The following is a 57671-nucleotide window of genomic DNA, read 5'->3' as shown; positions in this document are numbered from 1 at the left end:
CCCATGGTCGGCGCGGCGGCGAACCCCGCGGCAGAGGCGACGTTGATGACACCCCCGCGCCCGGCAGCGAGCAGTTGTGGAACGAACGTTTCACACCCGTGGATGACGCCCCACAAATTGATGCCCAAGGCCCAGTTCCAGTTGTCGAAACCGATGCTGCCCACCGGTTGCCCGCCGATGCCGACACCGGCGTTGTTGATCACCACCGTTGGGGCACCGCCGAATTCGAGTTCGGCGAACAGAGCGAGGTCCTCCACCTGCGATCGGTCGGCAACGTCGCACTGCACTGCGTAGCCACGGCCTTCAAGAAGGCGAACGGTTTCCTCGGCCCGTTCGAGTGAGATGTCGGCGCAGACGACGCGGCCTCCGCGCCGGGCGAGCTCGATGGCAAAGGCGCGGCCGATACCGCTTCCCGCGCCGGTCACCACGGCATCGGCGCCGTACGACGGCGGCGGGGTCGATCGGAATCCGAACATGACTTCTCGATTTCTGTTAGAGGCTGAATGGCCGAAAGGGACTGCGATGAGACCGAGTTCGCTGCGGACGAACTGCGCTGCCCGCCGCAACGCGGGCGCCGCCTCCGGAGACACGCGATCAAGCGCTTGGAAGACGTGCATCTGGTCAGGCCAGATCTCGAGCGTGCATGTCCCCGCGTTGGCTTCGACGAGGTCACGCAGATATTCGGCGTCGGCGACCAGCATCTCGGCGCCGCCCGCCTGCACCAGGAAGGGCGGCAACACCGTTCCGGCCTCCACCGCCAGTCGCAGGCGCGGGATATCCGGTTCCTGTCCGGTTGTGTAGAGCGCTGTGAGGGCCCGCGCGCCGGCAGCGGAAATCATCGGATCGCGCCGCATGCGCTCGCGGCCCTCGGCCAAATCGAAGGTCAAGTCGATCAAGGGGGAGAACAGCACCACCGCAGCAGGCTGAGGTATTGAGCGTCGGGCGTTGTCGATGACCAGGTCCAGCGCGAGGTGCCCGCCCGCGGAGTCTCCCGCGACGACGATGTTGCCGGGGTCGTAGCCGCGCTCCAGCAGCCATCGGTACGCCCGCTCGATGTCGTCTGCCGCAGACGGGAACGGATGCTCGGGTGCGAGTCGATACTCCACCACGAACACCGGCAGACCCGCTTCACGTGAGAGTCGCGATGCCAGCCCACGGTGCGTGCGTGCCGAACAGATCGCATAGGCGCTGCCGTGCAGATACAGCACCACACCGGCGGCCTCGCCCGCGACATTCCGGTCCGGGAACCCGGGTTCTGTGGCATCCACCCACTCACCGACGACACCGTCGTCGCTTACCGCTGTGACCCTGGTTCCGCGCAACCTACTGCCGCACAATCGCATTGCGACCTCGACGAGAATCCGCGCGACCTGCACGCCGCCCTTGTCGTACGGAAGCCGCGACGCGACCGGACGCAGCGTCGCTGCCGTCACCCGCGCAGCACACCGGGACCGCAGGGATCCCCGCAGTGGCACGACCACGCCTCTCGTTGTCATAACGACAGCATCATCGGAAACTGTGCCATTTGTCAATGATACGGTTTGTTCACGCAGATCGAACGCACTTCACTCCATCGGAACAGGCCTGCCAATGTCGGCCGAGTGCAGACAGTGCACGAAAGGATGACTCTTGACGATCGATTCGGCCGGCACGGCCACGAGTGCACGAACCCTTCGTCTGCAGGTCGAGCACGTCATCGAGGAAACGTCCGACGCCGTCACCCTTGTCTTCTCCACACCCGACACCGACTGTGTGGCGCCGTTCGACTACCGACCCGGACAATTCGTCACCCTGGAGATCCCGCACGAGAAGGACAGCTCCGTAGCGCGCTGTTACTCGCTGTCGAGCAGCCCAGACTGCGACGATCAGCCGGCAATCTCGGTCAAACGCACCCCGGGCGGTTACGCGTCCAATTGGCTCTGCGACAACGCGGCCGTCGGCATGACCCTGTCGGCGCTGCGGCCTGCGGGCTCTTTTGTGCCGTCACGGTGGGACAAGCCACTCGTTCTCGTCGCGGCCGGCAGTGGCATCACTCCCGTGCTGTCCATCCTCAAGACCGCGCTGGAAGTCCACCGGGAGCGGGTCGTACTGGTCTACGCGAACAGGTCGGCCGAATCGGTGATGTTCGCGAGCACCCTGGCCGACCTACTCCAGCGTTATCCAACCCGCCTCGAGGTAATCCACTGGCTCGAGTCCGACCACGGTCTGCCGACCGATACCGGGCTGCGCAACCTGGTAACCCCATCGCCCGATTCGGATGCATACCTGTGCGGCCCTGCGGTATTCATGGACCTCGCGCATGACGCCCTCGTCGCCGCGGGACTCTCCCCCGATGCCATTCATCGAGAGGTCTTCACCTCCATCCAGGCCAACCCGTTCCATACCTCGGTCGCCGATTCCCCGTCCGCGACAGACGTGGGTACGCCTGTCACCGCAGAGGTCGAAGGCGAGGACTACACCTTCCGCTGCCCGCCCGACACCGTTCTTCTCGACGCGATGCTCGACAACGGTATCGACGCCCCCTTCGTCTGCCGCGAAGGGAACTGCGGCGCATGCGCTTTCACTCTCAAAGCCGGCGAAGTCGAGATGCGTGTCAACGACACGCTCGACGACTACGAATTGGGCAAAGGCATGCGGCTTGCATGCCAGTCCGTGCCTGTTTCCGACAGTCTCGACATCGTCATCGAGTAGGCAGTTCGACAGTCGAACGCAACGCAGAAGCGGACGAATCGCAATCACTCCGCGGGCCTTCTGACGAATGGCCAGCAACACCCAGAGTCCGCTGAAGCTGCGTAGCGCAGGCATCGAGAGTCGCTGAGTGGGTGTTGAGCTTACGGGCTTGTGCCGAGGTTGGGCGGATGCGAGTACGGCGCGCATCCCGCATTTACACCAGCGCTCAGGTCGCGTTTCGCTACCTCACAGGGGCCAATCGTCGAGCTGCGGTCGTCGGTAGCCAACTTGGGACGGCACTCGCTCGCCGTACTTTCGGACTCCGAATGTGTTGACCATGGACCGGTCGAGGTCGACCAGGCGCAGCGGCGTGGACCGAGCGTAAACAGCGACTGCCAATCTGGTTGCGCACCGGAGCAGCCACGAGGGGTGCGGTAGGTCGTGAACTTGCCGAAGATCAGATGGGCACAACGCGGAGATGATCTGGGCCGCGTAGGGCTGCAGGTGTCTGGGTAAGACTCGCTCTGCGAACGCGTCGATCAGCGCGCGGGCCACGGCGCGACCATCGCTGGTCGCTGCGTACTCGCGCTGTTCATAGGACCGTGCCCATTCGTGAAGGGCGTCGCGTGTCTCGGGCACATCCTTGAGACCCTGCAGCTCAGCCACCGAACGCCAGAAGCGCCACTGCCCTTCCAGTTCTAGGGGCGTGAAGGGTGAGTGCCCGAGACCGGCGGTGATCTGATGTGGGTCGAGAGCAAGAGTTGAGAGCGTGTACAGCGAGTCGTCGTTGCGGATCGGGAAATGCGCGTGGATCTGGTTCAGTCGCGCGACCCATGCACGTCCGGTCGGCGACGTCGCTCCGTGATCGAGCAGTTGCCCGAAAAACAGCAGAGTGTCGTCGTTGCGTTGGACTGGGAACCGCATGATGTCCCCGCCTCCGCGGCGGTACAGGATTCGGGCCATAGCCGGCACCGCCACCTGTTTCATGAACGCAACGGTGAACAGGGCGTAGGTGAGGGATGGATTGCCGTGCAAAGTGACCAGAGACAGCCGAGCGATTTCATCGGCATCTGTGACCGGATCCAACATGTTGATCCGTCGAGCGACGAGGTGACCGGGACGTAGTTTCATGAGACGGGCTCCAATCGGACGACGGTGCGTCCTTCGACGTCGAGATCGATGCGTGCCCGGCCGTTGCTGTCTGCTTCGACCGTCGCATCGAGCGTTCCCAGCGCCGCGTACCGGCGGTGCGGCCGGAGTTGATCGACGACCAAGGTCGCGCGTACCCCACCGTCACCGGGGTAGAGAACCAGATCCAGTGCCCTGCCATCGGTGACGGCCCGTGCCACAAGAACATCTGGGTAGGCGGCCTCGGCGAGGCGAGGTCCCGAGAGCCAATGGGTGGGTAAGCCCGCGCCGATCAGGTCACGATTGGCCGCGGGCCGCGAAAACCGGGCGAGCAGCGAGTACAGGTTGCCCTGTGTGGACATTCGGTCGTACCGTGCGACGCCGGCGACACGTTCGACGTGTTCTCTTGCGTCGACGTACGCGAATGCCTTGTCTGCGATTTCGATATCTCCCATCTCGCGAGCAGTCAGAGAGAGAAAGGTCTGGGCGAAAGAGTCACTACCGAATGAGTAGTTGCCGACATCGCAACGGTTGGCTGCCGTCCGCGGGAGCCGGAAATGATCTCCGTCGAACTCCAACGAGTCGCGTTTCGTCAACCACCACGATCGTTGTGCCTGATCGGGAAGAAACGCGTTCATCCAGTAGATCGTGGGGAGGCTGACACCGTCGCTGGCCCAGATGTTCCACGACAGACCCAGGGTCTCGTTGCGAACACCGATGAGTTTGCCGTCGGGGCGCGTGAACTCGCTTTCGTACGCCCGCGCGATTGCGTCGTCGAGGTCGGCATGAAAACCGGTGCCGTGTAGTCGGTCATGGGCGATGAGGGTGTTGATACCAAAGGTGTTGCAGACGGGATAGATCCAGCGCGGTTCGCAGGAGAACAGCGTGTAGGGAGACCGACGCATGTTGCGGTGAATCGACTCTGCGAGGTCGTGAAAATCGTGCCGATACCGTTGTTGATCAGACCAGGTATAGGTCAGCCCTCCCGGCCGGGAAAACCTACTGTCGCCGAAGCTCTCGTACATTCCGACCGCAGCCCCTTGCCATGCGGTCAGCATCACGTTGTCGTGGTTGTTAACTGGGTCTCTGCCAAAAGACATTCGGCCCCAGGCATTTTCGAGTGCCCAGTAGCCCCATACGCGCTTGTCCCCCATTTTGAGAATCGACTGCTCTTGCGCTTCGGCCAGGTACCCGGAGAACGAAGGCGTTCGGGTGTATCGGTACATCGACAACGCGTAACCCAGGACGCAGAGTTGGTAACGAAGAGCTGCCTCACGGAACTGATCGCGGCGGTCGAAGCCTGCGAACTCCGCCAATGGTTGCAACGCAAGGTCGAGCGCAAACCGAAGATGCGCCAGGTCATCCGCCGAGGCCTCATCGACTGACGGTTCAGGAGACGACGGTACTGACGTCTGAAAGAAGGTGACACCTGCGAGTTCGGTGTTCACTCGGCGCGCGACCAACAGTTGATGGCGATGACGCAGGGCGTGCACAGCGAATGAGACCGTCGCAACGCATGGAATCACGCCGGCGGTGATCGCGGTCCAGGCGATCGACAGATGCGAATGGGAATGCGTCACAACCGCTGCGAACAGAAACCCCAGCCATACGATGATCGGGGCAATGACGGCACCGATCATCCACCAGATCAAGACGGCGAGTCCGAATGCAACCAATGCCAATGCTGCGTGCGCGATATGACCTGATGCCAGATGCCCACCGCCGGGAAGCAGCAAACCCGTCGCTGCGACGCCTGCCACGGCGTTACCGCTGGCGGCGCCTAGCAGGGCAACGGACCAAAGCGCGGCGTACACGCCTGCGACACGGCCGAACTTGCCCCTTGTCACCGGCGACAACACCGGGCGCGACGTCGGCAACAGCGGAACTGCAACCCGACGACCCAGCCGCCCCAGTGGCGTTGAGCTCATCGCCCGAGCACCGCAGACGACGGCAGCTCCGTTGTAACAACGCGCCGTGCGCCCGGCGGCATCGCTGTCACCGACGAGAACTCTCGCCCAGCCCACCAGGCGAGCCCAACAAAGACTTTGCGCAGACCGACCATAAACAGCACCAACATTGCGCAGCACAGCATCGAAACCTCATTCTGAAACCGTATCGTTTCGGTTTCGAATTACGATAGATCGAGCACAGTGCTTCGTCAACGTTCGGACCGGCGTGAGACAGCAGAGTGCTTGGCACTGGCACTATGAGCAGGTGACGCCGACCTCCGAGCCCGCCGGGCGGCCCTACGGTGGGCAGAGCGCTACAGAACGCCGACTATCGCGCCGACGTCGGCTGATCGAAGCGGTCCTCGACCTCGTTGACGAGAGCGGCATCGAATCGCTGAGCGTCGGAGCGATCTGCGAACGCGCATCGGTCTCCAAAAAGCATCTGTACCTGAGCTTCTCCAGCCTCGATGACCTCACCGAGGAGACACTGACCGACGTTCTCGCACAGGCGGCCGATCGCATCGTCGCAGCATCGGCCGAACTCGACCGCGACGTGTCCAGAGCACGAATCATCGAAGTCGCCGTACAGGAGATCCTCACTGCGTTCGACGATCCACGCGTCGCACGCCTATATCTCGAGGCACCCGGTAACCGCGGGTTGCGCGCGGCGAGAGATGACGCGGTGGCCCGTTTCGTCACCCAACTGCTGACCCTGCTCGCCGCCGACCGAGCCGACGATCCACGGGCTCAACTCATCGCCCGGGTGCTGGTCGGAGGCACCACCGAGGGGGTCGCACTCTGGTTGCGCGGCGAAGTGACGCTCGACCGCATCGAGCTGGTGGCGACACTCGTCACCCTCGGCGTCGATGCCGTCGACCGCATCCTCGAATGAAGTCACGCCGCTGAACCAGTCAATTTTTGTTCACCACCGCCAGTTCCAAGGCGTCGTCGGTTCCGGAATCCAATGAGAGGTGTAAGCTCGCGGCCCAGATGCCGGTGCACTTGGGGTGTGCAAAGCTCTCGAGGCTCTCGCCGACGCTGTCACCGATGGTCATCGCTCAAGCGGTGCACGATTAGGCGTCGCCGTCCGTCGTGCGGCAACCGTGCGCCGAGCTTGTTGAAGGTGTGACAACATTATGACCTTTGTTAATGCCCCGGGTGCCGCGGTAACGCGGCGCCAAACACCCCCTGGATCAACCTCCTCGTCTTTCCATGACATTCGCGCAGGCGCGATCAAAGCGGCTGCGCTCCCTTGTATTCAGCGCAGGACCCATCCTCCCCGCCTCTCGCCGGAGAACGGACCGTTGCTACGCACATGACCTGCGGGTACCACGCAGGGCTCAGCCGCGCGCCATATCCACGAACCGACTCAAATGCAGTTGGTGCGCAACGGTAATCGTTGATGTCGGGCCATTACGGTGCTTACCGAGAATGATGTCGCTCTGCCGGCACGGGGGTCATCGCGTTCGAACGCGTCGGGACGGTGCAGCAGAATGACCATGTCGGCGTCCTGTTCCAGCGAGCCGGACTCACGTAGGTCGGACACCTGCGGGCGCTTGTCGGTACGTTGCTCGGGACCACGGTTCAGCTGACTGATGGCGACCACCGGAACCTCGAGCTCCTTGGCGAGCAGCTTGATGCTTCGCGAGAACTCGGAGACTTCCTGCTGGCGGGACTCGACCTTCTTACCGGACGACATCAGCTGCATGTAGTCGATGACCACGAGCTTGAGATCGTGACGCTGCTTCAAACGCCTTGCCTTGGCACGGATTTCCATCATCGTGAGGTTGGGCGAGTCGTCGATGAACAACGGCGCCTCAGAGATCTCACCCATACGGCGAGCCAAGCGGGTCCAGTCGTCGTCACTCATCCGACCCGAGCGCATGTCGCCGAGTTTGATCTTCGCTTCGGCCGAGAGCAGCCGCATCACGATCTCGGTTTTGCTCATTTCCAAAGAGAACATGGCACTGGTCATTTGGTGCTTGATGGAGCAGGACCGCAAAAAATCCATAGCCAGTGTACTTTTGCCAACTCCAGGTCTTGCCGCAACAATGATCATCTGACCCGGGTGCAAACCGTTGGTCACTTCATCAAGATCGTGGAAACCCGTTGGCACACCGAGGGATAGACCACCACGGGACGCGATGGAGTCGATCTCGTCCATCGTGGGCTGAAGCAATTCCTCAAGCGCCACATAGTCTTCGGCGGTACGGCGCTCGGTGACCTCGTAGACCTCGGCCTGCGCGCGGTCGACCACTTCGGCGACATCCTGGCCGTCGGCCCCGGCGTAGCCGTATTGGACGATGCGGGTGCCGGCCTCCACCAGACGCCGCAGGATTGCCTTCTCGGCGACGATCTCCGCGTAGAAGCCGGCATTGGCCGCGGTCGGCACCGTCGAGATCAGCGTATGGAGGTATGGCGCCCCTCCGATACGTCGAAGCTCGCCCACGCGGTCGAGCTGCCCGGCAACGGTCACAGCATCGGCAGGTTCCCCTTTGCCGTACAGGTCGAGAATTGCGTCGTAGACCGCCTGGTGCGCGGGCCGATAGAAGTCGCCCGGCCGGAGCTTCTCGAGCACGTCGGCGATGGCATCTTTGGACAGCATCATGCCGCCCAGCACCGACTGCTCGGCGGCCATGTCCTGCGGGGGCTGACGGCCGAAGTCTTCGCTCGGGGGCGCCTCTTCACGCGGAGTTGTATGCCCACGATCGTCAACTACGGCCAACGCGCCACCCCTTTCGCTTCAGGTTCATCGACCACTATTCCAAGAGGGTCTGACAACCCAATCGCCTCAGATCGCCGCCGATCTGCATGCGCACCCGCCAGACACTAAGGGCTCAGGCCGATCCGGCCAAACGGAGCTGTGGACCATCCTGTGCACCAACTGTGGACGGTGTGCGGATAGTTGTTAGCGCCCTGTTGGCTACCTGTGGATAAGTGCGGTGAATAGAAGCATCGTCCCAGCTCAAATGCGGTGACTCACTTTTTCTTACTGTGGATACCCATTCACACGGCGTGTCTCGGCAAGTGCGGTTCCGGGCGTGTTCGGTTTGACAAATCGACTTGTACTACAAACGCACGAACATCCATCACTTGCCCTAAAGTGACCGTGACGTGCACCGATCTGTGCTCCCTGAACCGGTCACACGAGGCGACCAACAGTGGTGCAATGATCGGGCACGAACGAATGATCTGGGGAGGCGTTCATGAGGAAGATCATCGGGGTGATCGCCGCGGTCGCGGCCACTGTCGGACTGCTGTCGGCAGGTTCGGTGGCCTCGGCCGTACCGGGTCCCACGTACACACAGGTCCCCGATCTCGCCGGTTACGTGCCCGTGGACCCCAACGGCTACCGGTCCCCCGACTTCGTCGACAACGGCAAGACCTTCTTCGTCACGCCCGGTGGTCGAGTCTGCGCCCTGGGCCCCGGCTACGCGTACGCAGCGTGCACCGGCCACCCGTCCACCGCGCCCCCTGGAATCGTCGGTGCGGCCATCTCGGCAGGGCAGACGGGCCCCTATTGGGTCCCCCCGAACACCTCGTACACGGTGCGACCACGTGGTTGGTTCCAACCACCCCTGCTGCAGATCGGTGAATCGATCACCGTAGACGGATCGAGCTGCGCGGTGAGCCCCATCGGCGTCACGTGCGTGGCCGGCCCGCGAGCGTTCACGTTGACCCAGTCCTGGTACAAGTTCGTGACGCCGGCCGGCGACCAGTACCACGACGCGAACCGCTCCCCCGAGTTCCTTCCTCCGGACCAGCGCTGACCCAATCATCCTGGGCAGCAAGCCCTCCGACTGTGGTCACATCCTCCGACTGCAACCGGAGGAAGTCGCCGAAGTCGGAGGGTCTGGGGAGCGCACACCGACCCCACGAGTCACCGCCCTGGCGTCGCTCCACCGGCGTTCCCGAGTTCGTCTTCGTACGTGTGCATCGCGGAGATCAACGCCGTGAACACCCGATGGGCCGCAGCAAGATCCTCGTCGGGAAGGTCCACCATCGCATCGTGGGTGTGCTTGCCCAGCGGCGCGAAGAACGCCCTCGCCACGGCCATCCCGTGTTCGTCGTAGCGCAGGATCACCTTTCGGCGGTCGCGTTCGTCCGCTTCCCGCCGGATGTGCCCCGAACCGATCATCCGTTCCACCAGATGCGTCACGGCCCCGCCCGACACCTGCAATCGCTTGCCGAGAGCACCCGACGTCAACGGCGCACCAGCGGCGTCAGCGACCATCACATGCAGCAGGGCGCGAAAGTCGTTTGCACTGAGGTCATTCAGTGTCGCAAACACACGCGAGATCTGGTCGGACTCGGCATTGAGCGCCCGGACATCCGATGAGATCTGGGACTCGAGCGCCGCGCGGTTGTCCTGCGCCGGCTGATTGTCGGGCATGGGTACCTCCTGCCAGGACTATAAGGCCTGGAGATAGTTTAGTTGCTCAATATTTTAAAATATGAGATTGTTGGGAACATGGCGACCTCGAACACGCCGACCCATTCTCCCACCTGGTGGGATCGCTTTGCTGCGGCGGTGAGCGGCCGTAGGTCGTGGTGGATCGCACTGGCGGTCATGCTGATCTCCGGCGCAGCCATGGGGCTCATCGGCGAGAACGACTCGGGAGATCAAGCGCCGGATTCGCTTCCGCCATCGGCTGATTCGGCGCAGGTCAACGAATTGCTGGACAGCTTCCCGGATTCGGACGTATCTGCAGCCGTACTCGTCACCGTTCGCAGCGACGGCGCGCCGCTGTCCGACGACGACAAGGCCGCGGTCGACCAAGCGCAACAGCGCATGCTGGCCGTCGGCCGCTCGGTGCCCACCACCGCATCGGCCGGTCCGGGCGCTGTCGTCTCTCCGAATGGAATCGCAGCCATCTCGGTCGTCCCTGTCAGCGCCGAGCTCAACGGCTTCAAGCTCACCGACCTCGTCGATGAGTTGCGAGACGCCGCCGACGACGGCCTACCGAGCGGACTGACCACCTACGTAACCGGTGGCCCCGCGTTCGGCGCCGACACCGCCAACTCGTTCTCCGGTGCCAACGTCACACTGTTGGCAGTGACGGCACTCGTTGTCGCCCTCTTACTGATCGTCACGTATCGCTCGCCGGTTCTGTGGCTGGTTCCGTTGCTGGTCATCGGGTTTGCCGATCGGTTGGCGAGTTCGGTCGGCACCGGGTTGGCCGAGCTCACCGGCCTCTCGTTTGATGGATCCACCTCGGGCATCACCAGTGTGCTGGTGTTCGGCGCGGGCACCAACTACGCGCTGTTGCTGATCTCGCGGTATCGGGAAGAGCTGCGCAAAGAGCAAGACCACCGGATTGCGCTGCAGCACGCAGTCCGTCATGCCGGCCCAGCCATCCTCGCTTCGAACGCGACAGTGGTACTGGCACTCCTCACGCTCCTGCTTGCCGCATTGCCGAGTACCCGCAGCCTCGGGGCACTGGCGGCCGCGGGTCTTGTTGTCGCGGTGATCTTCGCCCTGCTGGTGTTGCCACCCCTGTTGGCGCTCTTCGGAACTCGACTCTTCTGGCCGTTCATCCCCAAGGTGGGCGATCCGGTGCCCACCGAGGGCGGCAACTGGTTCAAGATCGCAAACGCCGTCTCCCGGCACCCGGTTCGCGTTCTCGCGGTTGCCCTCACGGCATTGATCGCATGTTCGTTGGGTCTGCTCGGCGCAAACATCGGCCTCTCGCAGACCGAGCAGTTCCGCGTCAGCGCGGACTCCGTCGAAGGTTTCGACACACTCGCCGAGCACTTCCCCGCCGGGCAGTCCGACCCGACAACCGTCATCGCGAACACCGCTGCCGCCGAGAGGATCCAGTCCGTCCTGGACAGCACTGACGGAGTGATCTCGGCGACCGAAACGGGACGGTCCGACAGCGGCCTCACCAAGTGGTCCGTGGTCATCGACGCCGACCCAGCGTCCGAGCGGGCATTCGACATCATCGATCAGTTACGCGACGCCACGGGCGACGTTCCCGATGCGCAGGCACTCGTCGGCGGGTCCGATGCCAAAGCCCTCGACATCGCAAACGCGTCCGAACGTGATCGGCTCCTGATCATCCCGCTGATCCTCGCCGTGGTGTTTGTCATCCTGATCGTGTTCCTGCGCGCCCTGGTGGCACCGGTGGTGCTGGTCGCGACAACAGTGCTGAGCACCATCGCCGCCATAGGGATCGGTAGCCTCATCAGCGAACACATCTTCGGCTTCCCGGCCCTGGATAACAACGTCCCGCTCTACTCCTTCCTCTTCTTGGTTGCCCTGGGAATCGACTACACGATGTTCTTGGTGATCCGAGCGAGGGAGGAGACACCCGGCCACGGCACGCGAGACGGCATCGTGCGGGCAGTGGCCTCTACCGGTGCTGTGATCACCAGTGCGGGAATCGTATTGGCCGCAGTCTTCTGCGTGCTCGGCATCCTCCCGCTCATCACACTGACCCAGCTGGGCATCATCGTCGGACTCGGAATCCTCCTCGACACGTTCCTGGTTCGGACCGTGGTGATCCCCGCACTCTTCAGCGTGATCGGGCCCCGCATCTGGTGGCCAGGCACCGTGGACCGAAAAGCGCGTCCACAACCGGAGTTACAACAACAGAAGTAGGAGATGACACCATGGCGTTTTCACCTCGCCGACTCAGTCGCATCGTGATCGGCGGTCTTGCAATCGCTTTCGCTCTTGCCTGTGCGGCTCCCGCTTCGGCGGACACCAGCTCGCTACCCCAGCCGCTGAAGCCGGTGGCCAAGCTGGACACCCAGCGTTATCTCGGTGACTGGAATCAGATCGCCGCCATCCCACAGCCGTTCAACCTCATCTGTGCGCGCGACACGATGGCGAACTACCAGTTGATCGACCCGACGAACATCCGGGTGGAGAACACCTGCACCACCTGGACCAACCAGGAGAACCGGATCGTCGGCAACGCTCGGGTCAACGACAAGGTGACCGGTGCCCAGCTCCACGTCAGCTTCGCAGGCGTTCCGACGCAGGAATCCAAGGATGGGCCCACCAACTATGTGGTCACCTACATCGCCGATGACTACTCCTGGGCATTTGTCGGAAGCCCCGAGCGCACATCAGCATTCGTGTTGTCGCGTGAGCCGGCCGTGAGCACCGACCAGTGGAAGCAGATCCGCAAGGTCGCCGAAGACCGCGGCTACAACGCCTGCCTGCTCCTCACCTCTCCGACCACCGGCGGTTCGAACGAGATCCGTCCCCTCTGCACCGTCTGATCACTCGCAGATACAACAAACCCCCGACCACATGTGGCCGGGGGGTTTGTTGCGTGTAGAACCTGGTGACTACTTGCCGGCAGTCACGGTGAGGTTGAACTGTGCAACAACGTCGCTGTGCAGGTTCACCAAGACCGGGTAGGTACCGGTGGCCTTGATGTGGCCCTTGGGCAGCTCGATGTTGCGCTTGTCGACAGCAGGTCCGCCGGCACTCTTGATGGCACTGACAACGTCAGCGGCCGAGACCGAACCGAACAGCTTGCCCGAGTCGTGGGTCTTGACACCCAACGTGACCTCGGCGAGCCCTTCGATGGCCTGCTTGAGCTCGTTGGCGTGCTCGAGACCGCGCACTGCGCGAGCGTCCTGTGCACGACGAATGCCTTCGACCTGCTTCTCTGCTCCGCGGGTGGCGACGATGGCCAGCCCACGAGGCAGCAGGAAGTTACGGCCGTAGCCGTCTTTGACCTCGACGGTGTCGCCGGGGACACCCAACTTCTCTACCTCTGCGGTGAGGATCAGTTTCATGTTCTTGGTCCTTTCCGCTTATCGAGAGGTGGAGGTGAAGGGCAGCAAGGCAACTTCGCGCGAATTCTTCACCGCGATGGCCACGTCCCGCTGATGCTGGACGCAGTTTCCGGTGACCCGACGCGAGCGGATCTTGCCACGGTCAGACAAGAAACGACGCAGAAGCGCGGTGTCCTTGTAATCGATCAGCAGGTTCTTCTCTTTGCAGAAAGTGCAGGCCTTGGCCTTGACGATCTTTTCTGCGCCACGGACCTTCCGTCCGCCTTTAGCTTTTCCAGCCATGTGTTGTCACTCCAAAAGTGTTGAGGTGCACAGCTACCTGTGCAGACTCAGATGTTCGTCAGAACGGTGGTTCGTCGTCCCCGCCACCGAACGAGCCGCTGGCAGGCGCGCTGCCCCACGGATCGTCGTTCTGTGCGGCTGCACCCGAGTTCGCAGCAGCGCCGCGGTTTCCACCGCCGCTTCCGCCGGAACCGAAGTTGCCGCCGCCTCCGCCACCGCCGCCGCGCGAGGCCCGATTGACCTTTGCGGTGGCATAGCGGAGCGAGGGACCGATCTCGTCGACCTCGAGCTCCACCACGGTGCGCTTCTCACCCTCGCGGGTTTCATACGACCGCTGCTTGAGCCGGCCGGACACGATCACTCGTGAACCCTTGGTGAGAGATTCGGCAACATTCTCGGCAGCATCGCGCCAGATGTTGCACCGCATGAACAGCGCTTCGCCGTCTTTCCATTCGTTGGACTGCCGATCGAACGTGCGTGGCGTGGACGCCACGGTGAAGTTCGCGACGGCTGCACCGGACGGCGTGAACCGGAGTTCCGGATCTGCCGTCAGGTTTCCGACAACGGTGATGACGGTATCGCCTGCCATGTGTATCTCCCGAGTTCAGTTGCGGTTGCGCAGTGGTGTGGGTCGATGTGCACCGAGCCTAGAGCTCGGCACCGACACGCATTGGACGTTCGAGCGAGCCCGATCGGACCACTCGAACATCACGAGCTACTTGGCCGGCTTGGCCGCAGCCTTGGCAGCGTGCTTCGCAGCAACCTTGGCGCGGCGTACCTTGGCACGCTCGTCCACGCGCATCACCTTGGTGCGCAGCACGGACTCGTTCAGCTTCAGCTGGCGATCGAGCTCGGTGACCGTCTTGGGCTCGGCATTGAGATCGACGACTGCATAGATCCCCTCAGTGTGCTTGAGGATTTCGTAGGCAAGACGGCGCTTGCCCCAGACATCGACGCCCGCAACATTTCCGCCATCCTGGCGAATCACATTGAGGAAGGTATCCAACGATGGAGCTACAGTTCGCTCATCCAGGTTGGGGTCAAGAATGACCATCAATTCGTAGTGACGCATAAGACCTCATCACCTCCTATGGACTAGGTCGGCCACGGACGATCCGTGGCAGGAGGGTCGCCTGCGTCGGCAACCGGTCCAGGCTACCCCAACAGTGCTTGACCAGCGAAATCCTGGTCTCTACGCCACAGCCACCCCCAGACCGGGCGGGCCGAGGCGTATCGACACCCCCTACCCTGTAGGCCATGCCTTCGCCGTCCCCCACCTCCACCTGGGAAATGACGACGACACCGCGACCGGGCTGGCGGGCGCGTATCAGCGCCGGCCGCGGCGAGCTCCTGCTCATCCTGACCCTCGCGCTGTTGATCAGTTCACTGTTCATGTGGCTCGGCTACCTGGGCAAGGCCACCTGCGGCGGCCCTCCGTTCGACGGGTCCGGCCGCAGTGCGCTCTGGCCGGTCGGTTCGAGCGAGATCATCATGCCCTGCTATTCCGACCTGCAGTTCTTGTGGATCGGCCGCGACATCAACAACCACGTGTTCCCGTACATCCACGGGGGCATCACCGACAACGGGGTGCTCTTCGGAGGCGTGGTCGAGTATCCGGTGCTGTCGGGACTGCTCATGTACTTCGGCGCCAGCGGCGCCCACACCGACACCGAGTTCCTGACCCAGTCCGCGATCCTGCTCGTACCCTTCGGGATCCTGATCGTCATCCTGCTCGCCCTGCTGGCCCGCTGGTACGTGATGCTCTGGGCAGCCACTCCCCCGCTGATCCTCTACGCGTTCCACAACTGGGAGCTGCCGGTGGTCGCGACGTCGGTGGGCGCCATCGCGGTGATGATCCTCGGCGCACGGATCAATCCGCGGACCGGCAAGCCGTGGTTGTCGTTGCGGACCAGCGCGCTCTGGGCGTCCTTCATCCTCTCGATCGGCTTCTGTCTCAAGATCTACCCCGGCTTGTTCGTGCTGCCGTTGGCCATCTTCGTGCTGACCCGCGCGATGGTGCCCGACTCCGAGGCGAGTGGGTCCACGTCGCTGCGCACCCGGCTGACCCGCCGGTCCCTGGATTGGACCGGAGCCGCCGGCGTCGTCGCGGTCGCGGTCGTCACGGTGATCGCGGTGCAACTGCCGTTCATGATCGCCGGGTTCAAGGGCTGGCAGGCTTCGCTGTCGTTCCAGGGCAAACGCAAGGCCGACGTCGACACCAACACCATCTGGTACTGGGGACTGAGGCATGTCACCGGCGACGGGCCGAGCGATGCGAACAGCGTCTACAACTCGATCGTCGGGGTCGCCTCACCTCTGCTGATCATCGTCTCGCTGGGCGTGGCGGTGTGGTTGGGGCTCAGACATTGGCAGCGCGGCAACGTCTTTCCGTGGATCGGCGTGAGCGCGGCGATGCTGGCCGGGTTCATGCTGTTTCACAAGGTCCATTCGCCGCAGTACACGCTGTGGATACTTCCGTTCTTCGTGCTCCTCAAGGTCGACTGGCGCCTGGTCACGCTGTACCTCGTCGGCGATCTGGCGCTCGACCTCACCATCTTCCGCATGTTCGGCATCCTCACTCGCGGTGACGAGATGGAGTGGTGGGTGATGGGCGGTGTCCAACTGGGCGTGTGGTCGCACGCGCTGTGCCTGGCGATCCTGATCTACCACTTCGTCGGCCGGCCTCTGCGGGTGCCACCGGAAAAGGTCTCGCCCCCAGCCTCGACGGCGGCTACCGTACCGGCATGACCTGGTACACCGCCCCCACGCTCTCCGGCGCTCGAATCATGTTGCGCGAGTTGGTACTCGACGATGCGCCCGCCCTTGCTGCCGCGGTGGACCAACCTGAGGCATTCCGGTGGACAACGGTGCCCGGCGACGTTGCCGCCGCCGAGCGGTACATCCAGACCGCCCTCGACACCCCCGACCGTGTCGCGTTCGCGGTGGTCGAACAAGACAGTGGTCGCGTGGTCGGCTCCACGAGCTACTACGACATCACTCCCGACTACCGCGCGCTGGCCATCGGCCACACCTGGTACTCCGCAGCCGTACACGGCACCGCGGTGAATCCGGAGGCCAAGCTGCTTCTGCTGCGCCGCGCCTTCGAGGACCTGTCAGCCGTCAGGGTGGTGTGGCATACCGATGAACGCAACGCGCAATCGCGGGCCGGCATCGCCAAACTCGGCGCCACGTTCGAAGGTCTGCTGCGCAAGCACCGTCCACTCCCCGATGGAACGTGGCGCACCACAGCGCAATACGCGATGACGGACGACGACTGGCCCGCCGCGAGAGAGGCTCTCTCCACGAGGCTGGAACGATGAGCCCGGCCTGAGGGGCCGCCTCAGCTCACTCCGTTCAGGTGCGGCAGGTCACGTGCGCGAGGAGACCGCCATCGAGTCGGTGGTCGGATCGTCCGGCGCCGGACGAGTTCTCACCTTGATCCGCCTCGGCCACGGCAACCGGTCGGGAGCCCTGTCGAGCACCCCACCGCCGGGGTCGTCCACGGCCAGGCTCTGCCATCCGGAACCGCGTCGCACCAGATCGTCGGTCGGGTGATAGATCTGCCAGATCACCAACGCGCACAGTGCCAGAACCGCGAAGTCCCGGACCACAACTGCGGACAGGAACCACTGCTCGGGCAAGCCGTCGTCCGTCTCCTGGAACAGGTACCACATCATTCGTGGCACCCAGACGAGAGCGTCGATCAGCATCCACGTCAACAGGATTCGCGTGTGCGGCAGGGCCAGAACCGCGAGAGGCACCAGCCACAGCGAGTACTGCGGACTCCACACCTTGTTCACCAACAGGAACCCGGCGACGGTCAGGAAGGCCAACTGGGCCAACCGCGGCCGAAGCGGTGCGTGGAAGCCGATGAACGCGATGCCGATACAGACCACCACGAACAACGCCATGCTCACCGCGTTCAGCAGAGACGGCGGCTGCCCCGGTTGGTTGCCCCACTGGTAGTCGGTGACAGCCGACACCACGTTGTAGATCGTGTCGGGATCGGTGCCCCGAGAAGAGTTGTGGCGGAAGAACTCGGTCCAGCCGCGAAAGTGCAGGACCATGATCGGCAGGTTGATGATCAACCAGGTCGCGGCGGTCATCAGAGCGGTGACGGCGAAGTCGCGGACCTTGCCTGCACGGAGACAGAGCACCAGCAACGGGACCAACAACAATCCGGGATAGAGCTTGGCCGCGATGCCGATTCCGAGGAACACCCCGGTCATCCACGGATTTCGTCGGGCCCACGCCAACATCGCCAAGGCGAGCGCCGCAGTGGCGATGGCATCGAAGTTGGTGAAGATGTGGACCACGACAAGAGGAGAGACAGCTGCGAGCATCACGGCCCACACCCTGCGCCCTGCGGTGAGCGCGGTGGCCCAGATGGTCACCAGCCAGCACAATGCCAGTCCCAGCGCCACGAGATTGAAGAAGACCACCACGTCCAACGCGCTGGGCAAGCCCCAATTGTCGTGTGCCCATTGCCAGGCCTCGGTGGCCTGAGCCGCGGCGTACATGAACATCCCGGTCAGTACCGGATACTCCATGAACCGCTGCTTCTGTCCTCCGGCACCGTTGTCCTCGTACCAGAACGTCTTGTACGGGAGTGCGCCTTCGTTGAGTCGCTCGGCGCTGTAGAGCGGGATGGTGTCGGCGTAACACATCGCGGTGTACTGGCGGTGATCCGACCAATCGAGTGTCTGTTCGCCGGTCGTCTTGTCCGGCGCCTGTTGCAGGCAGCCGGCTTTCGCATACCAGCCCAACGCCATGAACACGAGGGCGATCAGGAGAATCACCCGGATCGGCGTCCAGCCGGGGCTGCGCCCCACCACCGCGTGCAGACCGACCGGGCCACCGATCACCATGCTGCCCGGAGAAGCGATCGGATCGGTACGGCTCGGCAGGACGCGTGTGGTCGCCTCCCGACGATCGGCCGCGGGCAACGCAGGCGACTCGAATACGTTCAGGTGTTCCGTCGCAGCCGAACCGTCATCGTCGCGCACTTCGTGCGACGTCGATTCGGTCGCTTCCCCGTCGGTCATCACCCCACTCGCTCAGCGGGTACCTGTGGACGGTCCACCCTCTTCGGGCGGGAGTACCGGCTCTGTCTCCGTCTCGGTGTCAGGGTCGGGCCCGCCACCCGGGAGCGGGATCACCACACCGGGGCCGAGCGTCACGCCCGGCCGAGTGGTGGTGGTCGGCGGTGTGGTGGTGGTCGGCACCGTGCGCGTGGGGGTGTAGGTCTGCGGCGGCGGCTCATAGGGAACGCCTGCAACTCCACCGATCTCGCCCGGTTCCGGGAACTCCTCGATCGGCCGGCCGTCGAGAGCTCGGTTCATCGCTGTCCGCCAGATCTGCGCCGGCAGGCCTGACCCGTAGATCGTTGCGCCGGTGTAGTTCTTGAGCGCGGTGCCCTTGTCGGTACCAACCCATACTGCCGTCGACAGCTGCGGCGTGTACCCCACCATCCAGGCGTCCTTGTTCAGCCCGGTGTCGCCGAGCTGGGTGGTGCCTGTCTTGGCGGCGGACGGCCGCTCGCCCCCGTCGAGAGCGTTGCCGTTCGAGTACGAGGCGATCGGTTCCAGTGCAGCCGTGGTGTTGTCGGCCACCTCGGCCGGCAGCCGGCGTTCACCCGCATTGTCGGTGCGCTCGTAGAGCACCTGCCCCTGCGAGTTCTCGACCTTCTGGACGAAGTGCGGCGCGTGGTACATGCCCGACGCCGCGAGCGTGGCGTACGACGACGCCATGTCGATGACGCGAGATGCGTACTGCCCGAGCACAACACCACCCTCGACTCCGCCGTCGGGGTTCTGCAGTGTCTTGGCGCCGTCGGCCGCGACCTCGGGGATGCCCGCGCGGTGAGCCGCATCGGCGACCGCGGTGGGTCCACCGTTGAGGTCCATCATCAGGCGGTAATAAACGGTGTTCAGCGACATCTTCATGGCCGTCGCCAGGTTGCACGACCCGCAGGATTCGCCGTCCGAGTTGGTGACGGTGAGGCCGCCGGGTCCCTCGAAAGGCGCCGAGCTGTAAGTCTTCGACAGCGGGATGCCCTGCTCGAGTGCTGCCACCAGAGCGAACACCTTGAACGACGAGCCGGTCTGCAGATTGGCTTGCGCGTAATCGAATCCGTTGCCGTCGTTGCCACCGAAGTAGCCCCGGACCGCGCCGGTCCGTGGATCGATCGACACCACAGACGTCCGCAGCTCGGGCGGCTCACCCTCTCGGAGGTCGTTCGCCGCGGTGAAGTTCGCCCGCTGCACCTGCGGATCGATGGTGGTGGTGATGCGAAGACCGCCGGTGCGGATCTCCTCTTCGGAGATGTTGAGTGTGCCGAGCTCGGCCAGTACCTGCTGCTTGATCAGTCCGTTGGGTCCGTCGCTCGCCGGGTCGCCGGCAACGGCCTGGGTATCGACGACCTTCGGGTACTCCTGCGCGTCGGCCTCTTCCCTGTTGATCGCGCCGATCGTGACCATGCCGTCGAGGACGTACTCCCAGCGCCCTTCGGCAGCCTGGAGGTTGGTTGCCGGGTCGTAGTAGGAGGGAGAGCGGATCGACGACGCGAGTACAGCCGCCTCCGACAGGGTGATGTCGGCGAGGTTCTTGTTGAAGTACGCCTTGGCCGCCGCCGAGACACCGTAGGCGCCGCGACCGAAGTAGATGGTGTTGAGGTACGCCGCGAGGATCTCTTCTTTGGTCCACTCGCTGGACATCTTCGTGGAAATCGCGAGTTCACGGAACTTGCGCTGGTAGCTGGCCTCGTCGCCGGTCAGCACGTTCTTCACGTACTGCTGGGTGATGGTCGAGCCACCACCCGCGTCCTCGCGACCGGTCACCTTGCCCCACGCCGCGCGAGAGTAACCGCGGATCGAGAAGCCCGAGTTACTCGCGAACTCGCGGTCCTCGGCTGCGATCACGGCCTGCTGCAGCACCTGCGGGATCTCGGTGATCGGCACATCGGTGCGGTTGCCCTCCGGTGGCACAATTCGCGCGAGTTCGCCGCCCCGGGTGTCGACCACCGTGGCGATCTGACTCTGCTTGATGTCGCCGGGTGCGGGCACCTCGGCTCCGGCGTAGGTCACCAGGAACACCGCTGCCATCACCAGCGCGAAAGCCGGGAGCAGCGCGCCGCCTAGACCGACGATCCAGGCGACTGCCTTCTGCCACCGTCGCTTCTTCTCGACCGGGTTGCTGCTGGAGGGAGCGCGGCCGCCGCCGTCGTGCTCCGAGGTCCAACCGGACCGGTTGGGTCCGTCAGGGCCATTGCTCACAAGTACTTCTCCATACCTTCAGTGCCGATCCCTTTTGAGCCCATTCCTTCTGGGCCGCCGCCGGCACCCACGTCAGTGGCTGCATCGGCTGAACTGTTCGCCATTCGACCCCCCGCTACCCGCCGGGTCCGCCGTACCCGTGGACGCGGAGGCAGGCCGGACACGTACGACTGGACCAGGTGGTTCCAGCTGCAGGTCCGGCACACCTCCACCACATGTACCGAGAACTCCTCCTGGCTCACGGCCAGGCGGAGGATCTCCTCCGTAGTCCGCGCCGACCCCGACACCTGCCCGAGCTTTTCGCCGAACACCCAGGACACGATGGTGACCTGTTCTTTCCGGCAGATCGGGCATCGCACCGAACTGGGACGGCCGTGAAACTTCGCCGCACGCAGCAGATAGGGGCTGGCATCGCACACCTCGGCAACCCCGGTACGTCCGGAGTAGACCTCGGCCAGCCGGGACTTCCGCTGTAACGCGTAGTCCACCACCTGTCGCTGCAATCGCACGAATCAAGAGTACGTGCCGCCGACTCGGAAGATTTGGCGGTTCGGCGCCGCCAAGACCGCAGAAGGGCTCCGATCGTCGCTGCTGACGGCCCCATTTTTGCGGCACCGACCGTTCTCAACGCGTGCATGCTGCGGATAATCCCAGTTCAGGCACAGTTTCCATCCCGGTTATATCGGCCCGATACATATGTGTGTAGCATCTGCGGTACAGGTTTCTGCAACACGTTGAACGGAGGTGCGATCGGAGATGCTCGAACTCGCGGTACTCGGTTTGCTCCTCGAATCCCCGATGCATGGCTATGAGCTGCGTAAACGGCTCACCGGACTGCTCGGGGCGTTCCGCGCGTTTTCGTATGGATCGCTGTACCCGTCACTGCGCCGCATGCAGGCCGACGGTTTGATCGCTGAGGATTCGGGCCCTCCGGGAACGCTCAAACGACGCGCTCGTCGCGTCTATGCGCTCACCCCGAAGGGACGCGAACGGTTCGCCGAACTGGTCGCCGACACCGGACCGCAGAACTACACCGACGACGGCTTCGGAGTGCATCTCGCATTCTTCAGCCGGACTCCCGCGGAAGCGCGCATGCGCATCCTCGAGGGTCGTCGCCGGCAGGTGGAAGAGCGGCGCGAAGGTCTCCGAGAGGCCGTCGGACGTTCGAACCGCACAGTGGATCGCTACACCAAGCAACTCCATCAGCTGAGTCTCGAATCCAGTGAGCGTGAAGTTCGCTGGCTCAACGAACTCATCGCCGCCGAGAGTTCGGAATGGGCCGGGGAGTCGACCAAGACGTCGAGGAATCCCGGACCGTTGCCGACCGAGGCGGTTACGACAGAACCCGAAACAACTTCGGTTACACCACACAAAGAAGGGGAACCCGACCATGGGTGACAACACAGTACGCGTGGCAATTGTTGGCGTGGGTAACTGCGCCTCATCCCTGGTCCAGGGCGTGCAGTACTACAAGGATGCCGACGAGAACGCTTCCGTTCCGGGCCTCATGCACGTGAAGTTCGGCAAGTACCACGTCCGCGACGTCGAGTTCGTCGCCGCATTCGACGTGGACGCCAAGAAGGTCGGCTTCGACCTCTCGGATGCCATCTTCTCCAGCGAGAACAACACCATCAAGATCGCCGACGTGCCGCCCACCGGCGTCACCGTGCAGCGGGGCCACACCCTCGACGGACTCGGCAAGTACTACCGCGAGACCATCACCGAGGCCGACGGCGAGGGCGGCGATGTCGTCCAGACCCTGAAGGACGCCAAGGTCGACGTGCTCGTGTCCTACCTGCCCGTCGGTTCCGAGCAGGCCGACAAGTTCTACGCACAGTGCGCCATCGACGCGAACGTCGCGTTTGTCAACGCCCTCCCGGTCTTCATCGCCAGCGACCCCGTGTGGGCCAAGAAGTTCGAAGATGCCGGTGTGCCGATCGTGGGCGACGACATCAAGAGCCAGGTCGGTGCCACCATCACCCACCGCGTGATGGCGAAGCTGTTCGAGGACCGCGGTGTCACGCTGGACCGCACGTACCAGCTGAACGTCGGCGGCAACATGGACTTCAAGAATATGCTCGAGCGTGAGCGTCTCGAATCCAAGAAGGTCTCGAAGACCCAGGCCGTCACCTCGAACCTCACCGGTTCGCTGGCGGGCAAGATCGACGACAAGAACGTTCACATCGGACCGTCCGACCACGTTGCGTGGCTGGATGACCGCAAGTGGGCCTACGTCCGCCTCGAAGGTCGCGCCTTCGGCGACGTGCCGCTGAGCCTCGAGTACAAGCTCGAGGTCTGGGACTCCCCCAACTCGGCCGGCATCATCATCGACGCCGTTCGTGCGGCGAAGATCGCCAAGGACCGCGGTATCGGAGGGCCCATCCTCCCGGCCTCGGCCTACCTCATGAAGAGCCCGCCCGAGCAGCTCGCCGACGACGTCGCGCGCAAGCAGCTCGAAGCCTTCATCATCGGTGCCGATTCCTGACAAGCAGAATCGGGATCGGTGCCGACGCCTGATCTGATCCGACAAGCTCCACCCGAGAGCCGCACGCCTTCTAGAAGGTGTGCGGCTCTTGGCATTTCCGGTGCAAAACGGTCCTTCATGGCCAAAGATGTCGACTATGACGAAATGGACCACCTCTCGCCGATTGCAGTTCGCCGTCACGGCGCTCTCGGCAGTTTTCATGATGTCCGCATGCGGGGACGACAGCGGATCGTCGAGTCCGGAAGGCGACTTCTCGGGTCCGCCGCCGGCCAATTCGGCTGTGGCGGTGAGCGAGCAGCAGATCGATGACGCCATCGACCGGGTGCCCGAGCTCGCCGAGAGCATCATGTCGAAGACGAAGATCCCCGGCCTTGCGGTGGCAGTTGTGCGCGGTGGGGAGGTGGCCTTCGCCGAAGGTTTCGGGGTCAGAGAGGTCGGCAAAGACAGCAAAGTGGACGCCGACACCGTCTTTCAGATCGCGTCGCTGTCCAAGTCGGTCGGGGCCACCGTCATCGCCGAGCAGGTCGGTAAGGATGTCGTGGAATGGGAAACCCCCGTCCGTCAGAACTTGCCATCGTTCGCGATGAGCGATCCCTGGATCAGCGACCACGTGACCATCGCCGACATGTACACCCACAGGTCGGGGCTACCGCTTCACGCCGGAGACATCCTCGAAGACCTCGGCTACGGGCAGCAAGAGATCCTGAGCAAGCTCGCGCAAGAGCCGATCGAGGCGGCCGATTTCCGGGTTCACGATGCGTACACCAACTTCGGCATCACCGCGGCCGCCGAATCCGTCTCCGCCGCAGCCGGAACCGATTGGGCAACTCTGAGCCAGAACTCGCTCTACGGGCCGCTGGGCATGACCAACACCAGTTCCCGCTTCGCCGATTACATGGCGCACACCGATCGCGCGATCCCCCACACCCTGGTGGGCGACAAGTACGAGCCCAAGTTCCAGCGGGATCCCGACGCACAATCCCCGGCCGGTGGCGTCTCGTCGACGGTCAACGACCTCGCGAAGTGGATGAATCTGGTTCTCGCAGGTGGGGTACACAACGGGGAGCCGTTGGTCGAGAAGGAGCCGCTGGTCGCAGCTTTCACCAGTGAGTTCGCACACGGCCCCGGCCAGGACACGTCGTTCCGATCGGGCACGTCCGGGTACGGCGTGAACGTCAGCACCACATCGTCCGGACGCGTTATCAACAGCCACTCCGGTGCGTTCAACATGGGAGCTGCGACCAACTACGTGATGATCCCGTCCCTGAACGTGGGCATCGTGGCCCTGAGCAACGCCGGACCGATCGGTGCCGTCGAGGCCCTGACCGCCGAGTTCGTCGACCTCGTCCAGTACGGGAAGATCACGCAGGATTGGGTCAAGGGTTACGCGCAGCTGACAGCCGCTCCGGCCGAGGGTGAACTCGCCGGCAAGCAACGCCCCGCCGACGCGGCTCCGTCCGGACCGCTGCCGCGGTACGCAGGAACCTACGCCAACCCGTACTGGGGCGAGGCGACTGTGGCACCGATGCCCGACGGCAACCTGCAACTGACCATCGGACCGGACCGGGTGCAGTACACGTTGGCACCGTGGAGTGGGGACACGTGGACGTTCATCCCCACCGGCGAGATGCCGAACCCGGGCACGGTGTCGCAGGCGACGTTCAACGGCAACGCAGTGGTGCTCGAGTACTTCGACGACAACGGGCTGGGAACGTTCACGAAGTCCTGAACCGCTCTGCTGTCAGAACGAAACGACAAACACACGAAACGACGAAGACCCACCAAACACTCGGTGGGTCTCGTCAGTTAGATCGGAAAGTCTGTGGATCAGCCGACCACCGTGGTGTCGTAGTAACCGTCGCCATCGGTGTCGACGTGCACGGTGTCGATGTAGCCGTCGTTGTTGGCGTCCTCGTGCATCTCGTCGGCGAATCCGTCACCGTCGGTGTCGTACTCCTCGTAGTTGGCGATGCCGTCGCCGTCGGTGTCGGTGAGAGCGGTGTCGATGATGCCGTCTGCGTTGGTGTCGTAGTACTCGGTGGCCATGATGTCTCCTGTGACTCGGTGCTGTTGATTCTCTGTCTTGGTGAAGCAGTCAGAGATAGGAGACCTCGGTCATGGAAAATGTTCCCGCCGATTCGCGAACAATCTGGCACACGGCCGCTGGCAGTGTCTACAGCTGCCAGTGCACCGGTTGGGAGATGATGTCGCTGAGACGGCGGCGGTAGTACTTGGCGGATTCCTCGTTGAATGCGTTCATGGCCGTGGCGGTCGCCTCGGAATCCCGGTCACGCATCGCGTCGAGCACGTCCTGCTGCATCTCGATCGCGGCGAGGCGGGTGGGCATCGGATGCTCGCTGGGCTCGGCGTCGCGCACCAGCAGCCATAGCGTCTCCATCACGATTTTCAGGACCGGGTTTCCGGCTGCCTCGTACACACTGCGCTGAAAGACCGCGTTGTTCTCCTGGAAATTGGCGTAGTCGCCGGGATCCTCACGCATGCGGTCGAGCGCCAGTTGCATGGTCTCGAGCTGATCGTCGGTGACGTTCGCCGCGGCCTGACGGGCGACGATGGGCTCCATCATCAGGCGCACGTCGATGACATCGCTGATGTTGGCGCCGTTGATCTGCAGGAACAGCTTCATCGTGTTGCCGAGCGACTCGAGCTCCGGCCGTTTTGCCACCGGGCCGCCACCGATGCCGGACTTGATCGTCACGAGGTCGCGGCTTTCGAGCAGACGCAGCGCCTCCCGGACGGTCGTACGCGCCACCCCGTGCTCTGCGACCATTTCTTTCTCTGTGGGCAGCCGTTGTCCGACGACGATTCCGCCTCCGAGGATCTGATCCGCAATCACGTTGGCCACCCGCGCCGAGATCTTGGGCGCGCGCGCCCGCGGAACGCTTTGCTCGATGGTCATGTGTTTCTCCCCCGCCTCCAAGTTCGTCTCGCAGTGCTAACCATACCTACGGACATTGTGATGTGCGCCAAGTCTGTACATAGTTAGCGGGATTAGATACTGTAGTCCGTGTCAGAAAAGTACTCACGGGGGCGAGGAGGTGGTCATGTATCCCACACGGCCACCGAATGCTGCTCTGACGCAGAGCTATAGGAATGCCGGGCACTGGCGCGATCAGCCCGTCGCCCACTTCCTCGAGCAAGCCTCCGCTCGATACCCAGACGCTGTTGCGGTGATCGACGGTGCGCGTCGCATCACCTTCGGTGAACTCGACGACGCGTCGGCACGGCTCGCGGCAGCACTGCGAGGTCGCGGTGTGCGATCCGGCGACGTCGTGGCGTTCCAGCTGCCCAATTGCGCCGAGGCGGTCATCGCGTTTCAGGCCGTCATGAAGCTCGGCGCGATCGCCAACCCGATCGTTCCCATCTACCGAGGCCGGGAACTCCGATTCATTCTCGGGCAGGCTCGCGCAAAGGTGGTGCTCATCCCCGGAACGCACCGTGGCTTCGATTTCGGGGCAATGTATCGGGACCTGGTGAGCGACCTTCCCGACCTGCAGCTTGTCGTCTCCATCGAAGGAGACCCCGTCAACGCGGCAGTCGGCACCACGTTGGACGAATTGACGCAGTCAGCCACCCCGCAAGCCATTTCGGCAGTACGTAGTCTACCGCCGGCCGACCCTGACAGTATCTGCCTGTTGCTGTACACCTCTGGTACCACCGCTGACCCCAAAGGGGTTCTGCACAGCCACAACACCCTCGTCTACGAGAACCAGTCGATGATCACCTGGTTCGGATTGAACGAGCGCGACGTGATCTTCAACCCATCGCCGGTCACCCATGTGACCGGGGTGAATTGCGCGCTGACGCTGCCGTGCTTACTCGGCACAACTGTTGTGCTGCAGGATATCTGGGATGCCGATGCAGCTTTGGATCTCATCCGGTCCGAGCACGCCAGCTTCATGATCTTCTCGACGCCCTTCCTCCGGGGCCTGCTCGACGCAGCCACCGCGGCGGAGCTCGACACCCCATCCATCCGCTACATCGCTTGTGGCGGAGCCGATATTCCCGACTCGCTGACCGCCGCCGCAACCGAGCGGCTGGGTACGGTCACGAGAATGTACGGCGCCACCGAGGGCCCGTCTGTCACAGCGTCCGACCGATGGGACCCCATCTATCTGCGCACCAAGACCGATGGTCGGCCGATCTCACCCACGGAGGTGATCGTCGCCGCCGACGACGGCACGACCGTTGCCACAGGGGCGGTGGGCGAAATCCTCTGGCGAGGGCCGGACACCTTTCTCGGATACCTCGATGAGCGCCTGAACGAGACCGCCTTCACCGACGACGGTTTCTTCCGTACCGGTGACCTGGGTCGCTTCGACAGCAGCGGCGGCATCCACATCGTCGGACGTATCAAAGATGTCATCAATCGTTCGGGCGAGAAGATCAGCGCACACGACGTCGAGAACCAACTCAGCGAGCATCCGGCTGTTGTCGAGGTGGCCGTTGTCGCCGGGCCTGATAGCCGGACCGGTGAACGCGGGTGCGCGTTTGTGGTGACCCGGGATCAGCGCGATCTCACACTGCCCGAGGTGCACCGGTTTCTTCTCGAACGAGAGATCGCGGTGCAGAAGATCCCGGAGAGCGTCTTCGTGGTCGATTCGCTGCCGAAAACGGCCAGCGGCAAGGTGCAGAAGTTTGCGCTGCGCGACTGGACCCGCGATCGGGATGCGCTCCCACCCCAGATGACGGCGATGAAATTCGCCGCAACACACGAGAAGTAGGGGCCCAATGACCGTTCAGACGCCTGGAATCGGACACCTCGTCGTCTCCGAGCCCGAACCGGGTATCGCACTCGTCGAACTTGCCCGCGGCAAGGTGAACGCGATCGACACCCAGATGTACGACGAGATCGCACGAGTCTTCGACATGTTGTCCGACAACCAGGACATCCGTGCCATCGTCCTCACCGGCCGCGGCAGGATCTTCTGCGCAGGTAACGATCTCGGCAATTTCCGGGTGATGGATTCGGTAAGCGGCGACGTCGAGATGCGCAGCGTGAGACGGGCACTCTTCGGGCTGTACGACTGCGCGTTACCCGTTGTCGCTGCCATCAACGGTCCCGCTCTCGGCAGTGGACTTGCGTTGGCTTCGCTCAGCGACATCGTGGTCGCCTCCGACCGGGCGACGTTCGGCCTTCCGGAGATGGGTGTCGGCGTGCTCGGTGGAGGCCGGTTCACCGCCAGAATGCTTCCGCAGCAGGCGATGCGACGGATGCTCTTCACCGCGGAGCCCGTCGATGCAGAGACCTTGCGCAGCTGGGGTGCGCCCATCGACGTGGTACCGCATGACGAGCTCCTGGAGGTCGCGATGTCGCGTGCGCGCGTCATCGCCGCCAAGAGCCGATACGCGCTCACCCTGGCAAAGCAGTCGCTGAACGGGTGCGAAGACGTCGATCTCAAACGCGGCTACGAACTCGAACAGACCTTCACCGTGCGACTGTCGGAGCACCCCGACTCCAAGAAAGCAGTCGAGGCCCGTATCGCCGAGATGTCGAAAGGAACGAAGCCATGACCCCGAGCCCGGGATCGAGTGGATCCGTCGACGCACAGGCGATCGAGGTCGACGCATTCTCCGAAAAGTGCGTTGCGTGGCTCGACGAGCACCTCGACCGACGAGAAGCGGGGCCGGCTGTTGCCGCAGACCCGAACTACGCAATTTTCCACAATCACACTCACGACGAGGAACGCGCTCTGATCGACGCTGCCCGGGACTGGCAGCGAAAAAGGGTCGATGCCGGCTTCGGTGCCATCACCTGGGGTCCGGAATGGGGTGGCGCAGGACTGACTGCCAGCCACGAACGCGTGTACGTCGGCCTCGAGCGGCAGTACACCACGCCAGACCGTCACGAGACCGTGCTCGTCACCGTCGAGTTGGTGGCGCCCACGCTTCATGCGCTCGGTACCGAGGAGCAGCGACAGCGATTCGTCCGGCCATTCCTTCGCACCGACGAACTGTGCTGCCAGCTCTTCTCCGAGCCCGGCGCCGGTTCCGATCTGGCCGGTCTGTCCACCAAAGCTGTTGCCACCGGCGATGGTTGGCGGATCAACGGGCAGAAGGTGTGGAGTTCAGGTGCACAGTTCTCCGAGTGGGGCCTGCTCATCGCCCGCACCGACACCACCGTGGCCAAACACCGTGGCATGACGGCGTTCATGGTGCCGATGGACGCGCCCGGCGTCGATGTGCGACCCATTCGGCAGAGCTCCGGGGGATCGACCTTCAACGAGGTCTTCCTCACCGACGTCGAAATCCCCGACTCGCTGCGCATCGGTGCCGAAGGTGACGGTTGGAAGGTCGCGCTCACCACCCTTGGCTTCGAACGCAATTCGAGCGCGGGTATCGTCAGCGCCGGCGGTAACAGCGCCGATCTGGTGCGTCTGGCAAAGAGTCTGGGCATCACCGACGATGCCCTGGTACGCCAGCAATTGGCAGACGCTGCGATCTACGAGCGCGCCTCGGCACTGATGGTCGCTCGTTACGCCGAACGTGAGCAATCCGGAGCCGTTCCGGGAGTGGAGGGTTCGATCGGCAAACTCGTCTGGACCCAGAACCTCAAGCGGATCGGCGACGCCGCCGCTTCGTTCCTCGGCCCGAAGATCCTCGCCGACACCGGAGAGCCGAACACGTTCGCCTGGACCGAACACCTCCTGGGCGCACCCGGCTATCGCATAGCGGGAGGCTCTGACGAGATCCAGCGAAACATCATCGGCGAACGCGGGCTCGGACTGCCCCGCGAACCACGTTAGGAGATCGGCAATGCCTCTCGAATTGACGGTCGAACAGCGCGATCTCGAATCAAGTCTCCGGTCGTCGCTGGCCCGCACCGCAGCCGGCGACAACGTCTGGAGCTCGCTGCTGGAGATGGGTCTGACCGAGGTCCCGTTCCCGGAGAACTACGGCGGAGCAGGGTTCACCCTGAAGGACACCGCTGTGGTGATGGCCGAACTGGGCCGGTCACTCGGCGCCGGTCCGTACTTCTCCTCGGTCATCCTGGCAGGTTTCACTCTGCTGCACGCAGGTTCGAATGCTGCCAAGACACAACATCTTCCGACCATCGCGGATGGCAGCGTGACCGCAGCACTCGTGACCGGATACCCGTTTGCATCCACGTCGATCACCGCGTCCGGAGGTGACGACAACACAATCGTTCTCGACGGCGCGCAGGAGGCCGTGGTCGCCGGAGCCGACGCTGATCTGCTCGTCGTCGTCGCCGAGGGACCCTCGGGTCCGGAGTTGGCGGTCATCGGCGGTGACGCCGCGGGCGTAGTTCGCACTGTTCGGGAATCACTCGACTTCACCAGGCCACTCGCGCGGATCGAGTTCACCGGGGCGTCAGCACAGCGCGTCGGCGGCAACGACCTCGTAGCGGGTCTCGACAAGGCGCAGGCGATCGCCATCACCGCGCTCGCCGCTGAGCAGGTAGGGGCTGCACGCGCCTGCCTGGAGATGTCTGTCGACTACGCCAAGACCCGCAAGCAATTCGGTCGTGCCATCGGGTCGTTTCAGTCGATCAAACATCGACTCACCGACATGCTGGTGGCGATCGAACTGGCCGAGGCAGCTGTACTCGATGCCGCCGACGCAGATTCCCGCAGTAGCGGCGAGCTGTTCGTCGCTGCCGCGACGGCCCGAGTGCTCGCCTCCCGCGCCGCGACCTTCGCGGCCGAGGAGTCCGTGCAGATCCACGGCGGCATCGGATTCACCTGGGAGCACCCGTTGCACAGGTACTTCCGCCGGGCCAAGACGAGTGAATTGTTGTTCGGCAACACCGCCGTGCACCTGGAGGCCGTCGCTTCGGCTGTCATCTGAAGCAAGCCGTCACGCCGGGCAGCGCCTGAGTTCGGCAGGGTCGTATAGCTGCGCACACTCGCCGTTGATGGCTCTTACTCGAGGTGTTCGGAAGAATCATCGCGGTCTGCGTGATCGTTTACCGCCGGCGGTGGAGCGTCGAGTTGTCGTGATTCCGTCGATCTCTCGCGTTCATCGAGTGCGGCCTGTCGTTCGTCGATCACGCGTTGCCAGATGGCTTCGACGGTGACATCGACGTGGTGGGCACGGTTGATCCTGGGTTGTTGATCGGGGTCGATGTATTTCGGTGGGATCCAGGCGACGCGGCCGGCGTCGGGGCCGTCGCGGAGCATGATGGTTTGCCATTGATCGTCGCCGGGTCCGATCATCGCGTGATGCGGAATGCACGCCGGGGCCAGCTCGTCGATGTCGGTGTGACCGCCGTCGGCCCAGGCGGTGGTGTGGTGGATTTCGGTCCAGGAGATCGGGCTACGACAACCCGGGCTGGTGCAGCCTCGGTCTTTGGCGAACAACGCCATCCGCTGGCCTTGTTGGGCGGTGCGTTTGGCGCGTCCGAAGTAGAGAACGTCGGCGGAATGGTTGGCGAACACGGCCAACGACCAATCCGCCCGCGCGGCCAACTCCAGCGCATCCTTCACAGGCACATCGACGCCGGACGCGGTATGAGCGATACCCGCGGCCTCATCAAGCTGCTGCTTGGTCATCGTGACGATCACCTGCACCGGCAGGCCACGATGCGAATTACCCAACAACTTGTACTCCAGAATGGTCTTGAGGATCGCTTTGAACGCATCATGCTGACGCTGCGCACGCGAACGGGTGTCGCGCCCGGCCGCGGCCTCGATGATCGCCGCATCCATGGTCGGGTCGTCGACGGCACCGGTGGGTGAGTTCGGGTCGTCGGGATTGTTCATACCCGGTGCGGCCCACACATCCATGACAGTGCGAAATAACGCCAACGTTGCCGGGTCGAGGTTGCCAGTGATCTTGGCCATCATGTCCAGACCTTGATCGCCATCAGACAGACCACGGTTGCGTTTGCGGTCAGCGTCGTCGGTGAGTGATCCGTCCGGATCGACCCGCGCCAACACTTCTCGCCCACACACTTCAAGTTCGTTGGGGCCCAGGGTGCGGGCATTGTCGGTCAACCACGCATCGACCACGTCATACACTTCCGGCGCTGATTTGTGCGGAATCTTGTCGCGGACTTTGAGCATCACATCCATGTGCGCCAACCCAATCGCACCCTCGGCCAACGCTTCCGCAGCAGTCGGACATTTCGGCGGCAACGGCTGCCCCTGCATTGACAACAACACACCGGCAGCATCAAGTGCCTTCAACCGCGACGAGGCATCACCACGCGAGACCCGCAACTCACTCATCACAAACCGATGCAACGTGGAATGACCAGCCTTACGAAACAAGCCCCGATCATTGACCTCCTGCAACCGCTTGAGGCCCTGAAACGACAGTGCCCGAACAATTTTCTCGTTCACCCGCACCAACTCAGCAACCTGCACATCATCAACATCCACTGAGGACGTGGCAGCAATATCAGCCAACACATCCTGCAACTGACCATACTTCGCCACCAACAACGGAACCGACGGCGGATCTACCGTCACCGAACCACTCATGAAGCCCCCCCAGCCCCGATGAACTACTTTCTCAAAGTCTACCGCCCATCACTGGATTTGTCGAACACCTGTTCGATACGATGTGAGCCACGTCGAACACCTGCATACACACATGCCGACGCTCATCCGCCACGAGTTCTGCTCCCGCACATACGTTCTTGCGGTCCTTCGTCAGTCGATAACCAGAAGCAGGTCGCCTCCATCGACCTGTGCTGCACCACTGATGGGCACACGGCTGACAGTGCCGGAGCGGGGCGCGGTGATCGCGGCCTCCATCTTCATCGCCTCGATGCTTCCCACCAATTCACCCTGCTCGATGGCGTCGCCCTCTTTGACCGACAACGTGACCACACCGGTGAAGGGCGCCGGTACCTGCCCCGGGTCGGTGCGATCGGCCTTTTCGGCTTCGCGAGTGGTGGTCTCGACGCTGCGGTCACGTACCTGCACCGGCCGGAGCTGACCGTTGAGTATGCACAGCACGTTGCGCATGCCCTGGGCGTCGGGTTCGGAGATGGCTTCCAGACCGATCAGCAACTCCACGCCGGGTTCGAGCTGCACCCGATGCTCCTCGCCTTGCCGCAGGCCGTAGAAGTATTGATTGGTCGACAACTGCGCGGTGTCTCCGAAGTTGTCGCGGTGGTTTTCGAATTCCGTTGTCGGGCCGGGGAACAGCAGCCGGTTCAACGTCTCCCGCTTGACCTCGCTCGGCCCCGACAGTCCCGACAGATGTTGTTCCGTGAGGGGCGTGACCGCTCTTGGCTCGGCCCGACCGGCCAGCGCCCGAGACCGCAGTGGCTCGGGCCAACCACCGGCGGGGTCGCCGAGGTCGCCGCGGAGGAAGTCGATGACCGACGACGGGATGTCGTAGGAGGACGGTTCGGCTGCGAAGTCGTCGGCTGTCGCATCGGCGCCGACAAGCGCCAACGCCAGGTCGCCGACCACCTTCGACGACGGGGTCACCTTGACCAATCGGCCCAGAATCCGGTCGGCGCCGGCATAGGCCGACTCGATGTCCTCGAACCGATCGGCCAGGCCGAGCGCCGAGGCCTGCTGGCGCAGGTTGGACAGCTGCCCGCCCGGGATCTCGTGGGTGTACACGCGGCCGGTGGGTGCGGGGAGTCCTGACTCGAATGGCGCATAGTTCGAACGGATTGCGGCCCAATACGGTTCGAGGTCGCACACGGCGCTGAGATCGAGCCCGGTGTCACGTGGTGTGTGCTCGGTCGCGGCCACGATCGCCGACAGAGCCGGCTGACTGGTGGTGCCGGCCAGCGCGGCGCTGGCACCGTCGACGGCGTCGACCCCGGCGTCCCAGGCCGCGAGGTACGTGGCCAACTGACCGCCCGGGGTGTCATGGGTGTGGAGATGAACCGGTAGATCAAAACGTGAACGCAGTGCTGTGACAAGGGTGGCGGCGGCCGGGGGACGCAGCAGACCGGCCATGTCTTTGATCGCGAGAATATGTGCGCCGGCCTCCACCATTTGTTCGGCGAGTCGCAAGTAGTAGTCGAGCGTGTACAGATCCTCATCTGGATCGGTCAGATCGCCGGTGTACGACATCGCCACTTCGGCAACGGCTGTGCCCGTGTCGCGAACCGCATCGATGGCCGGGCGCATCTGGTCGACATTGTTGAGCGCATCGAAGATCCTGAAGATGTCGACACCCGTGTCTGCCGCCTCGCGAACGAACGCATGGGTCACCTCGTCGGGGTACGGCGTGTATCCCACCGTGTTCCGGCCTCGCAGCAGCATCTGGATGCAGATGTTCGGCATCGCCTCACGTAGCGCGGACAGTCGCTCCCACGGGTCTTCGTGCAGAAAGCGCAGCGCCACATCGTATGTCGCCCCTCCCCACGCCTCCACAGACAGCAGATGCGGGGTCATCCGGGCCACATAGGGCGCAACGGCGACAAGATCACGGGTTCGTACGCGCGTTGCCAATAAGGACTGATGGGCATCCCGGAATGTGGTGTCGGTGACGGCCAGAGCCGTCGAGCGACGGAGGTCTGCGGCGAACGCCGTCGGTCCGAGGCGGAGCAGCCGATCCCGCGACCCGGCCGGAGGTGGGTTGCCGACGTCCACCGCCGGCAGCTTGTCGACGGCGTAGACGGTGGACGGACGCTCGCCGTGTGGCCGGTTGACGGTGATGTCTGCGAGGTAGCGGAGGATGCGAGTGCCCCGGTCCGCGGAGACGTTCTGGGTCAACAGTTCCGGGTGATTCTCGATGAAGGACGTGTCGACCCTCCAGGCCAGGAAGTCGGGATTGTCCAGGACTGCCTGCAGGAAAGGGATGTTGGTCGCCACGCCACGTACACGGAACTCGGCGATCGCCCGCCGGGCGCGGGCCGCTGCGGTGGCGAAGTCGCGTCCTCGGCAGGTGAGTTTGACCAACATCGAGTCGAAATGCGAACCGATCTCCGACCCGAGTCCGACACTGCCGTCCAATCGGACGCCGGAGCCGCCAGGTGTGCGATAGGCCGTGACCCGGCCGGTGTCGGGGCGGAACCCGTCGGTGGGATCCTCGGTGGTGATCCGGCACTGCATGGCAGCGCCGCGGATCTCGATGGAGTCCTGCGTCAGGCCAAGGTCGGTCAGCAACTCGCCCGATGCGATACGCAGTTGCGCCGCAACCAGATCGACATCGGTGATCTCCTCGGTGACGGTGTGCTCCACCTGGATCCGCGGGTTCATCTCGATGAAGACGTGATTGCCGTACGGGTCCAGGAGGAACTCCACGGTGCCTGCGCAGGTGTATCCGATGTGCCGAGCGAACTTCACCGCGTCAGCGCAGATACGTTCGCGCAGTTCGGGATCGAGACCTGGCGCGGGCGCCACCTCGACAACTTTCTGGTGTCGCCGCTGCAACGAGCAGTCCCGCTCGAAGAGGTGGATGACCTCGCCGCTGCTGTCACCCAGGATCTGGACCTCGATGTGCCGGGGGTTGACCACCGCCTGTTCGAGGAAGACGGTCCCGTCTCCGAACGCCGTGTGCGCCTCTCTCGATGCAGCCTCGATGGAAGACCGGAGTGACTCCGGGTCGGCGACACGTCGCATTCCTCGGCCGCCGCCGCCGGCAACTGCCTTGACGAACACAGGGAAGTGCATTCCCTCCGCTGCGGCGACCAGCTCGTCGACATCATCGGATGGCGCACAGGAGGCCAGCACCGGCAGCCCGGCGGCTCGGGCGGCGGCCACAGCGTGCGACTTGTCTCCGGTCAGCCGGAGTATGTCCGCTGACGGGCCGACGAAGGTGATCCCCGCAGCTGCACAGGCAGCGGCCAGGTCCGGGTTCTCGGAGAGGAAACCGTATCCGGGGTAGATCGCGTCGGCACCAGCACGTTGTGCGGCCGAGATGATCTCGTCGACAGAGAGGTAGGCGCGAACAGGATGGCCTGGTTCACCGATCTGATACGCCTCGAACCCTTTGGCGCGATGGGCCGAGTTGCGGTCTTCGTACGGGTAGACGGCAACCGTGGACGCACCCAGTTCAACGGCGGCACGAAATGCGCGGACCGCGATCTCGCCACGGTTGGCGACCAGGACCTTTGTGAACATGGGCGTTCCTCTCTTGTCGGGACGATGCCGGGAACGGCGAATCACACCGCACGGGCAGGCACGGTGGGGCGAGGTATGTGAGCTGAGTCTCTCACGTTTTACCATCACTTACTAGATGGACAGTCAAGTTAGTCAGAATCGGCGGTCGGCTGAGAATGTTGCTCAACTTGCTGCGCAATATCTCTGTACATGTTTCTATTTGGGCGATGTTTCTATAGTGTGACTTGAAATACAGTCCGTCAGCTGCCCTCAGGAGGACTCGATGAGCAACGCGCCACGCGCCGACCACTGGATCACCGATTGGGAGTTCAGTGAGCGCTACCCCGTCTACACGCGGGCCAACGCGGGAGAGGTCCTGCCCGACCCGTCGAGTCCGCTGAACGTGACCCTCGTGTGGAACAAAGGCCTCAACATCGGGTGGCGCGAAGGCTACGTCGAGCACCTCGGAACCCACCTGGCCTCCGAGATCGACGAGACGATGCCCGAGATCATCGGTAACTTCGGCGGCTACCACTACACCAACTTCTCGATGACCGAACTCAACGGCGCTCGTCTACCTGGCCTGACCGTGCCGGTGTGGAACCGCCTCTGGGTGGGCGACCACCCCGACCTGCCGGAGTACGAGCCGAAACCGGGCCACGAGAACGCTGAACTGACCGCGGGTCTTGCCGAGAAGACGGCGTGGGCATTGACCACCGATACGTATCCCGAGGCCGAAGAGACCAAGCGCCGCGCCGACCTCGCGCGTGAGCAGCGTCCTGACCTCAGCAGCCTGAGCGACCAGGAATTGGTCGACCACGCAAGATCATTCGTTCCCGACCTGGTCTTCTGCTACGCCTATCACCCGGTCACCACCACACTGTCCACGATGGGACCGGCAGTGGCCGGCGCCCTGCTCGAGTCCATCGGTGAGAGCGACAAACTCGGCGATCTGCTGAGCGGATTGGGCGGTGTCGATTCGGCCGCTCCGTCTTTCGCTATGTGGAAGATGGGCCGCCTTGTCGCTGCCTCCGACGAGCTGACCACCATCTTCGACGGCGGTCTCGCCACTGTGCTCGACGCGGTCGACGCCAGTGATTCCCCCGACGTCAAGCAGTTCCGCATCGACTTCGACGACTTCTTGTACAAGTACGGCTCCCGGGCACCGAACGAATGGGACATCCGTTCGGACAGCTGGGAGACCAAACCTGTTCTCGCACTGATGGCGATCAACGGCATGCGTCTGAGTCCCGACGATGCCGATCCAGAGCTGATCCTCGAGCGCAACCAGGCCAAGCGCATCGCGCTCACGGCCGAACTCGCCGACAAGATGCCCGATGCAGACACCCGCCAGAGCTTCCTCGATGCAGCCAAGTCGATCACCAAGTTCATGCCATGGCGCGAACGAACCAAGACATCGTGCGTCAAGGTGATGGGTGAGATGAGAGCGGCACTTTACGAATTGGGGCACCGCATGGTCGCTCGCGGAGTGATGGACGACCACCACGACATCACCATGCTGCTCGACACCGAGCTCGACGACTTCGCTGCCGACCCCGAGTCGTTCTCGGCCACCATCGCCGAGCGTCGCGAGCAATACCTCCAGTTGTTCGACCTGGAACCGCCGTTCTTCCTGTTCGAGCCTCTCCCCCTGTCACAGTGGCCGCGCCGGACCGAACACAAATCGGAGCCCGCCCTGCCGGGCGACACTCTCAGTGGCGTGGGAGGCGCTCCGGGCGTGAGCCGGGGCCGAGCTCGAGTTCTTCACGACCCCTATGACGCAGGCGATCTCGCCGAGGGCGACATCATCGTCGCACCGCAGACGGACCCGGCCTGGACCCCGTTGTTCGTCTTTGCCGGTGGCGTGGTGGTAAACGTCGGGGCCACCATCACCCACTCGTCGATCGTCTGCCGCGAACTGGGCATTCCCTGTGCGGTCTCGGTCCAGGATGCGACCGCACGCATCCCCGACGGCGCGATGATCGAGGTGGACGGCAACACCGGGACAGTGACCGTACTGTGACCCTGAAGGTCGGTCTCACCCTCCCCCAGCTCGGAGAACACGTCGACGCGACGGCGGTGCGCGACTTCGCCGTTGCCGCAGAGGAACTGGGCTTTGGCAGCCTGTGGGTTCAGGAGCACCTGTTCTACCCAGAGCAGAACGAATCGATCTACGGCGGCAGGCACACCACCACCGTGCACCCGGCCTACCGCTCCGTGCTCGGCGCCACCGAGCTCATGGCGTTTGTTGCCGCGTGCACACAGAAGGCGATGATCGGCAGCAGCATCCTGGTTGCCGGGTATCACCGACCCATCGAACTGGCTCAGCGTCTTTCGACGCTCGATGTGCTGTCCGGCGGCCGACTGGTCGCTGGGCTCGGCGCGGGCTGGTCAGACGAAGAGCACGGACAGATGGATGTGGATCCGCGCACACGCGGACGACGGATGAGCGAGTTGGTCGCGGCTGTCCAAGCATGTTGGGGCCCCGACCCTGTCGAGTTCTCAGGCGACTTCTTCAACATTCCCAGGTCGGTGGTTCGGCCCAAGCCGGTGCAGCAGCCTCACCCGCCGCTGTTGTCCGGGCTGCGTTCGGCCGCTGGATTGGCCCGTACCGCAGCATTGTTCGACATCTGGAATCCCAGCAGCGGGTCCGCGGAGGCGTTGCTCGATCAACTGCAGACCATGCGCGAGGTACGGCCGGATCAGCTCGCCCCCGTACGCCTCTTCTTGCGCTCGTACCTGCAGCGGCCGACCGATGCGGTCGGTTCCGGTGGCCAGGGTGTCGACGGCGTCCGCCGCGACATCCGGACGGCAGTCGCTGCCGGGGCCGAACAGTTCATCGTCGAGATCAATTTCTGGGACGAGATGCGGTCCACCCGAGACTGGGCACAGGCACCCGCGCGGCTGGCCACCTTGCTCGAGACCGCCGAAGAAGAGTCGGCAGCAGCACAATTGGCGAAGGAGAGTGTGTAAGTGAAGGCAGCGGTGTGGGCCGGAGACGGCCCCGACCTCACGATCGAAGACATCCCCCGACCCGAGCCACGCCGTGGCGAGATTCTTCTCAAGGTCACCGCCTGCGGCGTGTGCCACACCGACCTGCACGTGCTCAAGTCGGAGGTGAAGTTCCCGGCGCCCGCAGTACTCGGGCACGAGGTCTCCGGCGTGGTGGAGCAGATCGGCGATGGCGTGGACAACGTTGCTGTCGGCGACCGGGTCGTCTGCAGTTTCATCATGCCCTGTGGCGACTGTCGTCACTGCGTGCGCGGACTGGAAGACCTGTGCGAGAAGTTCTTTGCGCACAATCGACTGAACGGCACTCTCTACGACGGCGAGACCCGGCTGGCGCGCGAGGACGGTACGTCGCTTGCGATGTACTCGATGGGCGGGTTGGCCGAGTTCTGCGTGGTCCCGGCGTCTGACGCCTTCAAGGTTCCGGATGGTGTAGGCCTCGGTGAGGTGTCGATTCTGGGATGCAGCTCGTTCACCGCGCTGGGCGCGGTCAACAATGCAGAGCTCGAACTCGGTGACCGCATCGCAGTGATCGCTGCCGGAGGCGTGGGGTCGTCGATCGTACAGTTCGCTGCGGCCGCCGGAGTGGCGCAGATCATCGTCATCGACGTCAACGACGAGAAGCTCAAAGCCGTTGCCGCACTGGGTGCAACTCATACCATCAATTCCAGCACCACCGACGTGGTCGCCGAGGTTCGGGCGCTGACCGACGGCCACGGTGTTGACGTGGCCTTCGAGGCGTTGGGCAACAAACACACCTTCGCCACGGCGATGGAGATCCTCGACGACGGTGGTCGCGCCGTGGTGGTCGGCATCGCCCCCGCCGGCTCTGCGGGAGAAATCGACCTCGCCCGGCTCGTTCGCCGCAAGCTGGAGATCCATGGTTCGTATGGAGCCAAGGCACGGCGGGACATGCCGGCACTGCTCCGCATGGTCTCGGGCGGCATCGTCGAGCCCGAGCGCGTCATCACCCGTCGGTACACGCTCGAGCAGGCGGACGAGGCGTACAAGGCTCTCGCGCGCGGCGAGATCGTGGGACGTGCGATCATCGAGATGCCGTCATGACCCAGGCCGAGAACGGTTCGGATGCAACCCGACTCGTCGCGGTCGTGACAGGTGCTGCCTCCGGCATCGGCCGGGCCGCCGCCGAGCTGATCCTCGAACGCGGCGGTCGCGTGGTCGCGTTCGACCGGTCGGCCGACAGCCTGGACTGGCTCAGCGGCAACGACCACGCGGTGCCCTTCGTCGGCGACGTCACGCTGAGCGTCGACAACCGCGACGCGATGTCGGTGGCCGTCGAGTCATTCGGGACCCTCGATGCGCTGATCCTGAATGCCGGAGTTCCGGCGTCGGGTTCGATCGAGACCCTCGACATGGATGTCTTCGACCGGTCGATCGACGTCAATCTCCGCGCGGTGGCCCTCGGTATCCGCGAATCGATCCCCTTCTTCCGCCGGGCGGGCGGCGGTTCTGTGGTGATCACCTCGTCCGCCACCGCCATGGGTGGCGAGCCGAACCGGTGGCCCTATGCCGCGGCCAAGGCGGGCGTCGTCAATCTCGCCAAGTCACTGGCACTGGACTTGGCCAACGACTCGATCCGGATCAATTGCGTCTGCCCGGGGCCCATCAGCACGGGCATGACCAAACGCATCGAAGAGAACACGCCCGAGCGGTACGAGTCGCTCAAAGCCATGGTGCCGCTGCATCGTTGGGGTACCGCACGTGAGGTCGCCGAGGTGATCGCGTTTCTCGCCTCACCGCTGGCGTCGTTCGTGACGGGAACCGCGATCCCGGTCGATGGCGGCGCCACTTGTGGGAGCGGTCAGACCATCCCGGTACCTGCGCGCTGATTCACCCACCCGGCGTCGGCGTGGCCGACGCGGTCGTGGGGGTCGGTGCCCCCGCAGACGACGGTGCCGCTGCCGGGTCAGCTCCGGGCACCGATCCCGTGCCGTAGAACACCGGCATGATGGCTTTGAGGATCGTCAATGCCGAACCCTCGCCTGTGGGCACGGTGGCCAGATTGGTACCGATCGTGATCGTGAGTCCACTGCTCGGGTCGTGGCCCATGAATGTCATGAACCCAGGAATCTGTCCGTCGTGTCCGGTCAACTCAGGACCGAAGCGGGCGATGCCGAGTCCGTAACCGGCAGCGGCCGGGTTGCCCGGATCGGTCGGGGTGATGCTGGACAGCCGTATCTGCTGCATCTGCGGGTCGAGCAGACCACCACCCACCAAAGCGCGGACGTAGGTCGCCAGATCGCCCATCGTCGATATCGCTCCACCCGCGGTCCACGCCCACGACGGGTTGGCGTCGGTTTCATTGTTGGGCTTGAGCGTTCCGTTCAGGGCCAGCGGCTGCTCCGCAGCGGGCAATTCGTATGTGTTGATGGTCGACACGTTGGTACCGAACGAGTACCCGTTCGGGTGCGGGTCCGGGATGGCAGCATCCGGGGGCAGCGGCAGCGAGGTGTTCTTCAGTCCGAGCGGCTCGAAGATGCGCTCGGAGAACGCTGCGGAAGCGGTCTTTCCGGTGATCTGCTCGATCAGCAACCCGAGAAGAACGATGTTGGTGTTGCAATAGTCGAACCGCGCGCCCGGTTCGAACTGGACCTCGTGGGAGAACGCGATATCCAGGAGTTCCTGGGGCCGCCAGACCTTGCCGGGGTCAGCGTCGAGAGTCGCATTGAAGCCGGCGTCGAGGGTGTAACTGTAGAGCCCGCTCCGCATTTCCGACAGCTGGGCCACGGTGATGCGGTCGCCGTTCGGAACGCCGGGAATGTACTTACCGATCGGGTCATCCAGTGCGAGCTTGCCTTCCTGGACCAGTTGCAGGATCACCGTCGACGTCATCGTCTTGGTGTTGCTGCCGACCCTGAAGTGGTCATCGACGGTCATCGGTTCGTTCGCTCCGATGGTGCGCGTTCCGAAAGCCTGTGCCCAATCACCGTGACCGGGCCAACTGACCATGACAACCGAACCGGGAATGACGTTGTCCGCCATGGTCTTCTCGATCAGCGGCGCCAGAGTGGCCGCGAACTGTGGCGGGGCCGGAGTTGAACTCGTAACCGACGACGGGCCGGCCGAAGGGGATGGCGACTGCGAATTGCTGTCGGAAGTACTGCACGCAGTGGCGATGACGCACACCGCGACGAGTGAAGTTCCCATGAGCTTGCCGGCACGAATCATCTGCGTTCCTCATCCAGGTCGAATCAGAAGGAGACTACCTGGTGTTGAGCGCTTCCATACAGCAACCGTGGCGACTGGCATACCCGTCGGCCACCACCCGCGTACTACCTCCTCGGATCCACCAGAACCTTTGCGTGACGACTCTTTCCCGAATCCAGTTCGGCGAACATGGGCACCAGCTCATCGAGGCCGATGGTGCCCGTGTGCAGGGAGCGCACATCCACCCGGCCGGCGGCGATGAGTGTCATGGCGCCGAGGAAGTCCTCGTGCGAATATGCCAGGGAACCGATCACCGTCAGCTCTCGGCTCTGCCAGTCTCCATAGCTCACCGACGAATTGGTACCCGGGTAGCCCAGCAGTGCGAGGGTTCCGCCTCGACGGACCAGTTCGGCAGAGGGCTGGAGCAATTCGGCCACGCCTGTGCATTCGAAGAGCACATCCGCGCCCAGTCCATCGGTGGCCGCGGTGAGCAGCGCCTTCAGATCGCCCGGCTCGACCACCTCGGTGAACCCCAGATCGACGGCCGCCGAGCGTCGAGCGGGCGAAGGCTCGCTCACGATGATCCTGCCGGCACCCGCCACCCTCGCATGCTGGGCGGTGAGCAGACCGATCGGTCCCGCTCCCTGCACCACCACGGCGGCACCGAGGCGAATACCGGCGCGCTTGACCGCGTGGAAGGTGACGGTGGCCGGCTCCATCAGGGCCGCCTCCTCGTCGGAGATCGTGTCTGGGATCGGAATGGCCCTGCGCGCAGACACTTTGACCTTGGTCGCGAACCCGCCGTGAACAGGGGCGTCGTCGGTGATCCCGTTGGCTTCGGCGAACGCGAGGTCGCAGTGAGCCGCATGCCCGGCGCGACATTGAGCGCACCGGCCACACGCCGGCCCGACGCCGGCGACCACACGTTGCCCGACCGAGAGTCCGGTGACCTTCTCACCGACCGCGCTGATCGTTCCCATCCACTCGTGTCCGAAGACGGCAGGCGGCAGGCCGGCGGATGCGTAGCCGTGGGTATCGGTGGCGCAGATTCCGCAATAGCCGATGTCGACGATCACGCCGTTCGGCGCTGGCACCGGGTCGGCCTCCAGCGCGGTTTCTGCTGTCTGCGGCGCCACCATGTGTATGTACTTGTTCGGTCCGTCGGTAACCATGCTCTTCACTTCCCGCTCATGCGCTCGACCACGGGCGCAAACTGTTCGTAGGCCCTATCACCGATCGTAAAGTAGGAGAATCCGAACTCCTCGCGTCTTTGTTCGAGCTGCTCGCAGATGTCATCGACGGACCCGACGAGAGCATGCGGAAATGCCCGGAGCTCAGCTCCGCTGAAGCCGGTGCGATCGATCAAGGCCTCTTCGGTGACGTCAGTCTTGCCCTCGATCGCCACGAAATACGCGCCGGTCTCGATCTCGATGTCTTCGAACCGATCGCCGGCGCCGTCCCGAACCCAGCCCATCTTCTTGAGGGTCTCTTCGACGGTGGAGGTGAGCACACTGTCCGAACCCAGGACACCCGAACGGTTGTTGAAGTTGATGCTCACGATGTCGGCGGTCCTACCGGCGAGCGTCAGGACCCGGCGAGCGCCACCTCCGACCATGATCGGAGGCGCGGTCTCGGGTACGGGCAGCGGAGCAAACCCCGTGGCCTTGACGATCTTGCCGTCCACGTCGATCTGCTCGCCCCGGAACTGCTGGGCGATGAGTTCGATCGTCTCCTCGAGACGGTCCACCCGGGACCCCGCCGAAGGGAAATCGATACCCATGGCTTCGTATTCGGCCCCCAGCCATCCCGCTCCCAACCCGATCTCGATCCGGCCCGGCGCGAACATCGCAAGCGTTGCAGTCTCTTTGGCCAGCACAACCGGTTCGTGGTAACTGGTGCAGAACATTCGGCACCCCACCTTCAGGGTCTCGGTCACCTCGGCCGCCACGGCCATGCTCGTGATCGGGGCCATCGTCACCGGCCGGTGGCCGGTGGGATCCAGGGCAGCGCCAGGCCCGATGTAGTGATCTGAGACGTGAAGCGCCGAATAGCCCATGTCCTCGACCTTGTGGGCCACATCGCGCCACTGTCTGCCAGTGTTCGCGCGGTAGACCTGCGCAGCGAATCGAAACGGGCGGGTCTGATGTGTCATGACTTCCACTTTCGTCCTGTTGTGTGTCTTTGTCGTCCAGATGGGCCGATGGGCTTGTTGGTCTGGCGGACTGAACAGTCCGCAGTCGGTCAGGGCTAGTGACCCGCAGCTGCCGTTCGGTCGAGATCCAGGTCGCGGTCCAGGTACTCGAAGAGTTCACGAGCAGCGGCACCCAGCTCGGCCGCCCACCCACGGGGATCGGCGGAGCCGCGGTCAGACGGCGCCTCGACACTGATCGCGGCCGTCGGCGGCAATGCGCGGACCAGATCGGCCAACGGCAGCACACCCTGACCGGGCGCCAGCCGGTGCTGGCGCGCTTCGGTGATCGCTGCGTTCTCATCGGTGGCCGGTTCGGCCGAAAGTGCGTCGCACAACTGGCAATAGGGAAACAGGTCCGGCGACTGCCTTGCGATGTCGTCGATCGATGTGCCGGCCCGGGCAACGTGCAACGCGTCGAGCAGGATCCCCGAGCCGCCCTCACCCGCGTCGGCCAGGAAGCGAGCCGCGGCATCCATGTCGCGGACGGCACTGAAGATCATCGGTTCTAAGCAGCACCGCAGACCATGATCGGCTGCGGCAGCCGCGAGTTCACCGAACAGCGTGGTCGCCCGCTGGTAGTCGTCATCGATAACGGTCACGAGCAGATACGACGCCGACAAAGCCTGTCCGGCCTCGAGCACATGCATCCAGTCCTCGCGCGAGCTGCCCGGGTGCAGTTTGATCACCTCGGCGTCGAGGACGCGCATTCCGTTGTCGTGCAACGCCTGCCTGGTGTCGCGGAGAAGAGCCGAACCCTCCAGCAACTGGAACCCGCGGTCTCGTGGTGTCTGTGCCACCCGGAGTCCGACTGCGTTGAATCCCGCCGCCGCGGCGTTCTCGATGAACTGGGGCGGCGGCACGTCAATCGCCGAGAGGTGTGACAACGACAGGATTCGTTGCTGTGGAGGCTGTTCCATACGGGTTCCGATCATTCGGGGCGTCTCACCGATGGCGCGGAAGTGCCCGGGGCATGGTGCTCGCCCCGGGCAGTCCCTCACCTACACAGAGATCACTTCTTCCAGAGGGCCTTGAACTGGTCCTGGTAGTCGGCGACCCCGACATAGAAGCCGGTCTTGTCGTCGATCACGGCGGATCCGATGTTGTCCTTGTTGAGGAGCTGGGTCGGCAGGAATGCATCGTCCGCGGGCCCCAGGTCATCGCCGTTGAACGAGCGGGCCAACATGTCCAGCACGCGCCACCCGAGGATCTGCACGGGGAAACCGACCCACACGCTGTTGTCACCGTCTTCCAGCGACTTCAAGTTGTCCGGTGTGGGGGTCTGACCGGCAAAGGTCACCTGGTCTTGCAGGCCGGCACCTCGCAGTGCCGCGTCCACGCCGAGCACGAGGTCACCGAACGAGAAGACCGCGTAGTTGATGTTCGGGTCTCGCTGCAGCGTGCTGACCACGCTTTGAGGGGTCTTGGTACCGAGGTCGGTGACCTGCTGATTGACCATCTCCACCTTGCAGCCCGGGCACTGCGCCTTCATCTGCGCGGTGAAGGCATCGGTGAAGACATTGAGGATCGGGTAATCGGTGATCGTGAAGACCGCGACGTTCGCGTCGCCTTCACTGTCGACGACAACCTGACTGGCCACCATCTTTCCCCACTCTTGCACCTGCGCAGTTCCATCCAAGGATGTGGAGATCACGCCGGGGATCGGCTCGTCACCGACACTGTCGGCGATCACGGTGATCCCGGCCGCCTTCGCGGACTCGATCTGCTTGCTCAGCATCGACACCGGGGTGCCCGAGAAGTGGATGGCATCCGGCTTCAGCGCAATGGCCTGATCCATCGCCTTGGGAGCGGCCTCTGCGTCGGTTCCCATGATGATCCGCTGGTACCGCCAGCCGAGCAGATCGGCAGCCTGCTGGATGGCGTCGTCCTTGGCACTCGAGATCGGTTGCGGGGTCTCGATGCTGATGACGTACTTGCCCGCTTCGGGGGCTTTGCTCAGCGGGGTGTCGAGCACGAGGTTGGCCGGCGCGGCCTCGTACTGATCGGTCACTGCCTGCGCGGCGGCGATGTCTGCCGGCTGGCTGGAGCCGCCGTCGTCGCTGCTGCTACACGCGGTGGCGAACAGACTCGCGGAGACAACGGCAACGAACGCCTTTGTCCAGGTTGTCGTTTTCACATGGATTCCTTTCGAGGGGTGGCCGATAGGCCGGGTGGAGAAAACGTTTCGAGACCGGGCCGTCAGGCGCGACGGGCGGTGCGGGCCGCCAGCGCGACGGCGACGATGAGCGCGAGACCGTTGAAGAGGTCGTTGACGTAGCTGGGCGCACCTGCGAGCTGCAACCCCTTGACACCCGTCGCCAGGAGGTAGATGGCGATCAGCGTGCCGAGTACGTTGACCCTTCCGGCCCGGATCTGTGTGGAACCGAGGAACACCGCGGAGAACGCCGGCAACAGATACGAGGGACCGATGTCAGGCGCGGCGGTCCCCAGTTTGGCAGCCAGGATGACGCCCGTGAGGGCCGCGACGGTCGCCGAGGTGACCAACGCGCCGAACATGATCCGCTCCACCCGAAGTCCGGCGAGCCTGGCCGCCTGGCGATTACCACCGGTGGCGTACAGGTACCGGCCGAGGGGAGTCTTTTCCAAGATCACGTACATCACTGCGGCGACGGCGATCATGTAGAAGAACGGGAGGGGCAGCCCGAGGAAGGGCTTGCTGCCCAGATCGAGGAAGCCGTCGGTGAAGCCCTCGGTGATCTGCTTTCCGTCGGTGACCCAATATGTGCCTGCCAGAAGGATGCTCGACATACCAAGGGTCGCGATGAAGGAGTCGACGTTCAGTTTGACCACCACGAACCCGTTGACCGCACCGATCAGGGCGCCGCAGAGCAACGTGGTGATGATCGCGATCGGTGCACTGATCCCCTTGGACAGCTGGTACGAGACCATCGCGACCGAGAAGCCCATCACGCCGCGATCGAGAGGTCGAAGACTCCCGCCGCCAGGGGAACGATCAATCCGATCGCCAACATCGCGGTGATCGCCTGGTCGCCGGCGATGATCCGGAAGTTGCCCTCGGTCATGAACGTGTCGGGGATCCAGATCGCGAACAGCACGATGATGGCAACCCACACATAGATTCCGCTGAACCGGTCGAGACCCAGGTTGATCTTGCGCCTGCCGCGCCCCGCCTGATGGCCGCCCGTGGGCGGTGGACCCTTCGGTGATGTCGCCGTCTCTTCAGGGGATTGTGTTGTCATGGTGTTCCTTTCACCGAAGTGGTGCCCGGAGGTAGAGGGGGTGTCGCTGCGGCGGATCGGGCATCGGGTCCGCTGCGATGCCGCGAGACGGCGGCCGCGGGGGTCAGGACTCACAGGGCTCAGGACTCGGCGAGTACGGGCTTCTTGAGAGTGGAGGCGGTCAGTCGATCGGGGTCGATGCGCGGCCGGCGCAGATCGTCCACGACCCGTCCGGCGGACAGGACGATCACGCGGTCGCACAGCCTCGTCAACTCACCGTGGTCGGTGGAGACCACCAGGACGGCGGCACCCTTCTCCGCGGCGTCGTCGATCAACGCGTGGATGTCGGCTTTGGCACCGATGTCGACCCCTTGGGTCGGTTCGTCGAGCAGGAGTACACGCGGGTTGCGCCGCAGCCAGCGTGCCAGCATGACCTTCTGCTGGTTGCCGCCGCTGAGGGTGCCGAGGGCCCGCTCGGTGTCACCGGTCGGACGCACCCCGAGACGTTCGAGCCACGTTGCCACATCGGACTTCTCACGTCCCGCACGGAGCCAGCCACCGCTGGTGTACGCCCACGGGTCGGCCACGGACACGTTCTCGCGCAACGATGCGGTCGCGAACGCGGCGTTGCTGAGACGTTCTGCGGGAACACAACCCATCCCCGCCGACATCGCGAGATCGGGACGGCCCTACTCGATGACCTTGCCGTCGATCGTCACCACGCCTGCGCGGCTCTCGCCGCCGAACAGCGCCGGGACGATGTGTTCGCGGCCCGAACCGGTGATCCCAGCGATCCCGAGGACCTCTCCGGGATGAATCGCAAAGCTGAGCTCGTGCGCGGCACCACAGGTGAGCGCATCGACCTCGAGCGCAGGCGCTCCGGCATGTGTTGTCTCTTCGGGCTCGGCGAGGAACTCCTCGACTCGGCGGCCGATCATCAGTTCCACCAGACCGGGTTCATCGAGCCCCTCGAGGGGCCGCGTGGTCACAACTCTGCCGTCGCGCATCACGGTCACGCTGTCGCACAGCGAGAACACCTCTCCAAGGTGGTGCGAGACGAACAGTACGGCCACCCCGCGGTCCCGGATCTTGCGGACCAGCTCGAACAAGCGAACCGCCTCGGCCGCAGGCAGATTGGCGGTCGGTTCGTCGAGCACGAGAATGTGGGTGTCGCCGCTGCGGCCCTGGACCGCGCGTGCGACGGCCAGCATGGTGCGCTCGCTCATGGTGAGCGCACCGGCGAGCTTCTTGAGGTTCAGGTCGAAACCGAGTTCGGCGAGCGCTTCCTTGGCCTGGGCCCGTTCTGCGCGGTTGTCGATGGTGCCGACCGAAGTGCGCTTGTAACCGTGGCCCAGCGCAAGGTTGTCGACGACATCCAGACTCTCGACGAGACCCAGTTCTTGGTGAACAAAGCGCAGCCCGGCGGCCTCCCCACCACCGGGGACTCCGAGGTTCAGCTCATTTCCCGCCACGGTGATCTTCGCACCGTGGTCCGGATCGTGATATCCGGCAAGAACTTTGATCAGTGTCGACTTACCGCACCCGTTCTGCCCCACCAGTCCACGGATTTCACCGGGGGCGAGCGAGAGATCGACACCATCGAGGGCTCGTTGGCCGCCGAAAGTTTTCGAGAGGCCGCTGATGCTGAGCGCGTCTGTCATGTTGGCCTACCTACGTGAGGAGAGTTACTTGAACATCACTTGTGTTACCTGGATCATAGTGAAGTATGTACATGGATATGTCCAGCGTTTGCTGAATTTGTTATTCCCCGCTCTGACCGGGAGATTCATGCACACCGCGGCCGCTTTCCCGCGTCACCGTCGGCAAGCCGGCACCGTTGGGACAACAGGTATCTACAGTTAGATAGAAGTTACCGAGTGGTAGAGGAGAGTGGCCTTCTGTGGTGGATTTCGAATTGAGCACCGTCGAATTGGGCACCGTCGTACAAATCGCCTACATGGTGGACAATGTCGCGTCCGCTGCCGAGGACTTCGCGGTGCGGCTCGGCGCCGGGCCCTTTTTCGTGCGTCGCAACCGCATCACCGGCGCCTGGGCCCCGACGGCCTGCCGGGCGCTTTCGACCACACATCCGCCTACGGCCAGTGGGGTCGATTGCAGATCGAACTGGTGCAGACACACACCGCAGAGCCCGCGGCGTTCGCGGCCACCACCTCCATACGGGGCGGAGTGCATCACGTGGCGATCATGGTGGAGTCGTTCGCCGAGCAGCAGCGCGTGTATACCGAATCAGGTTGGCCGGCACTACTTTCTGCAACAACCCCAAACGGCAATGACTTCGCCTTTCACGATGCCCGTCCGCAACTGGGCCACCTGGTGGAGATCTACGAACCCAGACCGTCCATCCTGCGCCTGTATCGGACGGTCGCCGATGCCGCCGTGAACTGGGACGGCACAGACCCCGTGCGTGAAATGTGATCAGGCGGCCGCCAGCAGCTCGGCGGCCCGATCGCGGGCAAGTGCGAGAACCTGCGGATTACCCGAGTTCCACAGCACCGTGAGCTTTTTGCTCCGGATCTTCCACTCTCCGCCAACCCGCACCACCCCGTCGGTGTAATAGCCGCCGATCGTGAACATCGCGTCTCCGGCGGTGTTGGGCAGTACGTGCTCAGCCCGTACGTAGGAGGTCACCGTGCCCTCCTCGCCGTCGATGTCGATGTCGAGGTTCGACAGGAAGTGCTGGGATGCGGCCAGACCCGGGAACAGCATTCGTCCGCGCTGCACCCAGTCCTCGGCGCGAAAGCGACCTTCGTTCCCGGCGCGATAGCTCGTGTAGTCGATGTCGATCTCATCGGTGAACACAGAGCGGTACAGATCCCAGTCCCGCAGGTCGATACCCCGCGCGAACCTTGCCATCAAGCGGGTGATCTCCACATGTGCCGTCTCGGTCATCGTCGGTTCCTTGTCTACAGGTTCGTTCAGGGCAGCGGGGGCGTTGAGGGAGCGCGTCAGCCACGCAGCTGGAGTGAGATCTTCTCGAAGTACTCGTCGAGTCCATCGGGACCGAGTTCACGTCCGATGCCCGATTTCTTCATGCCGCCGAACGGGGCCATGGCGTTGAACCGCCCGCCGTTGATCGAGACCTGCCCTGTGCGTAGGCGCCGGGCGATCGCGATGGCCTGGTCGTCATCGGCCGCGAACACCGCACCCGACAACCCGTACTCGGAATCGTTGGTTATCGCGACGGCGTCGTCGATGTCCCGATAGGTGAGGACGGCAAGCACCGGGCCGAACACTTCGTCCCTGGCGATGGGGGTGTTGTTGTCCACGCGACTGACCACGGTCGGACGCACGAAGTAGCCCGACCGCAGTCGTTCATCGAGCCCGTCTACGTCGCCGGGGCCGCCCACCAGGAACTTGGCATCCGCCGGCACGTCCGCGAGATGTTTGAGCACCGACTGCTGCTGGTCCCGCGAGGCCATCGGTCCCACATCGACCGTTTCGTCGAGGGGGTCGCCGATCGTCTGAGAGCCGACCAACTCCACCAGTCGCCGCTCCACCTCGTCGAGTCGGTCGGCCGGGACGAGCAACCGGGTGGTGGCCGTACAGGTCTGGCCGTTGTTGACGTAACAACTACGAACAGCGGCGTTCAGCGCCGCGTCCATGTTCGCATCCGGGGCCACGATGAACGCCGATTTCCCTCCCAGCTCGAGAGTCACTTTCTTGATTCCGGCTGCAGCCAATTGGCCGACTCGAGCTCCTGCGGATGTCGACCCGGTGAGGCTCACCAGATCGACGTCCGGGTGCCCGGCGAGCCGTTCGCCGACTCGGCCACCAGAACCCGACACCACATTGAGGACGCCGGGCGGCAATCCGATGGCGTGGGCGATGTCGGCGACCACAAAGGCAGCAAGTGGAGCAACGCTGCTGGGCTTGACCACGGTGGTGCATCCTGCCGCGATCGCCGGGGCAACTTTGGCCGCCAGTTGGTATAGGGGGTAGTTCCACGGAGTGATCGCACCGACCACACCTGCGGGAACCTTGAGGATTAACGACGTTCCGCGCCGCTCTTCCATCGGGAGCGTCTCGAGGACGTCGGCCATCGTTCGGAAGATCGTCACGCCCAGGCCCACCTGCACGCTCCGTGACCGCGCGATGGGGGTTCCGACCTCTCGCGCCATCGTCTCGGCCAACTCGTCCTCGCGCTGCAGGAGTTCGTCGGCGAAGCGTCGGAGCAGCGCAACGCGGTCGGCCACCGGCGATTGTGAACACGACGGGAACGCCCTCTTTGCCGCTGCCACCGCAGCGTCGACGTCAGCTTCTGTACCTGCGGGAACGCGGGCCAGCAGGCCGCCGGTCGCCGCCTCGAAGACGTCGATCGTGCCTCCACCGTCCGACGGCACCCACGTGCCGTCGATATAGAGCTCGGTGCGATCGTCCATTGGGGGCGCCTCCACTTCGTCGTGCGATGAACACCGAGTGGCGGCCATCACAGCCAGCGTAAACTACTTTGCGGATTCGGTGTCAAGTAACTCTTCGGTTTCAAGTCTGTACATAGTTTGGGTGTTCTTTCTTGACTTCCACTACTATTTGGGTACGTTATGAGCACGGTCACAGTCTCCGAGAGCGAGGCACCGACCACTCTCGCCATCCGCCGTCCCGCAGCCGGGACCCGTTCGAGGAGCACCATGAACGACCTCGCGATCAACAACTCTGCACCGGCCACAGCGTCGGCCGAGCTGATCAATCTTGTTGTGAAGGGCATGTCCCGTGGGCCGATCGCCCCTGAGCTGCAGATAGTCGTCGACGCCGGGCATGCCATCGCCAAGGGTCCGATGGTGATGCCGACCCCCGCGGGTATTGCTGAGGCAGGCCGCCTGGTCCGTCTGCCGGAGGGCAGCGCGCAGGAGCAGGCCGTGCGGGACTTCCTCCACGCCTTTCTTCCCGTCAACCGGCAGCTGCGTGAACTGTGCACCGCGTGGCAGTGCCGACCGGACGGCTCGGCCAACGACCACTCGGACGCCCAGTACGACGCCTCCATCCGGGATCGTCTCGACGACATCCACTCGGCGGTCTCGAAGATGCTGCGGCGGGCAGGCAAACAGGCCCCCGAACTCACCGAATACCGCGACCGTCTCGGAGTCGCGCTCGAACGGTTCGACGACGGCGACACCGCATCCCTCACCTCACCCCTCACCGACGGCTACCACACCGTCTGGATGTGGCTGCACCAGCACGTTCTGATGATGCTCGGTGTCACCCGCGCCGAGGACGAGGCACTCGAGGAGGAGCTCGTTTCGGGTTCATCCCGATGACGTTGTCGGAGAACACATTCCCGGCAACGACCCGCGCCGCCGTCCCGTACGGCCAGGGACGTGCCCGCGGACTCGGCGCAGACGTGCTCGGCGTGCACGGCGTCGAGATGGACAACCTCGTCGCCCTCGGCCTGCCCGTCGTCCCAGGATTGACGGTGCCGATCGGCGCCGGATCCGGCCTGCAAGATCACCAGACCGCCACCACGGCGATCGACCTGCTCGAAAAGCTCGCGGTCCGAGGCATCTGGCCGGCTGTGCGTACAGAGCGTCGGCCCATGCTCATGCATCTACGCTGCAGCGCGCCCGTACCCGTGTCGGCTCTACCGCCCGCCATCTCGGTCATCGGCTTGTCCAGCCGGAACATCGACGCGCTGGTGGAAGTCATCGGACGCGAACGCGACATCTACGACTCCTGGGCCGCGAATCTGCGGTTCGTCGCCGAGAACGCGCTCGACGTGGATGTCGATGACCTCGACGACCTCGCGGACGACCATCCCGACAGCAGGGCCCAGGTGCCCGCGCTGCTGGAGCTGATCGAAGAATCGACAGGTGCACCCTTTCCCGCCGACCCGGCCGAACAACTGGGCCTGGCGGCCAAGGCGATGCTGGCTCGGTGGGCGTCACCTCGAGGCCAGCGGGCCCGTAGGGCGTTGTCGCTCCCCGACGATCTCGGGATCGCCCTGCATGTCCGAGCGCTGCGTCTGGGCTCGTGGAACGAGTCCGGGTACGGATCGGCCATCAGCCGCGACCTCGAGACCGGCCGTTTCGCACCCCACGGCGTGTTTCATCTCGGCGTTCGCCGGGCCGACCCGAATCCGGGCCCCGGCGACCCCCTTGACCAGACACCGGGCGGCGTCCAGATCCTGGACCAGATCTTCGCAACCCTCGAGCCGCATCTGCGTGGAGTCGCAGAGGTCGAGTTCGAGGTGCGAGACCGCCAGCTGGCATTGCTGAGTGCCCAGGCGGTCGAACACCCCGGCCCACGCGCGATCACGCACCTCGCGGTGGATCTCGCGACCGCAGGCTCCATCGACCGCAGCGAAGCCGTTCGCATGCTCGAACCAGACCTGATGCAAGACCTCCTGCACGCCCAGCTCAAACTGACCGGGTCCGAACAATTGCTCGCACGCGGGCTACCGGCCTCTCCCGGCGCTGCGATCGGTGAGATCGCTCTGTCGAGCGACCGCGCGATTGCGCTCGCAGGCCAGGGCAAGAACGTCATCCTCGTCGCATCCGAGACGAGCCCGGCAGACGTGCCTGCCCTGCTCGCGGCCACCGCGGTGGTCACATCGAACGGCGGGCTGGCATCGCATGCCGCGGTTGTCGCACGGGGGGCGGGACGGCCGGCTGTCTGCGGAGCGACGACGCTACGAATCGACGCGAACGCGGGCACGGTCACCGCCGGTGAGGTGACGCTCCGTGAAGGGGACACCGTGTCGGTCAACGGGCGCACGGGAGACGTGTATTGCGGCACCGTGACGATCCGCCCCGCCGAGCCATCGGCCGAACTCGAGGTACTGCTCGGGTGGGCCGACGAGATCCGGCGCCTGAGGGTGCGCACCAATGCAGACAACGCCGAGGACGCCGCAACGGCGTTTCGGCTCGGTGCCGAGGGAATCGGCCTCTGCCGCACCGAACATCAGTTCCTCGGCGATCAGCTTCCTCTGGTGCAGCGCCTGGTACTCGCAGAATCGGAGGCTGAAGAGATCGAGGCGATCGCCGCTCTCACCACGGCCCAGCAGAGCGACTTCACCGACCTGCTGCGAGTGGTCGGGAACCGGCCGATCACGGTTCGCCTTCTCGACGCTCCGCTCCACGAGTTCCTGCCTGCCGACGGCGAGTACCGCGACGAGGCGCAAGCCCAGCGCGCCGCCGACACCCATGAATCGAATCCGATGCTCGGATTGCGGGGTGTGCGGTTCGCGATGGTGCAACAGAAGCTGTATCCGGCACAGGCCGAGGCGCTGTTCCGGGCGTGGGTGACCGTGAACGGCGAAGGGCTGCAACCACAACTCGAGGTGATGATCCCGCTGGTGTCACTGCCCGGCGAGCTGTCCAAAGCGATCGAGCAGGTGCGTTCGGCCGCAGCGGATGTTGAGCAGGACACCGGCGTGACGATTCCGTATCTCGTGGGCAGCATGGTCGAGACACCCCGCGCCGCCTTGCTGGCCGAATCGTTGGCCGAAGACGCGCAGTTCCTCTCGTTCGGCACCAACGATCTGACGCAGCTCACCTATGGGTTCTCGCGGGACGACGTCGAAAAGTCCATGCTCACCCACTATCTCGAACACGGACTGCTCGACGACAGTCCCTTCGCCGTACTGGACACCGATGGTGTCGGGGCGTTGATCTCGATGGCCGTCCGCAGTGCACAGCAGGCACGACCCGAGGTGAAGCTCGGCGTGTGCGGCGAACACGGCGGCGATCCTGCGTCGATCGCCTTCCTGGATTCTGTTGGACTGCACTATGTCTCGTGTTCGCCGCGTCGTGTCCCGGTGGCCCGGCTGGCTGCTGCGCACGCGGCACTCGAAAGCAGGTGATGGGCGCTGAGTACCGAACTCGATGACCTGCGTACTGCAGTCCGTGATGCCGCTGCCGACCTCGGCGGGCCGGCCCTGTGCCGTCGGCTGGACGCCGACGGCCCTGGCTGGGATGCCAGAGCGTGGTCGGTGCTGGCCGAGCAGATCGGTATCGGCGCACTGGGCTTGCCCGAAGACCTGGGAGGTCTTGGCGGTCTCCCCGAACTGGCGGTGGTGGCCGAAGAGCTCGGAGCCGCACTGCTGCCGGTCCCCTTTCTCTCCACCGTCATCGCCGGCCAGGTCCTACTGGGCACACCCACGCCTCCCGACGACGTCCTGACGGAGATCGCCGAGGGCGCGCCTGCGGCATTCGCAGGGCTCGACCGACGGGGGTGGTGGTCGACTGACGAATTACTCTTTGCTGCAACCGAAGTCGACGGCGGGTGGGTGATCGACGGACACGCCCCGGCCGTGCTCGGCGCCGCGGGAGCGACATGGATTGTCGTCGCCGCGAACACCGCAGACGGTCCCGACATCTTTGTCGTCGCGGCGGCCACAGCCGGCGTGGGCGTCCATCCCATTGAAACCCTCGACCTCACGCGCGCTCAGGCCTCGGTCCATCTGGCTGCCGTCCCGGCGATCCGGCTCACCACCGGTGGAAATGCCTCTGCTGCAGTGCTTCCGGCCCTCGATACAGCGTGCATCGTGCTGGCAGCCGAGCAACTCGGCGGTTCTCAGGCCAGCCTCGATCACACGGTCGACTATGTGAAAGAGCGCCGGCAGTTCGGTCGGGCCATCGGCAGCTTCCAAGCCGTCAAACACACCCTCGCGGATCTGCTTGTCCTCGTCGAGTCGAGTCGCTCGGCAGTGAGCCGCGCAGTCGAGTCCGATGACCGGACCGAGGCCGGGGCCGTCGCTAGGGCCTGGTGTTCGGACGCCTACCGGACAGTGAGTGCCGAAGCCGTGCAGTTACACGGCGGCATCGGCTTCACGTGGGAACACCACTGCCATCTCTATTTTCGTCGAGCGCGCGCCGACGCCCAACTGCTCGGCGGCAGTGCCATGCATCGCGAGCGACTGGCCACGGCTCTGGCCTGGTGAACGCCTGACCACAGGGAGAGGCGCGGCCGACGCGTTCGCCCGATGTTCATTTGGCGCACTGCATCGACACCTGTCAATATAGATCGGTGTCGAATCAAAGTCCGAACCCGTCCGGCGATGAAGCCTGTTGCTCGCCCTTGGTCCACGAACCGCTCAGCATGGACCGCACCGTCCAGCTGGCGCGCATGTTCAAGGCGTTGGGAGACCCGGTACGGCTGCGGCTGCTGAGCCTGATTGCCAGTCACCTCGGCGGCGAAGCATGCGTCTGCGACATATCAGACTCATTCGACCTGTCCCAGCCGACGATCTCGCATCATCTGAAGGTGCTCCGGCAGGCCGGCCTGCTCGACTGTGAGCGCCGCGGGACCTGGGTCTACTACCGGGTGATACCTGCGACGCTGCAACAGCTTTCGGCGACACTCGACATGTCCGATCTCTGCACACCGTCGATGAGGCTCTGGTGACATCGTGAACACGGCGACAAACGCGGCCGACAGACCGGCGGTCGTCGCGAAGCTGTCCACACTCGACCGCTTCCTGCCGGTGTGGATCGGCGTCGCGATGGTCGTCGGCCTGGCGCTCGGCCGGCTGATCCCCGGACTGAACAACGCGCTGTCCGCGATTTCGGTCGACGGCGTCTCGCTGCCCATCGCCATCGGGTTGCTGATC

General features: G+C 64.1%; 50 protein-coding genes and 4 pseudogenes (2 of these 54 running past the window's edge). 24 read left to right on the top strand and 30 right to left on the bottom strand.

What is annotated here, in order from left to right; translation table 11 throughout:
• Both W823_RS0129355 and W823_RS57270 read right to left on the bottom strand, forming a co-directional pair.
• Positions 1-476 carry the 5' portion of an SDR family oxidoreductase gene (locus W823_RS0129355; RefSeq protein ID WP_030166385.1) on the bottom strand. It extends 397 nt beyond the left edge of the window, so the window shows 476 of its 873 coding nt (coding positions 1-476); the start codon lies at positions 474-476; its stop codon lies beyond the left edge, outside the window.
• A gap of 138 nt (positions 477-614) precedes the next feature.
• Positions 615-1343, bottom strand: a pseudogene (locus W823_RS57270) (alpha/beta hydrolase); the annotation flags it as partial.
• Between the two features lie 286 nt (positions 1344-1629).
• Here W823_RS57270 and W823_RS44275 point away from each other — a divergent pair.
• The gene (locus tag W823_RS44275) at positions 1630-2691 is read left to right on the top strand and encodes a ferredoxin--NADP reductase (protein WP_023958707.1); all 1062 of its coding nucleotides are present in this window, start codon (positions 1630-1632) and stop codon (positions 2689-2691) included.
• A gap of 225 nt (positions 2692-2916) precedes the next feature.
• On the opposite strand, the gene W823_RS44270 is transcribed toward W823_RS44275, so the two are convergent.
• Complete coding sequence (locus W823_RS44270) at positions 2917-3801, bottom strand: oxygenase MpaB family protein (RefSeq protein ID WP_023958705.1); 885 nt, start codon at positions 3799-3801, stop codon at positions 2917-2919.
• A complete protein-coding gene (locus W823_RS44265; RefSeq protein ID WP_152538067.1) occupies positions 3798-5726 on the bottom strand; it encodes a hypothetical protein in 1929 nt (642 codons plus the stop codon). Before W823_RS44265 ends, W823_RS44270 begins: the two co-directional genes overlap by 4 nt.
• Before the next feature lie 286 nt (positions 5727-6012).
• Here W823_RS44265 and W823_RS44260 point away from each other — a divergent pair, with 286 nt between their 5' ends.
• Positions 6013-6639, top strand: coding sequence for a TetR/AcrR family transcriptional regulator (locus W823_RS44260; protein WP_161634015.1), 627 nt, complete (start codon positions 6013-6015; stop codon positions 6637-6639).
• 19 nt (positions 6640-6658) lie between these two features.
• Here W823_RS44260 and W823_RS58130 read toward each other — a convergent pair whose 3' ends face one another.
• Complete coding sequence (locus W823_RS58130) at positions 6659-6802, bottom strand: hypothetical protein (protein WP_023958698.1); 144 nt, start codon at positions 6800-6802, stop codon at positions 6659-6661.
• Between the two features lie 285 nt (positions 6803-7087).
• Positions 7088-8472 (bottom strand): annotated as a pseudogene (gene dnaB, locus W823_RS44255) (replicative DNA helicase).
• Between the two features lie 481 nt (positions 8473-8953).
• Between dnaB and W823_RS44250 the strand changes: the two are divergent.
• The gene (locus tag W823_RS44250) at positions 8954-9517 is read left to right on the top strand and encodes a hypothetical protein (protein ID WP_023958696.1); all 564 of its coding nucleotides are present in this window, start codon (positions 8954-8956) and stop codon (positions 9515-9517) included.
• A gap of 110 nt (positions 9518-9627) precedes the next feature.
• Here W823_RS44250 and W823_RS44245 read toward each other — a convergent pair whose 3' ends face one another.
• Positions 9628-10140, bottom strand: coding sequence for a MarR family winged helix-turn-helix transcriptional regulator (locus tag W823_RS44245; RefSeq protein ID WP_023958694.1), 513 nt, complete (start codon positions 10138-10140; stop codon positions 9628-9630).
• 78 nt (positions 10141-10218) lie between these two features.
• Between W823_RS44245 and W823_RS44240 the strand changes: the two genes are divergently transcribed.
• The gene (locus tag W823_RS44240) at positions 10219-12351 is read left to right on the top strand and encodes an MMPL family transporter (RefSeq protein WP_023958692.1); all 2133 of its coding nucleotides are present in this window, start codon (positions 10219-10221) and stop codon (positions 12349-12351) included.
• 11 nt (positions 12352-12362) lie between these two features.
• Positions 12363-12980 carry a lipocalin family protein gene (locus tag W823_RS44235; RefSeq protein WP_023958690.1) on the top strand — a complete coding sequence of 206 codons (618 nt, stop codon included), beginning with the start codon at positions 12363-12365 and terminating at the stop codon, positions 12978-12980.
• Between the two features lie 69 nt (positions 12981-13049).
• On the opposite strand, the gene rplI is transcribed toward W823_RS44235, so the two are convergent.
• The 4 genes and pseudogenes from rplI to rpsF form a co-directional block, all read right to left on the bottom strand.
• Complete coding sequence (gene rplI / locus W823_RS44230; RefSeq protein ID WP_023958688.1) at positions 13050-13505, bottom strand: 50S ribosomal protein L9; 456 nt, start codon at positions 13503-13505, stop codon at positions 13050-13052.
• Between the two features lie 18 nt (positions 13506-13523).
• Positions 13524-13787, bottom strand: a complete 264-nt coding sequence (gene rpsR / locus W823_RS44225; RefSeq protein WP_023958686.1) for a 30S ribosomal protein S18 — start codon at positions 13785-13787, stop codon at positions 13524-13526.
• A 58-nt stretch (positions 13788-13845) separates the two neighbouring features.
• On the bottom strand, positions 13846-14376 hold the full coding sequence (locus W823_RS44220) for a single-stranded DNA-binding protein (RefSeq protein ID WP_023958684.1): 531 nt from the start codon (positions 14374-14376) through the stop codon (positions 13846-13848).
• A gap of 207 nt (positions 14377-14583) precedes the next feature.
• Positions 14584-14859 (bottom strand): annotated as a pseudogene (rpsF, locus tag W823_RS44215) (30S ribosomal protein S6); the annotation flags it as partial.
• A gap of 185 nt (positions 14860-15044) precedes the next feature.
• On the opposite strand from rpsF, the gene W823_RS44210 reads away from it, so the two are divergent.
• Positions 15045-16535 carry a membrane protein gene (locus W823_RS44210; protein WP_031332432.1) on the top strand — a complete coding sequence of 497 codons (1491 nt, stop codon included), beginning with the start codon at positions 15045-15047 and terminating at the stop codon, positions 16533-16535.
• Positions 16532-17107: a GNAT family N-acetyltransferase gene (locus tag W823_RS57775; RefSeq protein ID WP_023958678.1), complete on the top strand. Its 576-nt coding sequence runs from the start codon at positions 16532-16534 to the stop codon at positions 17105-17107. Before W823_RS44210 ends, W823_RS57775 begins: the two co-directional genes overlap by 4 nt.
• A 48-nt stretch (positions 17108-17155) precedes the next feature.
• Here W823_RS57775 and W823_RS44200 read toward each other — a convergent pair whose 3' ends face one another.
• From W823_RS44200 to W823_RS0129345, 3 genes and pseudogenes are all read right to left on the bottom strand, one after another.
• Positions 17156-18832, bottom strand: coding sequence for a glycosyltransferase family 87 protein (locus tag W823_RS44200; protein ID WP_023958676.1), 1677 nt, complete (start codon positions 18830-18832; stop codon positions 17156-17158).
• A 12-nt stretch (positions 18833-18844) separates the two neighbouring features.
• On the bottom strand, positions 18845-20890 hold the full coding sequence (locus tag W823_RS44195) for a transglycosylase domain-containing protein (protein ID WP_116916439.1): 2046 nt from the start codon (positions 20888-20890) through the stop codon (positions 18845-18847).
• A gap of 284 nt (positions 20891-21174) precedes the next feature.
• A pseudogene (locus W823_RS0129345) lies at positions 21175-21564 on the bottom strand (DUF5318 family protein); the annotation flags it as partial.
• Between the two features lie 253 nt (positions 21565-21817).
• On the opposite strand from W823_RS0129345, the gene W823_RS0129340 reads away from it, so the two are divergent.
• From W823_RS0129340 to W823_RS44185, 3 genes are all read left to right on the top strand, one after another.
• Positions 21818-22459, top strand: a complete 642-nt coding sequence (locus tag W823_RS0129340; protein WP_038253268.1) for a PadR family transcriptional regulator — start codon at positions 21818-21820, stop codon at positions 22457-22459.
• The gene (locus W823_RS44190) at positions 22452-23546 is read left to right on the top strand and encodes an inositol-3-phosphate synthase (RefSeq protein WP_023958668.1); all 1095 of its coding nucleotides are present in this window, start codon (positions 22452-22454) and stop codon (positions 23544-23546) included. Before W823_RS0129340 ends, W823_RS44190 begins: the two co-directional genes overlap by 8 nt.
• Before the next feature lie 136 nt (positions 23547-23682).
• Positions 23683-25275, top strand: a complete 1593-nt coding sequence (locus tag W823_RS44185) for a serine hydrolase (RefSeq protein ID WP_023958666.1) — start codon at positions 23683-23685, stop codon at positions 25273-25275.
• A 98-nt stretch (positions 25276-25373) separates the two neighbouring features.
• Here the strand turns inward: W823_RS44185 and W823_RS44180 are convergent, their stop codons facing one another.
• Both W823_RS44180 and W823_RS44175 read right to left on the bottom strand, forming a co-directional pair.
• Positions 25374-25592, bottom strand: coding sequence for a hypothetical protein (locus W823_RS44180; protein ID WP_023958664.1), 219 nt, complete (start codon positions 25590-25592; stop codon positions 25374-25376).
• Between the two features lie 127 nt (positions 25593-25719).
• Entirely contained in the window at positions 25720-26463 is a 744-nt protein-coding gene (locus tag W823_RS44175; protein WP_023958662.1) for a FadR/GntR family transcriptional regulator, read from the bottom strand.
• 145 nt (positions 26464-26608) lie between these two features.
• Here W823_RS44175 and W823_RS44170 point away from each other — a divergent pair, with 145 nt between their 5' ends.
• The 4 genes from W823_RS44170 to W823_RS44155 are packed head-to-tail and all read left to right on the top strand — an operon-like array spanning position 26609 to position 31373.
• Complete coding sequence (locus W823_RS44170) at positions 26609-28288, top strand: AMP-binding protein (protein ID WP_023958660.1); 1680 nt, start codon at positions 26609-26611, stop codon at positions 28286-28288.
• 7 nt (positions 28289-28295) lie between these two features.
• The gene (locus tag W823_RS44165) at positions 28296-29078 is read left to right on the top strand and encodes an enoyl-CoA hydratase-related protein (protein ID WP_023958658.1); all 783 of its coding nucleotides are present in this window, start codon (positions 28296-28298) and stop codon (positions 29076-29078) included.
• The gene (locus W823_RS44160; RefSeq protein WP_023958656.1) at positions 29075-30310 is read left to right on the top strand and encodes an acyl-CoA dehydrogenase family protein; all 1236 of its coding nucleotides are present in this window, start codon (positions 29075-29077) and stop codon (positions 30308-30310) included. The genes W823_RS44165 and W823_RS44160 overlap by 4 nt, the downstream gene beginning before the upstream one ends.
• A 10-nt stretch (positions 30311-30320) precedes the next feature.
• Positions 30321-31373 (top strand): acyl-CoA dehydrogenase family protein, encoded by a 1053-nt coding sequence (locus tag W823_RS44155; protein ID WP_023958654.1) that lies wholly within the window; start codon positions 30321-30323, stop codon positions 31371-31373.
• Positions 31374-31447: 74 nt separating this feature from the next.
• Here the strand turns inward: W823_RS44155 and W823_RS44150 are convergent, their stop codons facing one another.
• Entirely contained in the window at positions 31448-32998 is a 1551-nt protein-coding gene (locus W823_RS44150; RefSeq protein ID WP_161634014.1) for an HNH endonuclease signature motif containing protein, read from the bottom strand.
• 183 nt (positions 32999-33181) lie between these two features.
• The gene (locus tag W823_RS44145) at positions 33182-36565 is read right to left on the bottom strand and encodes a pyruvate carboxylase (protein WP_023958650.1); all 3384 of its coding nucleotides are present in this window, start codon (positions 36563-36565) and stop codon (positions 33182-33184) included.
• A gap of 262 nt (positions 36566-36827) precedes the next feature.
• Here W823_RS44145 and W823_RS44140 point away from each other — a divergent pair, with 262 nt between their 5' ends.
• The 4 genes from W823_RS44140 to W823_RS44125 are packed head-to-tail and all read left to right on the top strand — an operon-like array spanning position 36828 to position 41403.
• Entirely contained in the window at positions 36828-38567 is a 1740-nt protein-coding gene (locus tag W823_RS44140; protein ID WP_023958648.1) for a PEP-utilizing enzyme, read from the top strand.
• Positions 38564-39517: a TIGR03619 family F420-dependent LLM class oxidoreductase gene (locus tag W823_RS44135; RefSeq protein ID WP_023958646.1), complete on the top strand. Its 954-nt coding sequence runs from the start codon at positions 38564-38566 to the stop codon at positions 39515-39517. The genes W823_RS44140 and W823_RS44135 overlap by 4 nt, the downstream gene beginning before the upstream one ends.
• Positions 39518-40618, top strand: a complete 1101-nt coding sequence (locus tag W823_RS44130) for a zinc-binding dehydrogenase (RefSeq protein ID WP_023958644.1) — start codon at positions 39518-39520, stop codon at positions 40616-40618.
• Complete coding sequence (locus W823_RS44125; protein WP_023958642.1) at positions 40615-41403, top strand: SDR family NAD(P)-dependent oxidoreductase; 789 nt, start codon at positions 40615-40617, stop codon at positions 41401-41403. Before W823_RS44130 ends, W823_RS44125 begins: the two co-directional genes overlap by 4 nt.
• 1 nt (position 41404) lies before the next feature.
• On the opposite strand, the gene W823_RS44120 is transcribed toward W823_RS44125, so the two are convergent.
• The 10 genes from W823_RS44120 to W823_RS58870 form a co-directional block, all read right to left on the bottom strand.
• The gene (locus W823_RS44120; RefSeq protein WP_038253265.1) at positions 41405-42742 is read right to left on the bottom strand and encodes a serine hydrolase; all 1338 of its coding nucleotides are present in this window, start codon (positions 42740-42742) and stop codon (positions 41405-41407) included.
• Positions 42743-42846: 104 nt separating this feature from the next.
• The gene (locus W823_RS44115) at positions 42847-43893 is read right to left on the bottom strand and encodes a zinc-binding dehydrogenase (RefSeq protein WP_031332427.1); all 1047 of its coding nucleotides are present in this window, start codon (positions 43891-43893) and stop codon (positions 42847-42849) included.
• Positions 43894-43898: 5 nt separating this feature from the next.
• On the bottom strand, positions 43899-44873 hold the full coding sequence (locus tag W823_RS44110; protein WP_023958636.1) for a TIGR03621 family F420-dependent LLM class oxidoreductase: 975 nt from the start codon (positions 44871-44873) through the stop codon (positions 43899-43901).
• Between the two features lie 95 nt (positions 44874-44968).
• On the bottom strand, positions 44969-45829 hold the full coding sequence (locus W823_RS44105) for a sugar phosphate isomerase/epimerase (RefSeq protein WP_235189544.1): 861 nt from the start codon (positions 45827-45829) through the stop codon (positions 44969-44971).
• 92 nt (positions 45830-45921) lie between these two features.
• Complete coding sequence (locus W823_RS44100) at positions 45922-47046, bottom strand: substrate-binding domain-containing protein (RefSeq protein ID WP_023958632.1); 1125 nt, start codon at positions 47044-47046, stop codon at positions 45922-45924.
• Between the two features lie 62 nt (positions 47047-47108).
• Positions 47109-47837: an ABC transporter permease gene (locus W823_RS44095; protein WP_051406525.1), complete on the bottom strand. Its 729-nt coding sequence runs from the start codon at positions 47835-47837 to the stop codon at positions 47109-47111.
• Complete coding sequence (locus tag W823_RS58875) at positions 47837-48130, bottom strand: hypothetical protein (RefSeq protein ID WP_051406524.1); 294 nt, start codon at positions 48128-48130, stop codon at positions 47837-47839. The genes W823_RS44095 and W823_RS58875 overlap by 1 nt, the downstream gene beginning before the upstream one ends.
• Positions 48131-48249: 119 nt before the next feature.
• Positions 48250-48780: an ATP-binding cassette domain-containing protein gene (locus W823_RS56630; protein ID WP_081729764.1), complete on the bottom strand. Its 531-nt coding sequence runs from the start codon at positions 48778-48780 to the stop codon at positions 48250-48252.
• An 18-nt stretch (positions 48781-48798) separates the two neighbouring features.
• Positions 48799-49770, bottom strand: a complete 972-nt coding sequence (locus tag W823_RS56625) for an ATP-binding cassette domain-containing protein (protein WP_051406522.1) — start codon at positions 49768-49770, stop codon at positions 48799-48801.
• 292 nt (positions 49771-50062) lie between these two features.
• Positions 50063-50305 carry a hypothetical protein gene (locus W823_RS58870; protein ID WP_235189553.1) on the bottom strand — a complete coding sequence of 81 codons (243 nt, stop codon included), beginning with the start codon at positions 50303-50305 and terminating at the stop codon, positions 50063-50065.
• Here W823_RS58870 and W823_RS58865 point away from each other — a divergent pair, their 5' ends adjacent.
• Positions 50306-50545 (top strand): hypothetical protein, encoded by a 240-nt coding sequence (locus tag W823_RS58865; protein WP_369792618.1) that lies wholly within the window; start codon positions 50306-50308, stop codon positions 50543-50545. It begins immediately after the preceding gene.
• On the opposite strand, the gene W823_RS44080 is transcribed toward W823_RS58865, so the two are convergent.
• Both W823_RS44080 and W823_RS44075 read right to left on the bottom strand, forming a co-directional pair.
• Positions 50546-51019, bottom strand: a complete 474-nt coding sequence (locus W823_RS44080) for a nuclear transport factor 2 family protein (protein WP_023958628.1) — start codon at positions 51017-51019, stop codon at positions 50546-50548.
• A gap of 56 nt (positions 51020-51075) precedes the next feature.
• The gene (locus W823_RS44075; protein ID WP_023958626.1) at positions 51076-52509 is read right to left on the bottom strand and encodes an aldehyde dehydrogenase family protein; all 1434 of its coding nucleotides are present in this window, start codon (positions 52507-52509) and stop codon (positions 51076-51078) included.
• 159 nt (positions 52510-52668) lie between these two features.
• Here W823_RS44075 and W823_RS44070 point away from each other — a divergent pair, with 159 nt between their 5' ends.
• The 5 genes from W823_RS44070 to arsB form a co-directional block, all read left to right on the top strand.
• Positions 52669-53382, top strand: a complete 714-nt coding sequence (locus W823_RS44070) for a hypothetical protein (protein WP_023958625.1) — start codon at positions 52669-52671, stop codon at positions 53380-53382.
• Complete coding sequence (locus W823_RS44065; protein WP_023958623.1) at positions 53379-55922, top strand: putative PEP-binding protein; 2544 nt, start codon at positions 53379-53381, stop codon at positions 55920-55922. The genes W823_RS44070 and W823_RS44065 overlap by 4 nt, the downstream gene beginning before the upstream one ends.
• A gap of 6 nt (positions 55923-55928) precedes the next feature.
• The gene (locus W823_RS44060) at positions 55929-57002 is read left to right on the top strand and encodes an acyl-CoA dehydrogenase family protein (protein WP_031332423.1); all 1074 of its coding nucleotides are present in this window, start codon (positions 55929-55931) and stop codon (positions 57000-57002) included.
• A gap of 86 nt (positions 57003-57088) precedes the next feature.
• A complete protein-coding gene (locus W823_RS44055) occupies positions 57089-57466 on the top strand; it encodes a helix-turn-helix transcriptional regulator (RefSeq protein WP_023958619.1) in 378 nt (125 codons plus the stop codon).
• A 4-nt stretch (positions 57467-57470) separates the two neighbouring features.
• Positions 57471-57671: the 5' portion of an ACR3 family arsenite efflux transporter gene (gene arsB, locus W823_RS44050; RefSeq protein WP_023958617.1), read on the top strand. It continues 906 nt past the right edge of the window; the window shows 201 of its 1107 coding nt (coding positions 1-201); the start codon lies at positions 57471-57473; its stop codon lies off the right edge, out of view.

Origin of the sequence: Williamsia sp. D3 (genome assembly GCF_000506245.1) — a bacterium.
Classification (GTDB): domain Bacteria; phylum Actinomycetota; class Actinomycetes; order Mycobacteriales; family Mycobacteriaceae; genus Williamsia; species Williamsia muralis.
The sequence above is the reverse complement of the archived record's forward strand: the minus strand, read 5'-3'. Positions and strand labels throughout refer to the sequence as shown.

Bases quoted from the DNA above. Each gene is read 5' to 3' on its own strand.
- W823_RS44270 (WP_023958705.1), bottom strand. From the start codon at position 3,801: ATGAAACTACGTCCCGGTCACCTCGTCGCTCGACGGATCAACATGTTG.
- W823_RS44265 (WP_152538067.1), bottom strand. From the start codon at position 5,726: ATGAGCTCAACGCCACTGGGGCGGCTGGGTCGTCGGGTTGCAGTTCCG.
- W823_RS58130 (WP_023958698.1), bottom strand. From the start codon at position 6,802: ATGACCATCGGTGACAGCGTCGGCGAGAGCCTCGAGAGCTTTGCACAC.
- W823_RS44250 (WP_023958696.1), top strand. From the start codon at position 8,954: ATGAGGAAGATCATCGGGGTGATCGCCGCGGTCGCGGCCACTGTCGGA.
- W823_RS44245 (WP_023958694.1), bottom strand. From the start codon at position 10,140: ATGCCCGACAATCAGCCGGCGCAGGACAACCGCGCGGCGCTCGAGTCC.
- W823_RS44240 (WP_023958692.1), top strand. From the start codon at position 10,219: ATGGCGACCTCGAACACGCCGACCCATTCTCCCACCTGGTGGGATCGC.
- W823_RS44235 (WP_023958690.1), top strand. From the start codon at position 12,363: ATGGCGTTTTCACCTCGCCGACTCAGTCGCATCGTGATCGGCGGTCTT.
- rplI (WP_023958688.1), bottom strand. From the start codon at position 13,505: ATGAAACTGATCCTCACCGCAGAGGTAGAGAAGTTGGGTGTCCCCGGC.
- rpsR (WP_023958686.1), bottom strand. From the start codon at position 13,787: ATGGCTGGAAAAGCTAAAGGCGGACGGAAGGTCCGTGGCGCAGAAAAG.
- W823_RS44220 (WP_023958684.1), bottom strand. From the start codon at position 14,376: ATGGCAGGCGATACCGTCATCACCGTTGTCGGAAACCTGACGGCAGAT.
- W823_RS44210 (WP_031332432.1), top strand. From the start codon at position 15,045: ATGCCTTCGCCGTCCCCCACCTCCACCTGGGAAATGACGACGACACCG.
- W823_RS57775 (WP_023958678.1), top strand. From the start codon at position 16,532: ATGACCTGGTACACCGCCCCCACGCTCTCCGGCGCTCGAATCATGTTG.
- W823_RS44200 (WP_023958676.1), bottom strand. From the start codon at position 18,832: ATGACCGACGGGGAAGCGACCGAATCGACGTCGCACGAAGTGCGCGAC.
- W823_RS44195 (WP_116916439.1), bottom strand. From the start codon at position 20,890: ATGGCAGCGGTGTTCCTGGTGACCTACGCCGGAGCCGAGGTGCCCGCA.
- W823_RS0129340 (WP_038253268.1), top strand. From the start codon at position 21,818: ATGCTCGAACTCGCGGTACTCGGTTTGCTCCTCGAATCCCCGATGCAT.
- W823_RS44190 (WP_023958668.1), top strand. From the start codon at position 22,452: ATGGGTGACAACACAGTACGCGTGGCAATTGTTGGCGTGGGTAACTGC.
- W823_RS44185 (WP_023958666.1), top strand. From the start codon at position 23,683: ATGACGAAATGGACCACCTCTCGCCGATTGCAGTTCGCCGTCACGGCG.
- W823_RS44180 (WP_023958664.1), bottom strand. From the start codon at position 25,592: ATGGCCACCGAGTACTACGACACCAACGCAGACGGCATCATCGACACC.
- W823_RS44175 (WP_023958662.1), bottom strand. From the start codon at position 26,463: ATGACCATCGAGCAAAGCGTTCCGCGGGCGCGCGCGCCCAAGATCTCG.
- W823_RS44170 (WP_023958660.1), top strand. From the start codon at position 26,609: ATGTATCCCACACGGCCACCGAATGCTGCTCTGACGCAGAGCTATAGG.
- W823_RS44165 (WP_023958658.1), top strand. From the start codon at position 28,296: ATGACCGTTCAGACGCCTGGAATCGGACACCTCGTCGTCTCCGAGCCC.
- W823_RS44160 (WP_023958656.1), top strand. From the start codon at position 29,075: ATGACCCCGAGCCCGGGATCGAGTGGATCCGTCGACGCACAGGCGATC.
- W823_RS44155 (WP_023958654.1), top strand. From the start codon at position 30,321: ATGCCTCTCGAATTGACGGTCGAACAGCGCGATCTCGAATCAAGTCTC.
- W823_RS44145 (WP_023958650.1), bottom strand. From the start codon at position 36,565: ATGTTCACAAAGGTCCTGGTCGCCAACCGTGGCGAGATCGCGGTCCGC.
- W823_RS44140 (WP_023958648.1), top strand. From the start codon at position 36,828: ATGAGCAACGCGCCACGCGCCGACCACTGGATCACCGATTGGGAGTTC.
- W823_RS44125 (WP_023958642.1), top strand. From the start codon at position 40,615: ATGACCCAGGCCGAGAACGGTTCGGATGCAACCCGACTCGTCGCGGTC.
- W823_RS44120 (WP_038253265.1), bottom strand. From the start codon at position 42,742: ATGATTCGTGCCGGCAAGCTCATGGGAACTTCACTCGTCGCGGTGTGC.
- W823_RS44115 (WP_031332427.1), bottom strand. From the start codon at position 43,893: ATGGTTACCGACGGACCGAACAAGTACATACACATGGTGGCGCCGCAG.
- W823_RS44110 (WP_023958636.1), bottom strand. From the start codon at position 44,873: ATGACACATCAGACCCGCCCGTTTCGATTCGCTGCGCAGGTCTACCGC.
- W823_RS44105 (WP_235189544.1), bottom strand. From the start codon at position 45,829: ATGGAACAGCCTCCACAGCAACGAATCCTGTCGTTGTCACACCTCTCG.
- W823_RS44095 (WP_051406525.1), bottom strand. From the start codon at position 47,837: ATGGGCTTCTCGGTCGCGATGGTCTCGTACCAGCTGTCCAAGGGGATC.
- W823_RS58875 (WP_051406524.1), bottom strand. From the start codon at position 48,130: ATGACAACACAATCCCCTGAAGAGACGGCGACATCACCGAAGGGTCCA.
- W823_RS56630 (WP_081729764.1), bottom strand. From the start codon at position 48,780: ATGTCGGCGGGGATGGGTTGTGTTCCCGCAGAACGTCTCAGCAACGCC.
- W823_RS56625 (WP_051406522.1), bottom strand. From the start codon at position 49,770: ATGACAGACGCGCTCAGCATCAGCGGCCTCTCGAAAACTTTCGGCGGC.
- W823_RS44080 (WP_023958628.1), bottom strand. From the start codon at position 51,019: ATGACCGAGACGGCACATGTGGAGATCACCCGCTTGATGGCAAGGTTC.
- W823_RS44075 (WP_023958626.1), bottom strand. From the start codon at position 52,509: ATGGACGATCGCACCGAGCTCTATATCGACGGCACGTGGGTGCCGTCG.
- W823_RS44070 (WP_023958625.1), top strand. From the start codon at position 52,669: ATGAGCACGGTCACAGTCTCCGAGAGCGAGGCACCGACCACTCTCGCC.
- W823_RS44065 (WP_023958623.1), top strand. From the start codon at position 53,379: ATGACGTTGTCGGAGAACACATTCCCGGCAACGACCCGCGCCGCCGTC.